General features: G+C 50.8%; 56 protein-coding genes (2 of these 56 cut by a window edge). 35 read left to right on the top strand and 21 right to left on the bottom strand.

The window, feature by feature from the left end; genetic code table 11:
• Positions 1 to 422, bottom strand: partial view of an NADP-dependent oxidoreductase gene (locus Q1A54_RS17740; RefSeq protein WP_299990788.1) — the 5' end (the start) only. The gene continues 529 nt to the left of window position 1, outside the view; only the first 422 of its 951 coding nucleotides appear in the window; it begins with the start codon at positions 420 to 422; its stop codon lies beyond the left edge, outside the window.
• A 259-nt stretch (positions 423 to 681) separates the two neighbouring features.
• Between Q1A54_RS17740 and Q1A54_RS17745 the strand changes: the two genes are divergently transcribed.
• Positions 682 to 2,889, top strand: coding sequence for an acylase (locus Q1A54_RS17745; protein WP_299990790.1), 2,208 nt, complete (start codon positions 682 to 684; stop codon positions 2,887 to 2,889).
• Positions 2,890 to 2,991: 102 nt separating this feature from the next.
• Here the strand turns inward: Q1A54_RS17745 and Q1A54_RS17750 are convergent, their stop codons facing one another.
• The 3 genes from Q1A54_RS17750 to Q1A54_RS17760 form a co-directional block, all read right to left on the bottom strand.
• Entirely contained in the window at positions 2,992 to 3,828 is an 837-nt protein-coding gene (locus tag Q1A54_RS17750; RefSeq protein WP_299990792.1) for an alpha/beta hydrolase, read from the bottom strand.
• 254 nt (positions 3,829 to 4,082) lie between these two features.
• On the bottom strand, positions 4,083 to 4,259 hold the full coding sequence (locus tag Q1A54_RS17755; protein WP_299990793.1) for a hypothetical protein: 177 nt from the start codon (positions 4,257 to 4,259) through the stop codon (positions 4,083 to 4,085).
• Positions 4,260 to 4,358: 99 nt separating this feature from the next.
• Positions 4,359 to 5,387, bottom strand: a complete 1,029-nt coding sequence (locus tag Q1A54_RS17760; RefSeq protein ID WP_299990795.1) for a proline iminopeptidase-family hydrolase — start codon at positions 5,385 to 5,387, stop codon at positions 4,359 to 4,361.
• A 195-nt stretch (positions 5,388 to 5,582) separates the two neighbouring features.
• Here Q1A54_RS17760 and Q1A54_RS17765 point away from each other — a divergent pair, with 195 nt between their 5' ends.
• A complete protein-coding gene (locus tag Q1A54_RS17765; protein ID WP_299990797.1) occupies positions 5,583 to 6,671 on the top strand; it encodes a DUF3616 domain-containing protein in 1,089 nt (362 codons plus the stop codon).
• A gap of 77 nt (positions 6,672 to 6,748) precedes the next feature.
• Here the strand turns inward: Q1A54_RS17765 and Q1A54_RS17770 are convergent, their stop codons facing one another.
• Positions 6,749 to 8,074 (bottom strand): DUF2254 domain-containing protein, encoded by a 1,326-nt coding sequence (locus Q1A54_RS17770; protein WP_299990799.1) that lies wholly within the window; start codon positions 8,072 to 8,074, stop codon positions 6,749 to 6,751.
• A gap of 333 nt (positions 8,075 to 8,407) precedes the next feature.
• Here Q1A54_RS17770 and Q1A54_RS17775 point away from each other — a divergent pair, with 333 nt between their 5' ends.
• The 3 genes from Q1A54_RS17775 (at position 8,408) to Q1A54_RS17785 (ending at position 9,751) form a co-directional block, all read left to right on the top strand.
• A complete protein-coding gene (locus tag Q1A54_RS17775) occupies positions 8,408 to 8,752 on the top strand; it encodes a DUF6152 family protein (RefSeq protein ID WP_299990801.1) in 345 nt (114 codons plus the stop codon).
• 2 nt (positions 8,753 to 8,754) lie between these two features.
• Positions 8,755 to 9,240: a DUF6644 family protein gene (locus tag Q1A54_RS17780; RefSeq protein WP_299990803.1), complete on the top strand. Its 486-nt coding sequence runs from the start codon at positions 8,755 to 8,757 to the stop codon at positions 9,238 to 9,240.
• A 139-nt stretch (positions 9,241 to 9,379) separates the two neighbouring features.
• On the top strand, positions 9,380 to 9,751 hold the full coding sequence (locus Q1A54_RS17785) for a hypothetical protein (RefSeq protein WP_299990805.1): 372 nt from the start codon (positions 9,380 to 9,382) through the stop codon (positions 9,749 to 9,751).
• A gap of 32 nt (positions 9,752 to 9,783) precedes the next feature.
• Here Q1A54_RS17785 and Q1A54_RS17790 read toward each other — a convergent pair whose 3' ends face one another.
• Both Q1A54_RS17790 and treF read right to left on the bottom strand, forming a co-directional pair.
• On the bottom strand, positions 9,784 to 10,569 hold the full coding sequence (locus Q1A54_RS17790) for a tRNA pseudouridine synthase A (RefSeq protein ID WP_299990807.1): 786 nt from the start codon (positions 10,567 to 10,569) through the stop codon (positions 9,784 to 9,786).
• Positions 10,570 to 10,652: 83 nt separating this feature from the next.
• Entirely contained in the window at positions 10,653 to 12,191 is a 1,539-nt protein-coding gene (gene treF, locus Q1A54_RS17795; protein ID WP_299990809.1) for an alpha,alpha-trehalase TreF, read from the bottom strand.
• Between the two features lie 276 nt (positions 12,192 to 12,467).
• Here treF and Q1A54_RS17800 point away from each other — a divergent pair, with 276 nt between their 5' ends.
• The 6 genes from Q1A54_RS17800 to Q1A54_RS17820 all read left to right on the top strand — a co-directional run bounded on the left by Q1A54_RS17800 (position 12,468) and on the right by Q1A54_RS17820 (position 17,290).
• Positions 12,468 to 13,604: a DNA cytosine methyltransferase gene (locus Q1A54_RS17800; protein WP_299990811.1), complete on the top strand. Its 1,137-nt coding sequence runs from the start codon at positions 12,468 to 12,470 to the stop codon at positions 13,602 to 13,604.
• 31 nt (positions 13,605 to 13,635) lie between these two features.
• Positions 13,636 to 13,854 carry a hypothetical protein gene (locus Q1A54_RS20375; RefSeq protein ID WP_366915837.1) on the top strand — a complete coding sequence of 73 codons (219 nt, stop codon included), beginning with the start codon at positions 13,636 to 13,638 and terminating at the stop codon, positions 13,852 to 13,854.
• 150 nt (positions 13,855 to 14,004) lie between these two features.
• The gene (locus Q1A54_RS17805) at positions 14,005 to 14,982 is read left to right on the top strand and encodes an HNH endonuclease signature motif containing protein (RefSeq protein ID WP_299990813.1); all 978 of its coding nucleotides are present in this window, start codon (positions 14,005 to 14,007) and stop codon (positions 14,980 to 14,982) included.
• A 30-nt stretch (positions 14,983 to 15,012) separates the two neighbouring features.
• A complete protein-coding gene (locus tag Q1A54_RS17810) occupies positions 15,013 to 15,183 on the top strand; it encodes a hypothetical protein (protein WP_299990815.1) in 171 nt (56 codons plus the stop codon).
• 120 nt (positions 15,184 to 15,303) lie between these two features.
• The gene (locus tag Q1A54_RS17815; RefSeq protein WP_299990817.1) at positions 15,304 to 16,110 is read left to right on the top strand and encodes an AraC family transcriptional regulator; all 807 of its coding nucleotides are present in this window, start codon (positions 15,304 to 15,306) and stop codon (positions 16,108 to 16,110) included.
• A gap of 61 nt (positions 16,111 to 16,171) precedes the next feature.
• A complete protein-coding gene (locus Q1A54_RS17820; RefSeq protein ID WP_299990819.1) occupies positions 16,172 to 17,290 on the top strand; it encodes a serine hydrolase in 1,119 nt (372 codons plus the stop codon).
• 291 nt (positions 17,291 to 17,581) lie between these two features.
• On the opposite strand, the gene Q1A54_RS17825 is transcribed toward Q1A54_RS17820, so the two are convergent.
• Positions 17,582 to 18,190: a c-type cytochrome gene (locus tag Q1A54_RS17825; RefSeq protein WP_299990821.1), complete on the bottom strand. Its 609-nt coding sequence runs from the start codon at positions 18,188 to 18,190 to the stop codon at positions 17,582 to 17,584.
• A 517-nt stretch (positions 18,191 to 18,707) separates the two neighbouring features.
• Here Q1A54_RS17825 and Q1A54_RS17830 point away from each other — a divergent pair.
• From Q1A54_RS17830 to hrpB, 4 genes are read left to right on the top strand one after another with little or no spacing between them, the layout of a single operon-like run.
• Complete coding sequence (locus Q1A54_RS17830; RefSeq protein ID WP_299990823.1) at positions 18,708 to 18,938, top strand: helix-turn-helix transcriptional regulator; 231 nt, start codon at positions 18,708 to 18,710, stop codon at positions 18,936 to 18,938.
• 3 nt (positions 18,939 to 18,941) lie between these two features.
• Positions 18,942 to 19,271 (top strand): HipA N-terminal domain-containing protein, encoded by a 330-nt coding sequence (locus Q1A54_RS17835; RefSeq protein WP_299990825.1) that lies wholly within the window; start codon positions 18,942 to 18,944, stop codon positions 19,269 to 19,271.
• Entirely contained in the window at positions 19,272 to 20,294 is a 1,023-nt protein-coding gene (locus Q1A54_RS17840) for a type II toxin-antitoxin system HipA family toxin (protein WP_299990827.1), read from the top strand. It abuts the gene before it with no gap.
• Positions 20,295 to 20,332: 38 nt separating this feature from the next.
• Positions 20,333 to 22,786 (top strand): ATP-dependent helicase HrpB, encoded by a 2,454-nt coding sequence (hrpB, locus tag Q1A54_RS17845; protein WP_299990829.1) that lies wholly within the window; start codon positions 20,333 to 20,335, stop codon positions 22,784 to 22,786.
• 231 nt (positions 22,787 to 23,017) lie between these two features.
• Here the strand turns inward: hrpB and Q1A54_RS17850 are convergent, their stop codons facing one another.
• The gene (locus Q1A54_RS17850) at positions 23,018 to 24,493 is read right to left on the bottom strand and encodes an alanine/glycine:cation symporter family protein (protein ID WP_299990831.1); all 1,476 of its coding nucleotides are present in this window, start codon (positions 24,491 to 24,493) and stop codon (positions 23,018 to 23,020) included.
• A gap of 305 nt (positions 24,494 to 24,798) precedes the next feature.
• Complete coding sequence (locus Q1A54_RS17855; protein WP_299990833.1) at positions 24,799 to 25,932, bottom strand: MFS transporter; 1,134 nt, start codon at positions 25,930 to 25,932, stop codon at positions 24,799 to 24,801.
• Positions 25,933 to 26,277: 345 nt separating this feature from the next.
• On the opposite strand from Q1A54_RS17855, the gene Q1A54_RS17860 reads away from it, so the two are divergent.
• Positions 26,278 to 26,568, top strand: coding sequence for an isoamylase early set domain-containing protein (locus Q1A54_RS17860; RefSeq protein WP_196120489.1), 291 nt, complete (start codon positions 26,278 to 26,280; stop codon positions 26,566 to 26,568).
• A gap of 32 nt (positions 26,569 to 26,600) precedes the next feature.
• Here Q1A54_RS17860 and Q1A54_RS17865 read toward each other — a convergent pair whose 3' ends face one another.
• Entirely contained in the window at positions 26,601 to 27,023 is a 423-nt protein-coding gene (locus tag Q1A54_RS17865; RefSeq protein ID WP_299990835.1) for a hypothetical protein, read from the bottom strand.
• Between the two features lie 159 nt (positions 27,024 to 27,182).
• Here Q1A54_RS17865 and Q1A54_RS17870 point away from each other — a divergent pair, with 159 nt between their 5' ends.
• The 12 genes from Q1A54_RS17870 to Q1A54_RS17925 all read left to right on the top strand — a co-directional run bounded on the left by Q1A54_RS17870 (position 27,183) and on the right by Q1A54_RS17925 (position 41,744).
• Positions 27,183 to 27,683 (top strand): (2Fe-2S)-binding protein, encoded by a 501-nt coding sequence (locus Q1A54_RS17870; RefSeq protein ID WP_299990837.1) that lies wholly within the window; start codon positions 27,183 to 27,185, stop codon positions 27,681 to 27,683.
• The gene (locus Q1A54_RS17875) at positions 27,680 to 28,675 is read left to right on the top strand and encodes a xanthine dehydrogenase family protein subunit M (protein WP_299990839.1); all 996 of its coding nucleotides are present in this window, start codon (positions 27,680 to 27,682) and stop codon (positions 28,673 to 28,675) included. The genes Q1A54_RS17870 and Q1A54_RS17875 overlap by 4 nt, the downstream gene beginning before the upstream one ends.
• Positions 28,672 to 30,891 carry a xanthine dehydrogenase family protein molybdopterin-binding subunit gene (locus Q1A54_RS17880; RefSeq protein WP_299990840.1) on the top strand — a complete coding sequence of 740 codons (2,220 nt, stop codon included), beginning with the start codon at positions 28,672 to 28,674 and terminating at the stop codon, positions 30,889 to 30,891. Before Q1A54_RS17875 ends, Q1A54_RS17880 begins: the two co-directional genes overlap by 4 nt.
• Positions 30,892 to 31,634: 743 nt before the next feature.
• Positions 31,635 to 32,813, top strand: coding sequence for an XdhC/CoxI family protein (locus Q1A54_RS17885; protein WP_299990842.1), 1,179 nt, complete (start codon positions 31,635 to 31,637; stop codon positions 32,811 to 32,813).
• Positions 32,801 to 33,406 (top strand): nucleotidyltransferase family protein, encoded by a 606-nt coding sequence (locus Q1A54_RS17890; RefSeq protein WP_299990844.1) that lies wholly within the window; start codon positions 32,801 to 32,803, stop codon positions 33,404 to 33,406. Before Q1A54_RS17885 ends, Q1A54_RS17890 begins: the two co-directional genes overlap by 13 nt.
• A 78-nt stretch (positions 33,407 to 33,484) precedes the next feature.
• Positions 33,485 to 33,946, top strand: a complete 462-nt coding sequence (locus Q1A54_RS17895; protein WP_196120496.1) for a (2Fe-2S)-binding protein — start codon at positions 33,485 to 33,487, stop codon at positions 33,944 to 33,946.
• Between the two features lie 3 nt (positions 33,947 to 33,949).
• Positions 33,950 to 36,103, top strand: coding sequence for a xanthine dehydrogenase family protein molybdopterin-binding subunit (locus Q1A54_RS17900; RefSeq protein ID WP_299990847.1), 2,154 nt, complete (start codon positions 33,950 to 33,952; stop codon positions 36,101 to 36,103).
• 386 nt (positions 36,104 to 36,489) lie between these two features.
• Positions 36,490 to 37,470: a GTP 3',8-cyclase MoaA gene (moaA, locus tag Q1A54_RS17905; RefSeq protein WP_299990849.1), complete on the top strand. Its 981-nt coding sequence runs from the start codon at positions 36,490 to 36,492 to the stop codon at positions 37,468 to 37,470.
• 17 nt (positions 37,471 to 37,487) lie between these two features.
• Positions 37,488 to 38,693: a molybdopterin molybdotransferase MoeA gene (locus tag Q1A54_RS17910; RefSeq protein ID WP_299990851.1), complete on the top strand. Its 1,206-nt coding sequence runs from the start codon at positions 37,488 to 37,490 to the stop codon at positions 38,691 to 38,693.
• Between the two features lie 363 nt (positions 38,694 to 39,056).
• The gene (gene moaC / locus Q1A54_RS17915) at positions 39,057 to 39,533 is read left to right on the top strand and encodes a cyclic pyranopterin monophosphate synthase MoaC (RefSeq protein WP_299990854.1); all 477 of its coding nucleotides are present in this window, start codon (positions 39,057 to 39,059) and stop codon (positions 39,531 to 39,533) included.
• Positions 39,514 to 40,683, top strand: coding sequence for an NTP transferase domain-containing protein (locus Q1A54_RS17920; RefSeq protein ID WP_299990856.1), 1,170 nt, complete (start codon positions 39,514 to 39,516; stop codon positions 40,681 to 40,683). Before moaC ends, Q1A54_RS17920 begins: the two co-directional genes overlap by 20 nt.
• Positions 40,683 to 41,744, top strand: a complete 1,062-nt coding sequence (locus Q1A54_RS17925; RefSeq protein WP_299990858.1) for a HesA/MoeB/ThiF family protein — start codon at positions 40,683 to 40,685, stop codon at positions 41,742 to 41,744. Before Q1A54_RS17920 ends, Q1A54_RS17925 begins: the two co-directional genes overlap by 1 nt.
• Here the strand turns inward: Q1A54_RS17925 and Q1A54_RS17930 are convergent, their stop codons facing one another.
• From Q1A54_RS17930 to Q1A54_RS17965, 8 genes are all read right to left on the bottom strand, one after another.
• Positions 41,745 to 42,161, bottom strand: coding sequence for a molybdenum cofactor biosynthesis protein MoaE (locus Q1A54_RS17930; protein ID WP_299990860.1), 417 nt, complete (start codon positions 42,159 to 42,161; stop codon positions 41,745 to 41,747). It lies immediately after the preceding gene.
• 11 nt (positions 42,162 to 42,172) lie between these two features.
• On the bottom strand, positions 42,173 to 42,415 hold the full coding sequence (locus Q1A54_RS17935; protein WP_299990862.1) for a MoaD/ThiS family protein: 243 nt from the start codon (positions 42,413 to 42,415) through the stop codon (positions 42,173 to 42,175).
• 122 nt (positions 42,416 to 42,537) lie between these two features.
• On the bottom strand, positions 42,538 to 43,293 hold the full coding sequence (locus Q1A54_RS17940) for a sulfite exporter TauE/SafE family protein (protein ID WP_299990864.1): 756 nt from the start codon (positions 43,291 to 43,293) through the stop codon (positions 42,538 to 42,540).
• A gap of 179 nt (positions 43,294 to 43,472) precedes the next feature.
• Entirely contained in the window at positions 43,473 to 43,904 is a 432-nt protein-coding gene (locus Q1A54_RS17945) for a c-type cytochrome (RefSeq protein ID WP_299990866.1), read from the bottom strand.
• Positions 43,905 to 43,972: 68 nt separating this feature from the next.
• Positions 43,973 to 45,790 (bottom strand): long-chain fatty acid--CoA ligase, encoded by a 1,818-nt coding sequence (locus tag Q1A54_RS17950; protein WP_299990868.1) that lies wholly within the window; start codon positions 45,788 to 45,790, stop codon positions 43,973 to 43,975.
• Between the two features lie 78 nt (positions 45,791 to 45,868).
• Complete coding sequence (locus Q1A54_RS17955; RefSeq protein WP_299990870.1) at positions 45,869 to 46,990, bottom strand: MBL fold metallo-hydrolase; 1,122 nt, start codon at positions 46,988 to 46,990, stop codon at positions 45,869 to 45,871.
• 128 nt (positions 46,991 to 47,118) lie between these two features.
• Positions 47,119 to 47,592, bottom strand: a complete 474-nt coding sequence (locus tag Q1A54_RS17960; RefSeq protein WP_076421573.1) for a small multi-drug export protein — start codon at positions 47,590 to 47,592, stop codon at positions 47,119 to 47,121.
• Positions 47,593 to 48,086: 494 nt separating this feature from the next.
• On the bottom strand, positions 48,087 to 49,199 hold the full coding sequence (locus Q1A54_RS17965) for an SDR family oxidoreductase (RefSeq protein WP_299990872.1): 1,113 nt from the start codon (positions 49,197 to 49,199) through the stop codon (positions 48,087 to 48,089).
• Positions 49,200 to 49,387: 188 nt separating this feature from the next.
• Between Q1A54_RS17965 and Q1A54_RS17970 the strand changes: the two genes are divergently transcribed.
• The 3 genes from Q1A54_RS17970 to Q1A54_RS17980 all read left to right on the top strand — a co-directional run bounded on the left by Q1A54_RS17970 (position 49,388) and on the right by Q1A54_RS17980 (position 52,313).
• A complete protein-coding gene (locus Q1A54_RS17970) occupies positions 49,388 to 49,615 on the top strand; it encodes a hypothetical protein (RefSeq protein ID WP_196120673.1) in 228 nt (75 codons plus the stop codon).
• A 75-nt stretch (positions 49,616 to 49,690) separates the two neighbouring features.
• Entirely contained in the window at positions 49,691 to 50,245 is a 555-nt protein-coding gene (locus tag Q1A54_RS17975; RefSeq protein WP_196120672.1) for a serine acetyltransferase, read from the top strand.
• Between the two features lie 121 nt (positions 50,246 to 50,366).
• The gene (locus Q1A54_RS17980) at positions 50,367 to 52,313 is read left to right on the top strand and encodes a PAS domain-containing sensor histidine kinase (protein ID WP_299990875.1); all 1,947 of its coding nucleotides are present in this window, start codon (positions 50,367 to 50,369) and stop codon (positions 52,311 to 52,313) included.
• On the opposite strand, the gene Q1A54_RS17985 is transcribed toward Q1A54_RS17980, so the two are convergent.
• Positions 52,282 to 52,467, bottom strand: a complete 186-nt coding sequence (locus tag Q1A54_RS17985) for a hypothetical protein (RefSeq protein ID WP_299990877.1) — start codon at positions 52,465 to 52,467, stop codon at positions 52,282 to 52,284. The two genes, Q1A54_RS17980 and Q1A54_RS17985, sit on opposite strands and share 32 nt — an antisense overlap.
• A 32-nt stretch (positions 52,468 to 52,499) precedes the next feature.
• Between Q1A54_RS17985 and Q1A54_RS17990 the strand changes: the two genes are divergently transcribed.
• On the top strand, positions 52,500 to 53,414 hold the full coding sequence (locus tag Q1A54_RS17990) for a pirin family protein (protein ID WP_299990879.1): 915 nt from the start codon (positions 52,500 to 52,502) through the stop codon (positions 53,412 to 53,414).
• A gap of 10 nt (positions 53,415 to 53,424) precedes the next feature.
• Here Q1A54_RS17990 and Q1A54_RS17995 read toward each other — a convergent pair whose 3' ends face one another.
• Positions 53,425 to 54,303, bottom strand: coding sequence for an AraC family transcriptional regulator (locus Q1A54_RS17995; protein ID WP_299990881.1), 879 nt, complete (start codon positions 54,301 to 54,303; stop codon positions 53,425 to 53,427).
• 257 nt (positions 54,304 to 54,560) lie between these two features.
• Between Q1A54_RS17995 and Q1A54_RS18000 the strand changes: the two genes are divergently transcribed.
• The 3 genes from Q1A54_RS18000 to Q1A54_RS18010 all read left to right on the top strand — a co-directional run.
• The gene (locus Q1A54_RS18000) at positions 54,561 to 54,854 is read left to right on the top strand and encodes a DUF983 domain-containing protein (protein ID WP_299990883.1); all 294 of its coding nucleotides are present in this window, start codon (positions 54,561 to 54,563) and stop codon (positions 54,852 to 54,854) included.
• A gap of 296 nt (positions 54,855 to 55,150) precedes the next feature.
• Entirely contained in the window at positions 55,151 to 55,741 is a 591-nt protein-coding gene (locus tag Q1A54_RS18005; protein WP_196120668.1) for a TetR/AcrR family transcriptional regulator, read from the top strand.
• 212 nt (positions 55,742 to 55,953) lie between these two features.
• On the top strand, positions 55,954 to 56,858 hold the 5' portion of the coding sequence (locus Q1A54_RS18010; RefSeq protein ID WP_299990885.1) for a pyridoxal phosphate-dependent aminotransferase family protein. It continues 337 nt past the right edge of the window; the window shows 905 of its 1,242 coding nt (coding positions 1-905); the start codon lies at positions 55,954 to 55,956; its stop codon lies off the right edge, out of view.

Genomic DNA, 56,858 nt, shown 5'->3' on the forward strand with positions numbered 1-56,858 from the left:
GACTGATAGGCCGTTAAGCCGACCAGTGGAATGCCGGCCGCTTCTTCAAATGACATGTTCTGCGGTTTCCTGGCCAGGAAGCTCTCCGGTATGACAGTGTACTCAGCAAAGGTGCCATGCTGCACCACGGCGCGGCGGGCGTAGGCGTATACCTCGTCGCCTACTTCAAAACGACGGGCGCTGAAACCTCTGTCCTCTACTATACCTGCCATATCCCAGCCCGGAATGATCGGGAATTCGTAAGGGAGGTAATCCTTCAGATAACCTTCCCGGACGGCCGCATCCACCGGGTTCACACCAGCCGCCTTTATACGCACCAGCACCTCGCCCTCTTTTACTTCCGGCACATCGACTGTCCTGATCTTTATTTTGTCAGCACCACCGAACTCATCGTATACCGCTGCCTTCATTTGTTTTGCCATAGCTTGTTTTTATAATTTCGTTTTGGTTTATGCTCTCACTTTTAAGCAAAAGCTCTTATTGGAGGATAAGCTTATACATACGGCGACTGTCGGGTAAGTTTCCACGGAAGTGCAGGCGCAGGCGCTGGAAAACAGAAGCAGTAGCCATCCCAGACTATCCGAATGTTGTCCTTACAGCACGAGGAGCACATCGTTTCTGCGTTTTTCAGAATTATGCTTAAATTGGTAGATCGAATCTCAGCTTATCTACCTTAAAACCATGAACTATCTCTTCAAGCCCCAGGCGTTCCTGCTGCTTTTATTCATCTTCGTTTCTTCCTGCGCCACCACCCCCAAAACGGATACCGCAAACGAGGTGGCGAAGTGGGAAGAGCAGGCTGCCCGCGTTACCATCATGCGCGATGATTTTGGCGTGCCGCACGTCTATGGCAAAACAGATGCCGATGCCGTGTTTGGGCTCTTGTACGCCCAGTGCGAGGACGACTTCAACCGCGTGGAGCGCAACTACATGTGGGCCATCGGTCGACTGGCGGAGGTAGAAGGAGAGGAGCAGCTTTACAGCGACCTGCGTGCCCGTTTGTACATGACCGAGGAAGAAGCCAAGGCCGAGTATGAAAAGAGCCCGGCGTGGCTGAAGGAGCTGTGCCAGGCCTTTGCAGACGGCATCAACTACTACCTGCATACCCACCCGGAAGTGAAGCCGAAACTGCTCACCCGCTTTGAGCCCTGGATGCCGATGTACTTCAGCGAAGGATCTATCGGCGGCGACATCGAGAGCGTGTCTACGAAAGGCATCAAAGCATTTTATGAAGAAGACAGATCACTTGGGCTGAACAGCGCCGGCCACGGCCTAGTGCAGCCTGCTCTGCTCGACGAACCAAAAGGCTCCAACGGCTTTGCCATTTCAGGCAAGCACACGGCTTCCGGTGATGCCATGCTGCTGATCAACCCGCATACTTCTTTTTTCTTTAGAGGTGAGGTGCATGCCGTGAGTGAAGAGGGTTTGAATGCCTATGGTGCCGTTACCTGGGGACAGTTCTTCATTTACCAGGGCTTCAACGAAAAGACCGGTTGGATGCACACTTCTGCTTATGCCGACGTGATCGACGAATTTGAGGAGACCATTGTGAAGCAGGAAGGCAAGCTCTTTTACCGGTATGGCGAGGAACTGCGCCCGGTAGAAACGCAGGAGGTAAGCCTAGCCTACAAAGACGGTGAGGAGCTGAAGCAGAAAACTTTCACGACCTACCGCACTCACCACGGACCGATCACACACATGAACGGCGACAAGTGGGTAGCCACCGCCCTGATGTGGAAGCCGGTGGATGCGCTGATCCAATCTTATACCCGCACGAAGAAAAGCAACCTGAAGGAGTTCAACGAGATGATGCAGATGCGCACCAACTCATCCAATGCAACGGTGTACGCCGATGCCGACGGCAACATCGCCTACTACCACGGCAACTTCTTCCCGAAGCGCGACACTTCCTTCGACTACTCCAAACCCGTTGACGGCAGCAACCCGAAAACTGACTGGAACGGTCTGCACACGCTCGACGAAACGATCCGCATCATGAATCCACCAAACGGCTGGATTCAGAACTGCAACTCCACACCTTACACGGCCGCTGCCGAGTACAGCCCCAAAAAAGAAGACTATCCGGTTTACATGGCGCCATCGGCTGAAAACTTCCGGGGCGTTCATGCTATTCGCCTGCTCAAGCAAGCAGAAAACCTGACGCTCGATAAACTGATCGAGCTGGCTTACGACCCATACCTGCCGGGCTTCGAAGTGCTGATACCCGGTCTTGTAAAAGCCTATGATGCCCAAAAACCGAACGACCCGAAATTAAAAGCAGCTATCGACGTGATGCGCAACTGGGACTATGCCGTGTCGAAAGAGTCGGTGGCGATGTCGCTGGCGCATTTCTATGCTACCAACCTGCTGCGCGACGGCTCTGCGCCAAAAGGCCATATCATGGAGCGCTTCGACTACTATGCCAACACAGCACCGGCAGCGGAGCGACTGGAGATCTTCCAAAAGACCATCGCTGAACTGGAGCAGGACTTCGGTCAGTGGAATACGCCTTGGGGTGAGATCAACCGCTTCCAGCGTCTGACCGGTGACATCAAGCAGCCGTTTAACGATGCGGCTCCGAGCATTCCGATCGGTATGGCATCCGGCAACTGGGGAGCGCTCGCTTCTTATGGAGCTAACCGCTACGATACCAAGCGCCTGTACGGCACCTCCGGCAATAGCTTTGTGGCCGTGGTAGAGTTTGGTGACAAGGTGAAAGCCAAGACCATCCTGGCCGGCGGTCAGAGTGGCGACCCAGCATCCCCACACTTCAATGACCAGGCCGCCCGCTATGCCAATGTAAACTTTAAAGACGTAGCCTACTACCGCGAAGATGTAGAGAAAAGAGCCAAAGCGACTTACAAGCCGGGGCAGAAGGTGAATAAGTAGCAGGTATAAACTGATAAAGTAGAAAGGTCCGGGGTGTAAAGTCCGGACCTTTTCTGTTTGGTAATTACTGATTGCTACTGGCTTTATCTTAATCAAGCCGTCCTACTGCCGCAGGAAGTCAATTATGGCACTGTTCAATTCCTCCTTATGCGTCAGGAACAGGCCGTGCGGGGCTCCTTTTATTTTAATATACTTGTTGTGTCGAATCTCTTTGGAAGATTGGTCGCTACTGGTTTCGATCGGCACGATCTGGTCAGCATCGCCATGCACGATCAACGTCGGTACGTTTACATTGCGCAGCTCAGGACGGAAATCAGTGTTAGCCCAGGCTTTGGCTGTTTCGATGGTAGCCCGGGGCGATGCGGCCGAGGCAATAGTCCAGTCATACTTCAGCACCTGTTCTGTGACCGTATCCTTGTAATCGCTGGCGTTGTAAAACTGCTTGCTGAACTCTCCCAGGAAGGTAACCCGCTTCGTTTTAAGCGCCTCCATGATCTCATCCAGCTTGTCTTCAGGCACGCCATCCGGGTTGTTCTCTGTTTTCTTCACGATAGGTATAATTGAGCTCACCAGCACCGCCTTGTCGATGCGGTCATTGCCGTACATGCTCAGGTAGCGCACCACTTCACCGCCACCCATCGAGAAGCCCACCAGCACACAATGTCGCAGGTCCAGCTGTTCGATCAAGGCACGTAGGTCTCGTGCCAGGGAAGTATAGCCGTAATTGTGGTAGGGCCGGTCGGAGTCGCCAAAACCGCGACGATCATACGCAATGCAGCGGAAGCCGGCATCTACAATGGCTTGTACCTGGTTCTCCCACATCTTGTGGCTCAACGGCCAGCCATGGATCAGGATCACGGGTTGGCCGTCGCCATAGTCCTGGTAGTTCAGGTATACATTCTCACCCCGCTGGATGTCTTCAGTTTCAATAAAAGGCATAGTTTTAAGTTTGTTTTAGTGGTTGTACATTCATTCAGGTTACTGCCCATGGGCGTTTTATTTTAACTGATTGCAGGGGTAAATGTTCGCTGAAAGGCACGTTTGAGTACGACAAATAAGAGGAATTGTGTCTAGGTAAGTGATACGAATCAAAATACCGCATAAGATACTTTGAAGTAAGCTTCCACACATGAAGCCTATAGGAATTAGTATTGAGCATTAAAAAAGCCCCTGTTTTAACAGGGGCTTTTTAATTAGTTAACTCGTACGGGGATCAGCTCACGCTCGAAGTATACCAGGTCCTTCTGCGAAGGATTACCATTGACGGTGCAGTAGTAGATGCGTTTGAGGTACTGTCTGATCGTTAATTTAAGATCCGGATTCACTTTTGCGAACACTTCAGATCCAATAGGGAATTTATTTTCTAACATATCCTAATGTACGCATTTAAACGGGATAACACCGGGTTATTATGGCCTATTTTACCAAAAGTGCCTTTGGACCAGATCAGGTAACTAATAAGCTTTGTGTTATCCCTGATTTTTACCATCCACCTCTTTCATAAAATCAACCAAGCCCTCAAAATATGTTTGCTGGTCGTCGTAAAAGGCCATGTGGCTGCCTTCGGGGCAATGCAGGTAGCGCCCATTCGGGTACTGTGTGGCCATCCACTCCATGTGTTTTGGGTCCATGGTGTCGTGCTGACCGCCGATGGTGAGCGTAGGCACCTTGATATTTGGAAGGTCCTGGGAGCGGTCCCAGTGGAGCAGTGAGGCATTGCCCCGGATGCCGAACTCGCTTGGGCCCTGCATCTGCACATAGATGGTCTGATTCATGTGGTCGAGCATGCGCAGGGCCGGGTCTGGCCATTCTTCCAAGGGCATGCGCAGCGCATGCTTGGTATAGAAGTGCGGCAGCAGCAGCTCCATGTAGCGCGGGTTCTCAAAGTCGTTGTCGGCTTCTATCTGCTTGATCTCGGCCAGCACCTCGGCGGGCATCTGCGGACCCAACACCTCGTCGGCATACTTGTTATACTCGGGCACGCTTGACACCATGTTCGAGATGATCAGGCCTTTGAGGTGCTGTTGATACTTGAGTGCATACTCCGTTGCCAGAATGCCGCCCCAGGAGTGGCCCAGCAGGTAGAAATTGCTTTTGTCGAGTTGCAGTGCCTGGCGCACCTGCTCCACTTCTTCTACAAAGCGGTCGATTTCCCAGAGGCTGGTGTCGTCGGGTTTGTCGCTGTAGTGGGAGCCCAACTGGTCGTAGTAGTAATACTCAATGCCCGCCTTGGGCAGAAAGCTGTGAAAGCACTCAAAGGCCTCGTGCGTGCCGCCCGGTCCGCCATGCAACAAAAGCAGCTTGATGGTCGGGTTGTTGCCCACCCGCTTCGTCCAGACATAGAACTCACCTTTCGGTGTAGTAATGGTAATCCGGCGGGCTCCGCCACTCAGTTCGTGCTCGGTCCCGGCGTAGTTGTGGTAATCGGCTACGGAAGGAGTGGAACTGCCGGCATTTTCGGAAGTGGCAGGAGAAAGCTGGCGCAGGAGTGATTTCATGGTTTATTGGTTTAAGGTGAGAGTAAGGAGTATGTACGGTGAATATACACAAAGTATAGCTTCCTGTCACTTGGTATATACTTTAAAATAAGTTAGCTAAAGTTACGTTTGGCTGACTACAGATATAGCAATAGCCGGCACCAACCAGCCTGCGTATGTTAACCTGAACACTAGACGCTATACCTAACAGACACTATGCGTGAGCAAATCAAACTGAGCTTTTCCCCGGACCTGAGCCTGAACGCCGAAGGCAAGCATGTGCGCGACGGCCTTTCCACGGCCATGTTCATTGGCGATAATTTGTGGCTGAGTTGTGATGAGCGCACCACCATCGAGCGCCTCACCCGTTTACCTGACGGCTCCTTCGGAAAGCACCACTCCTTTGACGTGCATGACTACCTGGACCTTCCGGCGCAGGATAAAAGCGAGATTGACATCGAAGGCATGGGCATGGCCGATCATTACCTTTGGCTGGTTGGCTCCCACAGCCTGAAGCGAAAGAAACCGAAGCGGCCTGACTCCATCAAGAAACAGATAAAACGACTGGCTAAAATTACGAGCGACCCGAACCGCTACCTGCTGGCACGCATCCCCATCCTTCAGGATCCGGCAACAGGAGAGTATACCCTTTACAAAGAAGTGGAAGACCCGGACCGGACCGGCAAAATACTGCGTGCTGGGCAATTAAGAGGCGACAAGACCAGCAATGTGCTGACTGAATTAATGGAGCAGGACGAGCACATCGCGCCTTTCATGAACATCCCCGGCAAAGATAACGGCTTCGATATAGAAGGACTGGCCATACACGGCAGCCGCATTTTTATAGGACTGCGCGGTCCGGTGCTGCGCGGTTGGGCCATGGTGCTGGAAGTGGAGCCAGAAGAAGATGAAACCGGCATTTTGCACCTGAAGCAACTGACAAAAGAGAAACCTTACCGGAAACACTTTCTGAACCTGCGGGGCAAAGGTATACGGGAGCTCCGCATTTTCGGGAATGACATGTACCTGCTTGCCGGACCCACGATGGACCTGGACGGCGTGATTGCCATCTACCGCTGGCGCGATGCCGTGAACGGGCACACAGAGCAGGTGGTACATAACAACGAACTAGAGCGACTTTGCGAGGTACCGCACGGCACAGGCGAGAACACCGGCAAAGACAAAGCGGAAGGGCTCGCCATACTGGATGACCAGCGTATGCTGGTCGTATTCGACAGCCCGACCGATGCACGTACGGTGGGGGAGCATGATGTACAGGCAGACGTTTTGCGGATTGTGGAGTAGGATTGAACTACATTGTCAGGTCTGCAGCACAATGCTGAACGAAATTAAAAAAGGATAGCGTAGAGAGTCGGCGAAACTCATTTTTCCCTTCTGGCAGCAGGTTCATCGGCCATGTATTTCTCTCTGGCATTTTGGATTAAGGCTTTGATGTAGGCTACGTCTTCCTGGCTTTTCATATCCTGAGCCGAAGCCTCCTCAATTGAGTTTAATTCCTTTTCCATAAGCGACCTGTGCTTGTTTTCTTCATCACGCTTGCTCACCTTGGCAATCAGGTCGATGAGCTTTGCCTGCACGGCTACATCCTGTGACGAATAGGCGCGGATACTGGCTGTGCAAAGGTAAAAGGTTGCCTCGAAAGGTACAGGCGCATAGATAATGGCAGCTGTTCCATCTTCATGCACCACCACTTTCTGGCCACGTAAGCCCTGAAGTCTGCAAAGCAGGTCCAGTAGGTAGTCGATGGCATGAATAGCTGTGCCCGGATCGTTGATAGCCGGGCTCAGGGCTTTTACCGCAATTTCGGTTAGCTGCTTAAAACTGTAGAAGAAGTTTTCCTTGATATTTTCCTGGTGCCGGAAGATCACGTTCTCTTCCAGTATTTGCTGTATCTCCTGGTTCATCGGTTTATTTATCTTCAGGAAAGGCTCATCCTTCAGCAAATAAGTGCCCTGGTGCACAAGGACCCTTAGCTTCAGCCCCATCTTCCTGGAAACTTTCATGAATTCTTTTGAAGTGACTGTGTCGAAATAACCGGAATCCCAGGCTTTCACCAGGTAGAATTTTTCGTCTTCTTTCCAGTCTTCATGATAGCTTCCACTCTTCAGTTCCCGGTCGAGCACGGCCCTGGTGGTGTGGTATGTGTTGCTGAGAATGTTTCCGATCTGAACCTGGTTGGATATCATGTGAATGAAATAGATGAACGAGATCAGGCAGGCAAAGCCCAGGTACATGCTGATGGCAACCGAAAGCACAGGTACTTTGGGCCCCTCCGGCATAGTGTTTACATTGCTCAGTACGACGATTATAAAACCTGCCGTACCTATAATAGTGCCCAGAACAATCTGACTGCCTCTTTTGTTGAGCAGGTCCGGCAAGAGCCTGGGAGAGAAGCTCGATGTAACCTGTGTTAGAACGATCATCACCATGGCAAAGGTGAAGGTAACGAGTGTGAGCAGGCCCGTCAGCAAAGACGAGAGCAGGTCTCGGGCAGTATTCTCATCGTCTATCTTCAGGAAGGGCACCTTGTCTATCAGGGAGCCTCCAACTGAAATCCTGTCCAGATAAGTAGTGCTCATGGCCAGCGCATAGAGACCCAGCGAGATCACGATAGGGTAGAAGGCAATACTTGTGGTGACTTGTATATAAGTTTGCTTTACAGCATATTTTAGTTTAGCAAAGTCCATAGGGTGAGTTGCACAATTGAAGCCAGCATTTTTTCATACGAGAGCGTTCGATTTTAGCTTAAAACGGAATACCTAGTTACGATTGGCTCTAGCTGAAGTTCGGCCTTGACAGGACTGGCATGATCTCAGACAAAAATTCTGGCAGGAGCGCCAACTTCAGAAAATTACTCGGACAGCAGCTGTAAAATGATGATGCAGCACGCACGGCGTTGGCACACCCCGCCAGCAGAGTAGTGCCCAGGTCGCTATACCTTGATATACACAGCGCTATACCTACACCTTTTTCTGTTTCCTTCGTTTTTACATAAGTATGTCACCTTCAGTTTTATACCTATGCTATTACCTGCCAAATTACTCCTGCTTCTATTATTCCCGCTGACTGTGGCGCTACACCACGGTTGGGCAAACTACGACCAGACCAAAACGCTGGACTACACCGGCCTGGTGGAAGAGATCACCTATGAAAACCCGCATGGCATGTTAAAGCTACAGCACGAAAACAAGACCTGGACGGTAGTGCTGGCCCCACCCAGCCGCATGAATTCCCGTGGCCTGGCAAAGGACATGATCAAGCCCGGTGATAAGGTGCGGGTAGTGGGGTATCCGCATAAAGAAGTGAAGGATGAAATGCGGGCAGAGCGGGTCTATGTGGGAGACAAAAAGATAGAACTCCGCTAGCGGTGACCGCCCAACTAGCGGGGCTGCTGCAGGGGTTGGAAGACTCCGCTTTGGCGAGCGCCATCCGGCAGTCCACTTGGCTATACCCCTTTCTGGAGATTGTGCACATCCTGGGCATTGTGCTGCTGGTCGGTGCCGCATTTCTGTTCGATCTGCGCTTGCTGGGACTTTCCAAAAAGCTGCCTGTCCCGGAGTTGGCCAGCCATCTGTTGCCCTGGTCCCGGAGGGGCCTATACCTGATCGTTCCTTCCGGCGTCCTGTTGTTCAGTACCAATGCCATGGCGCTGGCCGCTGACACTGTTTTTCATATCAAACTGATCGGCCTGGTGGTAGGTGGAATAAACGCCGGACTTTTTCATCGATACCTCCTTTCTTCTGCACCCGAATGGCCGCATGGCCACACGCCACGTGCTGCTAAAGCCGTGGCAATATGCTCGGTGGTGGTGTGGATGGTTGTGATAGCCTGCGGGCGGTTGCTGGCTTATTAATTTTGCTTTTGTTTCTTTTGTAGCTGGTTAGCTCCCCGCTGGCTCGTGCCGATAACTCGGGCCAGGAATGAAGCTAATCAGAGCAACTGTACCGTTGCGGCACGGTAACCGTAAAGCTAGTAAAGCATATAGCAGCATTATGAATCTGACAGTAGGTTGTAAAGTAGCGTGGACGGAATCGGTATACACGCCTTATACAGAAGGGGAGACATCCGACTTTATCGGGGAGCGCACGATAACCGGTAGGATAACGGCAGAAGGGTATACGAAGAAAACGAATTACCATTTCTTCACGATCCATGTGTATGGAGCTGAAGGGGTAAATGCACAGGAGATAGAGGTGAACAGTAAGATCGTCCGGCGGGGTGTCGTGCTATACCCAAAGTGTAAGCTACTGGCCACCCCGGACAACTACGACGAACTGGTTAAGGAAAAAGCAGAGCGGAAGGAAAACAGCAGTCCGGTCTGTTATGCCGACTCAAAAGAACTACGGGAAGGCTTCGAAGAATAAATGGAACAATGGTTTGTTTACCAGCCAGCAAGTTATACCTGCTGAAAGGCAGGAGAGAAAGTAGGACGAGGCGGAATGCCCAGGAAAGGGTAAGTTACTTTGGAGAGGTATAGTCCCTGCGGATAGGCCGGTGTCAGGTGCTTGGGTGCTGTCTCAAGAGCCAGGTAACTTTCAAACTCGGGCAAGCTGAGTGCACCAGTTCCGATCTTCAGGAGTTGGCCCACGATAATGCGGATCATGCGGCTCAGAAACCGGTTGGCCGTTATCTGAAAACGCAGCCTGTCACCCTGCTGGTCTATCAGCCAGCGGGCTTCTGTTACATAGCAGATGGTGCTGTCATGATCTGCCGGCGTAATACAGAAGTTCCTGTAATCAGTGTAAAGCGGGAGCAGGGCAGTGGCCGCCTGCATCGCTTCCAGGTTCAGGTTCCGAACCGGATACAGGGCGCTTACATCGTGCAGAAACGGATCTTTATAAGTATGGATGAAATAGTCATAGCTTCTTTGGCTGGCATCGAAGCGGGCGTGGGGCAGGCCCTCCACCGGAATGATGTCGAACACGGCGATATCGGGGGGTAGCACTTTGTTCAGCCGGAAAAGCATGTCAAAGTCCCAGGGCTGCGCGATATCCAGGTGAAAAAAGAACTGGCTCGCATGTACCCCCGCATCCGTCCTGCCACAACCCACGATCGCGACGGGCTGCTTCAGTATCTTCTTTAGACATTCCTCTATCACCTGCTGCACCCCAACGCCATAAGGGTGTCGCTGCCAGCCGTTGTAGTGCGTGCCGCTATAGCCGATATGAAAGAAGTAGCGCAAGGGGTTGCTCAGGTATAGGTGACGGAGGTTTTATCTGCAAGGTAGAAATAAAAAAAACAGTTATTCTGGTAGCTTAGTCCGAATCAAGGTTGATTCTTCATCCAGGTATAGATGCCGTTCGTCCAGCCAAAGCCATCCTGATTGGGGTATTCTCCTCCTCCAGCTTCTGAGCCAGGGTCTACCACGTTGTATTTTTCCATCATCTTGCCGGTTTCTTTAAAAACCTGATCGTTCAGGGCAATCCATCTCTTTTTTATTTCTTCGGCGGTATCATCAAAGCCATAATGGCGAAGCCCCACATAGCTGAGGTATTGCAGCGGAGCCCAGCCATTCGGGTAATCCCATTGCTGGCCACTGTAGTGGAGAGAAGACACCAGGCCGCCCTTTTTCAAGAAACTGCTGACGATGTGTTCGTGTACCTGCTGTGCCTGTTCCTGGCTGGCGATTTTGAAAAACAGCGGAAATATACCTGCCAGCGACATGATGCTGGTGGACTTGTTTGACACGGTATCATAATCCATATAAAAGCCCCTGTCCTCATTCCAGAGATAGCGGAGCATGGCCTTTTTACGCTTCTCTGCCTTTTGGAGGAAATAAGCGGAAGGCTCAGAAAAAGAGCTGTGCGCATAGGCATCCGATAAGGTTACTTCCAGATCGTAGAGCAGGCAGTTCAGGTCGACAGGCACGATGTCGGTTGTGTGGATGCTTTCCATGTTGGTTTCTTCTCTGAACCAACGGCAGGTAAAGTCCCAGCCAGACTCGCAAGCGGCTCTGATATGCCGGTAGAGTGTGCCAGGCTCCACGCCATCCGTTGCTGCATGACGCGCCATTTCCACATCTTCCACATAAGACTCAGGGCGAGGTGCAGTAAGGTCATCCCAGTAGCGGTTCAGGATACTACCGTCTGGCATCAGGACGGCTCTGCGAATACAATCTTCTTTCTCTGAAAGGCGGTAGTACCCGTCCATCCAATAGTTATATTCTTTCTGCATGTGCGGGAGGTACTGCGTCAGCACATCGGGCCCGTCAATTTCAGCCAGCAGCCGGACCATCATGGCAAAGAATGGCGGCTGCGAACGTGTCATGTAATAACTTCGGTTCGCGTTCGGAATATGCCCGTAGGCATCAATCAAATAGGCAAAATTGTCTACCATGTCCCGGATCAGGTCATGCTCCCCGGCACATTGCAAGCCCAGCATGGTAAAGTAGCTGTCCCAGTAATATAAGCCCCTGAATCTTCCGCCCGGCACGATATAGGATTTGGGGACAGGCAGCATGGAGCAGTTGGTTTGCGATCTGCGTGTCAGCAGGGGCCAAAGCTGTGCGATATGCTCCGTCACAGGTAGTTGCTGGTCACTCTCGTAGTCGGTTTGTATAGGGGTGGGAATTTCAAAATATGCACAGACGAAATCCTTGAGATCGAAGTCCTTCTCGTGCTTTTCAATTTCATACAGACTGAGAATTTCTTCCGGGGCACGCTTGGGAAAACAGTCTGCAAACGTGATGGAATCAGGAAATACATGATTCATCTGCACGTCATGAAACAGTGGCCCGAATAACTGATCAGGTGGTAAAATGGCGGGTACTACACTGTAAATCTGCGGGGGCTCTATCGGTTTCATTTATTCTTGCTTTACCTTCTGCAGGAATAACTGGTTTTTAGGTTGAAGTGTTTTGATGGGGGAGGGGTTTTGGGGGGTAGAGTGCCTTCGGTAGTGCGGGCTTGTAGCTCGTACTGTTACTCTAGCTGAAGGTATTATTGGGTGGAAAAGAAAGGAGTTAATCTGTAAACTCGGATTAGCGTTAGTATAGCCTTATAAAATCTACTGCAATATCAAGAACTCTTTTTGATAATAAATTGCGTATTTTGCTAAAAATATATAATTAGAGATATTACAATGGCTTTTCGTGTAATTGATTTGTTTTCAGGTGCTGGTGGGTTTACACTTGGCTTTAACATGTTTAAAGATAGCTTTGGAAATTCTGCTTTCAAATCTATTTGGGCAAATGACTTTAATAAAGAGTCTGTTGAAACTTATAACTTAAACTTTGGAAGTCACTGTGTTTTAGGAGATATAGTAGACATCATAAATAATCCAGAGTTTACAATTCCTCAAGCAGATATAGTCATAGGCGGGCCACCCTGCCAAGGATTCAGTTTATTAAATAAAAACAGAAAATTAGATCCAAGAAAACAGCTTTGGCATCCATTTATGGAAGTAGTTGATAAATCCAATGCAAGTGTTTTTGTAATGGAAAATGTAAAGGAGCTGTTAAAATCTGTAGAGTTTAATGAAATTAAGGTTGAAGCAGAGCGACTTGGATTTCAAGTAAAAGCCGCAAAGCTATTAGCTGCAGATTATGGTGTTCCTCAGATGAGGTATCGCGCCTTTATATTTGGTTCAAAAATTGGAGATCCTGCTTTGTTCTTCCCTCCTAAAAGAACTCATAGGGATCCGAATGATAAAAAGCCTATTGACGTTTATGAGTATGTTTCCAATCCTAGGCCTTGGAATACTGTTAGATATGCCATAGAGGATTTACCAGAGCCGGTTGGTACAGAAATTAGAGACGAAGACGGACCATTAAATATCCATTTCGGTAGAAACCCTACTCAATTAAGCCTAGAAAGATATAGAGCTATACCTGATGAAGGAATGAATCGCTTTGATTTACAAAGGCTGGCTCCTGAATTAACACCACAATGTTGGATCAAAAAGGAGTCAGGAGGAACTGACTTGTTTGGGAGGCTATGGTGGGACCGCCCTTCAGTAACTATTAGGACGGAATTTTTTAAACCTGAAAAAGGAAGATACTTACACCCTGTCCAGCATAGACCAATTACACATCGTGAAGCTGCAAGAATTCAGTCATTTCCAGATGATTTTATTTTTGCTGGAAGTAAAACAGAAATAGCAAGGCAGATTGGTAATGCCGTTCCCCCTATTTTAGCACATCATATAGCTAAGTCGGTCTATAATCATTTGAAGAAACAGACATCTTTGGTATTAGATTGTCAGATGAATTATGGCTGATAATCTTACACCCGAATAAAGGAGGAATGTTATGTCGCAGGTTAAAGGTAAAAATACCAAGCCTGAAATGAAGATAAGAAGCATGCTTCACAGCTTAGGGTATAGATTTAGAATTCATAACAATAAATTACCAGGTAAACTAGACATTACACTAGTTCGCCATAAAAAGATAATTTTTGTTCATGGATGCTTTAAGCATGGCCATAACTGTGCAAATGGAAAAAGGCCAGTGACAAGAGTAGAGTTTTAAATGCCAAACTTGATAAAAACATTCTAAGAGATAAACTAAATCAAGAGAAACTAAAAAAGATGGATTGGAAAGTTCTGGAAATTTGGCAATGCGAATTGAAACAGAAGAGTTTACTGTTACAGAAAATAATGAATTTTATGTCCTCTCAAAATGGCTAGAAGATCTAATCAAGAAAATCCTGAGATATTAAGGATTGAATTACTGGATCTAATCATTAATTATGAGAAGCACCTTAAATCTGACGCGCTTAGAGATAAAGTTATAGGTTTGATACCTGCTTTTCAAAAATTAAGAGATATAGGTAGTTCTTTGATTCCCAAAAATATAGCTTCATCAGGTCGTGATAGAATCTTACAATATTTACTACAATATCCAGGAGTAATTGTGAAAGGTGAGGAATTGATGGTGGTGTCAGGTATTAATGATTATCCTAGAAGAGTTAGAGAATTAAGGCGGCAATTTGGTTGGTCAATTATTAGTGGAGAAACAGCTAAGGAGATGTACCGAGAAGGAGAATTACCACTAGAAGGTATTGATGTTCTCCAAATGAGTACTGATGATTACATCCTAATTAATACTCATCAAGATAAAGAGTCAGCCTATAGGTGGAATGTTGCTAATACTATAAGAAAACAAAAAGTAGGGGTAAAACATAAGATTTTAGAGTATTTAAAAGAAAATGTTGGCAAAGTAGTTAATGGTGAAGAGTTAAGATATGTTTCTAATGAAGCGACGGAATGGGGTAGACGTGTTAGAGAGCTTAGAACAGAGGAAGGATGGCCAATTAAAACTAAAAATACTGGTAGGCCAGATCTTAAAGTTGGAGAATATATTTTAGAAGAGGACAAACAAGATGAAGAACATGATCGCCATATAACTGATATTGTAAGGGTAAAAGTTCTTGAAAGAGATCACTACAGCTGTAGAAAATGTAGTTGGTCTTATGATAACAAAATACCGAATGATCCAAGACATTTACTAGAATTACATCATATTAAACATCATAAATTTGGTGGTGACAATGATGAATCAAATCTTGTAACTCTATGTAATGTGCATCATGACTATATTCATTCTAAAGGGAAAATGTGGAATGAAGAAGAGTTTTTTAACTGGCTCGATGGCTAAGAAATAATAGATTTCTATTTAACCATCACCTTGCCTTTTAACCCATTCTCCATTGACCTCCCCGATCGGAAAATCATACCTGCCGTCATAGAGTATCTTTTGGCGCAGAACACACTGATCGTATACGCTACTCCGGGAACCGGCAAAAGCACCTTGCTGTCACTGGCTTTGCTGGACGAGGCATGGCTCGGGTGGTCCTAGCACTTAAATCCCACGATTAGCAGTGGCAAATTTTTATAACTTTATACCTAAAGCCGCTGATTGCAGGTATAACCTATAGCAGCAGCTGCGGTCATAAGCGAAGGGCAAACCACCCCAGGTATGGAAGAGTTAAAAGCAGGCAGTTTTTTCGGACAAACGAACAGGACCTTTCACCTGGATGGCATCCTGCTGACCGACACCGAGTACACGGTGGATAAAGTGGACTGGCATTACCACGAGAACGCCTATTTTACTTTTATTCTGGCCGGGCAAATTCTGGAGGGTAACCATAAGGAGAAATACCACTGCAGCCCCGGATCACTGCTATTTCACAATTGGCAGGAGCCACATTACAACATCAAACCGGAGGGCTATACCCGGGGCTTTCACTTGGAAATTCAACAGGACTGGTTTGCGGAACTACTGCCCGAGACGGAGGTAGCGGAGGGAAGTTTGCAGATCGACAATCCGGTGGTGAAGCTCTTGTTTTACCAGATTTTCAAAGAAACCAAAAGCAGTACCCTGCTATACCCGGCCATCGAGTCTCTTTTACTGCAGGCATTCACGACCCTGCTTCCGCAGGAAAGTAAAGTCTACAAAAACCCGCCTTGGGTAGCCCGGCTAAAAGAGCTGCTGCACGATAATTACCAGGACACGTTGCCGCTAAAAGCGCTGGCTGCCGAAGTGAACATCCACCCGGTGCATTTGTCCAGGGATTTTCCGAAGTACTTCAACTGCAGCCTCGGCGACTATATCCGGAAAGTCAGAACAGAAAAGTCTTTTTCCTTTTTCTATGACAAAGAGCGCTCCCTGACCGAAATCGCGCTGCAGTGCGGCTTTTCAGATCAAAGCCATTTCACCCGCAGTTTCAAGGCACTGAACGGGCTCACACCGTCTGCTTTCCGGAAGATCATGCTGGAACGTTAATTTCATTCTATTTTCAGCGTGCTGTCTGCTGTAATTTTGCAGCTTCCAAAACGAAAAATCTATGAAAAGACGTCTTCTACTTTTCCTGCTGCTCGCTGCTATACCTGCTGCTGTTTTCGCACAAAGCCCGGCCAATTTAAACGACGGTATATCGGTGGCCGCGCCAAAAGCAGTGCGGGTAAACGCCGAAAAGCTAGCCGCCCTCGACAGCGCCATCAGCAGCGATAAATTCAAGAACATCACCAGTGTGCTGATCGCCAGAAACGGGCAGCTGGTCTACGAGCAATATTACCAGGGTTTTGCCGACAGCTCGCTGCACGACACCCGCTCTGCCACCAAAAGCATCACCGGACTTTTGATCGGGCTGGCGATCGACAACAAAATGATCCCTTCTGAAAAGACCACGGTCACGCGCTACTTCAAAGACAAGAAGCCTTTCCAGAACCCCGACCCCCGGAAAGACAAGATCACCATTGAGGACTTGCTGACAATGAGTTCGCTGCTGGAATGTGATGACGACAACCAATACTCGCGAGGCAATGAGGAGCGGATGTACCTGATCGAAGACTACTACCGCTTTTACCTGGACTTGCCTGTGAGAGGCTATGCCGGCTTTGCCAAAAAGCCCGAAGATTCGCCTTATGGTCGAAGCTTCAGTTACTGCACGGCAGGCACCGTACTATTGGGTGGGGTATTGGAACGAAGCACCAACATGAAGGTTGATGCCTTTGCCAGACAGTACCTCTTCGAGCCCCTGGGAATTACGCGGGCAAACTGGCAGATAACCCCCATGGGCACCCCCATGACCGGCGGCGGACTGGGCTTAAGAAGCCGTGACTTGTTGAAGCTGGCCATATTACTGCAGCAGGGTGGCCAATGGAACGGCAAGCAGGTTATTTCCAGCAGTTGGGTCAAAAAGTCAACCGCCACGCAGGCGCACGTGCGGGAGTTTAACGGGCAGAACTACGACTACGGCTACTTGCTTTGGAAGCAGCAGTTTGGGCAGGACAAAAAGTACGCCGCCTACTACATGTCCGGCAACGGCGGTAGCAAAATCGCCGTGATCCCCGAGCTTGACCTGGCCATTGTCATCACCAGCACGCTTTACGGAAGCTTCCAGGGCCACTTGCAGACAGAGAAGATCCTCTCGGATTATATAGTGGCGGCTGTGGGGGAGTAGGGGGTAGTGACGCCATGTAAGCCATAGAACCAAGAAGTGCGCCATACCTATTTTTTACAAATCTGGTCCAATAATACCTGTTTTTCACAGGCTATAGCCTTTGTTGTTTACTTCCTGGATCGTGACGGAGGTATTGTCCTTCTTATTCGCATGGAGCACCTTTTTGCTTTCTTTCTGGGCAGGCAGTTTGTTGTGCATCAGCCAGTAGGCATACGTAGCCGGAGCGGAGGTATAAGCAACTGCTCTAGCAGGAGAGGGATTGCTGTGGTGTGTTTTGCTAAATTAAGAGCGCTACTTTCTTTCTGCAGCCGTTACTGGAGGCTGCGGGGGTGGCACAACATTCTTAATAGGCTTTGTAGATTTCAGGTAGGCGAAAACGGCCCTTAATTCCTCGTCCGTCATATTTTTGTACATGTCCCAAGGCATTGGTGGCAACAGCATGCGCGAAGATTCCAGCCCCTTGTGCTTGCCTTGCCTGATCGCTGTGAAAAAATGCTTTTCGGTCCAGTTGCCTATACCGGTCTCATCTGAAGTTAAGTTGGCAGCGTAAGAAATTCCCCAGGGTCCCACCCAGGCGGTCAGCGTCTGTGTTACCACCAGGCCTTTCTTTTCCACCTCTTCACGGTTTACATCAGGAGGCGGCAAAGAAGCCGGATGACCGGACAATGCTCTGGAGAAGTCCATTTCTATACCTTTGTCTGTCATCTTTTTAGGCGTATGGCAATCGTGGCAGGCGGCAATCGTGACCAGGTGCTCCCCCAGTTTAAGCTGTTCTTTATCTTCTTGCAGCATGGTGTCAAAGCTAGCCTGCTTTGTATCAGGGTGCCCTTTCGAAAACGGTGAAAGAAACAAGATGAACGAGAAGATAACCAGGGAGGTAATAACCAGTATAGTTTTCATAGCTGTAAGGTTTTGTGTTGAAATTCGTATGTAAACTGCCTTACCTAATTTACCTATTATCCGGAAGAAGTAGAATCAATAGAGGTATTACCTAGTGAACTGATTAGTGTTTGATGTTAAGGGAAAGATTTCAATGATGAATCATTATTTCCAGGCAGAAAGCATAACTGAAAGCTTAGGGTAGCATATATTTACAAAACTTGCCTTTCAACCCCTTCTCCATAGACCTTCCCGTTCGGGAAATCATACCTGCCGTCAGAGAACACCTTTCGGCGCTATATTTATACCCAAGGTACACCTTCTTTTCACGCTACTCTAACTTTGCGTGCTAATGTCAAAACCACATAATGTAACTTAACTCGTAGCATGGTATACCTGCAGGCATATTAAAACGAGTATTATGCCACATTATAGTGTGATTTTAAGCGTATTCGGCGTATTTATCATCCTATTTTATGCGTAAATCACATTGTAATGTGATAATTGATTAAAAATGCCTATTTTTGTAATGTTATACATGTCAAATCACATTATAATGTTGGCTCAGGAACTTGGAAATCAGATTAAACGCCGCCGTGACATGCTGCATATCACGCAGCCTGATTTGGCAGAATTGGCTGATATCAATGTTAATACCCTATATCGGATTGAAACAGGAAAAGCCAATCCGACCCTTAAGGTCTTACATAAGTTGGCAGAAGTGCTTGGTATGGAGATAAAGCTGGAAGTAAAGAAACCTAACCTTTAAGCGATGCGGCAAGCGGAAGTTTATAGAAACGGTACTTTAGCAGGAGTACTCTCCCAATACCCAGACAAGCATTATGAATTCAGGTATACAGATGAGTGGTTTCAAAACAGTGCACTGCCTGCCATCAGCCTGACCCTACCCAAAACGCAGCAGGTATACCAGTCCAGTTATTTGTTTCCTTTCTTCTTCAACATGCTTTCGGAAGGCGTAAACCGTCAGCTGCAGACCCGTCAGCTCAGGATAGATGAAAAGGACTATTTCGGTCTGCTCCTAGCCACTGCCGGCGCCGATACCATCGGGGCTGTAACCGTTAAACCGTTAGCTTCATTTTAAATGGCTATACCTGAAATTTCAGTATGTCCAGGTACTTTGGCAGCAGGCTTCCATGCCTACAGTCGTACCTGCCTGGTGCGTGTTTTTGGTGGTAAGAAAGTAAGTCATGTGCTACCCTATAAAACCCCGCAGAAAAGCGAAGAAGATGCGGAAAAGTTTATGGAGAACCGAAAGCGTATCTCTATTTCGGGCGTGCAGGAGAAGCTATCGCTGGTACTGGACAAAAACAAGCTACGGCTGACACAACCAGGCGAGCAGGGTACTTACATACTAAAACCCATTCCCCGTGACCTTCGAAAGGTACAACAGGTGCCTGCCAATGAGCATCTAACCATGCAAATCGCACGGCAGGTATACGGTATACAGATCGCTGAAAATGCACTGATATTTTTCCAAACCGGAGAGCCCGCCTACATCACCAAACGCTTCGATGTGAAGCCGGACGGAAGTAAATATGCTATAGAAGATTTCGCCTCCCTAGCCGGTAGAACATCCGAGACAGCTGGCCCTGATTTTAAGTACGAATATACTTATGAAGCCTTGGCTGCATTGGTCAAACGCTACGTAGCAGCTTATGCTGTGGAGTTGGAAAAGCTTTTCTCGCTGATAATGTTCAATTACCTGTTCTCTAATGGAGATGCACACCTAAAGAATTTCAGCCTCATCGAAACACCGAATGGCGACTTTGTGCTGAGTCCTGCCTATGACCTGATTGCTACCCGAATTCACGTGGATGATTCATACTTTGCTCTAAAGGGGGGGCTTTTTGAAGACGAGTACGAAACCAGTAGCTTCAGAGCAAACGGCTACTACGCCTACGACGATTTTTTCGAGTTCGGACTGCGTATCGGTATCAAAGAGTCCAGAATCATCAAGCTCTTAAATTTATATCGGGAAGAGAAGGAAGCCGTACACAACTTAGTAGCACGAAGCTTTCTTGATAGCGAAACAAAAACCCTATACCTGAAGCAGTATCAGACCAACCTCAAGGCACTTAACTATTCATACAGACAGTTGATTTGAGGGGCTCCCACATCAACTCATAACTCATAACTTTAAACTTGATTTTCGATCCATTTACCATAGACCTCCCCGTTCGGGAAATCATACCTGCCGTTAGAGAACACCTTTCTGCGCAGAATACCCTGATCGTAAACGCCCCTCCCGGAGCCGGTAAAAGCACCTTGCTGCCGCTGGCGATACTCGGTGAGCCTTGGCTAAAAGATCAGAAGATCATCATGCTGGAGCCGCGGCGCCTGGCGGCCAAAACCATTGCCGAGCGACTGGCGCAACTGCTGGGCGAGGAGGTAGGCCAGACCGTCGGTTACCGCATCCGGTTTGAGAATCGCATTTCGGACAAGACCCGCATCGAGGTCGTGACCGAAGGCATCCTCACCCGCATGATCCACAGCGACCGCTCGCTCACAGGTATAGGCATCGTGATTTTCGACGAGTTTCACGAGCGCAGCATCCACGCCGATGTGGCCATGGCCCTGAGTAGGGAGGCACAGCATACCTTGCGCCCCGACCTTCGCATTCTGGTGATGTCGGCCACGCTGGATATGCCGCAGCTGACGAGTCTGCTCAAGGCGCCGGCCGTGCAAAGCATGGGGCGGCAGTACCCGATCAACACGATCTATACCGGCGATGCCGACGACCGCATGCTGCCCGAAATGACAGCCCGTGTAGTACAGCAGGCAGCCAAAGAGCAGGAGGGAGATATCCTCGTGTTCCTGCCCGGCGAAAACGACATCCGCAAAGTGGAAATACTTTTGCGCAAACAACTGCGTGGAGTGCAGATTCATCCACTATTTGGCATGCTGCCCTTCGGCAAGCAATACGCCGCTATCATGCCCGACCGTGAAGCCAGGCGCAAAGTGGTGCTGGCCACCAGCATCGCCGAGACCAGCTTAACCATAGAAGGCGTGTCGGTGGTGGTGGATACGGGCTTCGGCAAAACGTCCCGCTTCGACCCGAAATCCGGTTTGTCCCGCCTCGAAACAGCGCGCATTTCCAAAGACGCCGCCGACCAGCGTGCCGGTCGCGCCGGTCGTTTGGGCCCGGGCACGGCTTACCGCATGTGGAGTAAAACCACGCAGGAGCGCATGTCCCCGCACCGCACGCCCGAGATCATGGAAGCCGACCTGGCCAACCTGGTGCTCGACATGGCCCAGTGGGGCATCATGGACATCCGCAGCCTGACCTGGCTCAACCCGCCGCCCCGTGCCGCCCTGCAATACGCCACCGAGATGCTGCACCAGCTGCAGGCGCTGGAGAACGGGCGCATCACGGAGCACGGCAAGAAAATGCACGCGCTGCCTTGTCACCCGCGTATCGCCCACATGCTGCTCAAAGCCGAGGAAACCGACCAGGTAGCACTGGCCAGCGATATTGCCGCTATCCTGGAAGAGCGTGATCCGCTGGACCGAAACGCCGGCATCGACATTAACTTAAGAATAGAAGCCCTCCGCAGGTATAGGCGGGAGCAGGGGCAAGGCAAGCGATTTGCCAAGATCGAGAAGATCGCCCGTTCGTACCGCCAGCTGTTCAGCATAGAGCCCGAGAACAGTAATTTCGACGACTACGAAACCGGCGTGCTGCTCACGCATTGCTACCCGGAGCGCATCGCCTACGCCCGTCCCGGCAACAACGCCCAGTTTCAGCTGGCCAGCGGGCAATATGCCTCCGCCGGTCACCGCGACGACCTGGCGCACGAGCCCTGGCTGGCCATTGCCCACCTGCATGCCGGTACGGGCGACAATCCGGGTCGCATCTTCCTGGCCTCGCCGCTCAATCCGCGTGACCTGGCCCCGCTCGTGAAGCAAAAGGAGGTATACCACTGGGACGTGAACGACGGCGAGCTCACTGCCTCCATGGACACCCGCATCGGCAGCATCGTGCTGCAAAGCAAACCGCTGCCAGCACCCGACGAAAAGCACCGCGTACCAGCCATGTCCGAAGCCATCAAACAGGAGGGAGAGCACTTGCTGGACTTCAACTTCGAAGTCAGGCAATGGCAAAACCGTGTGCTGAGTTTAAGAAAGTGGCGCCCCTCCGAGTTCTGGCCCGACGTGAGCACCAGCACCTTGCTGATGACCAACTGGGACTGGCTGAAGTCCTACCTCTTCGACATTGAACACCCCGACGAACTAATGGAACTGGAGCTCTTACCGATTCTGGAAGCCAAATACCTGAACGATGAACAGCGTGCCCGACTGGAGGTGCTGGCCCCCTCCAGCATCCCCTTGCCGGATGGTTCAGATATTGACCTGTATTATCACGCCGATGGCAGTCAGCCGAAGCTTGAGATCCGGCTGCAGGATGTGCTGGATTGGGAAGAAAGCCCGACTGTAGACGAAGGTGAGATGACGGTAGAGTTGGCCCTGCTCAGCCCAGAGCTAAAGCAGATCACGACTGTGTCGGATCTGGCGAGTTTCTGGAAAGGAAACTACCGCGTGATCAAAAGGCAGTTGGAGGTAGTGTTTCCGGAGGTTAATTGGGAGAGAGAATCGTAGGGACAGGTCGCGACCTGTCCGCACGCATTGTGATCGGTCGCTGTGATTTGCATGGCATCTCCGGTTTACCATCATATAGCTTCATATAAAAATTACCTGTGCACGATTCGGACAGGTCGCGACCTGTCCCTACAAACCACATGTACACCCTGCAAACTTGATATACCCCATAACAAAAGAGACGCCCCCATAGCGTCTCTTTTTCGTTTTCTATACCTCTTATCTCTATCTCTACACCGCTTTCAATTCTCTTTGATCTAGTGCTTCCGGTTCGTCAGCGCCGATCGCTTTGTTCCAGTCACTGGCATTCTTTATACCTAGTTTCTCCGGATCAAAGCTTGGGTCGAGGCCGGCTTTGCGCTGGGCCAGGTAATCTTGCAAGGTGCGTAAGGCAGGTTTGCGCAGCAGGAAGATGGCGATCACGTTGAGCCACGCCATGATGCCCACGCCGATATCACCCAGCATCCAGGCGGATTCTGCTGTCTTCACTGAGCCATAGAAGGTAGCGGCAAGTATAAACAGGCGAAGTGCCCAGAGCATCCACTGTTGGTTTTTGGTGTTGAGGTAGCTCAGGTTGGTTTCGGCAATGTAGTAGTAGGCCATGATGGTGGTGAAGGCAAAGAAAAACAGCGAAATGGCGATAAAGCCGCTACCCAGCGCAGGGAAGTGGGAGCTCACAGCCAACTGCGTATACTCTGGTCCGAATGGCACACCCGGCAGGTTTTCTACCAGAAAGCCTCCTTCCGGATTCACCACATTATATTGTCCCGTAAACAGGATCATGAAGGCCGTAGCCGTACAAACAAAAAGCGTATCCACGTAAACAGAGAAGGCCTGCACCAGGCCCTGCTTGGCAGGATGGCTAACCTCCGCAGCTGCAGCCGCATGTGGCGCGGTACCCTGGCCTGCTTCATTGGAGTAGATGCCACGCTTCACACCCCACGAAATGGCCATGCCAAACACACCGGCAAAAGCAGGCTCCAGGTCAAATGCAGAACTGATGATAAGGCTAAATACGGCAGGAACCTCCGAAATATTCATCAGAATGATCACAACCGACATCAGGATATAAGCGCCCGCCATAAACGGGACCACCACCTGCGCCACGTTGCCGATGCGCTTCACGCCTCCTATGATAATAAGGGCCAGCAGCAAGGTAACGGCTCCACCGGTATAGGCAACCGGTATCTGGAAGGCATTGCTGATACCGGAGGCAATGCTATTGCTCTGCACGCCCGGCAGGAACAGGGCCATGCTGATAATGGTCGCGACTGCAAATAGCACCGCATACCATTTCACGCCAAGTCCTTTTTCGATGTAGAATGCCGGACCACCTCTGTACTGGCCATTTTTTACCTGCTTATAGATCTGGCCCAATGTAGCTTCTATAAAGGCAGAAGAACTACCCAGGAAGGCGATCACCCACATCCAGAATACAGCGCCCGGCCCACCCATGGCAATGGCCGTGGCTACACCGGCAATATTACCCGTGCCCACACGGCCGGCAATGGCCACGGTAAAGGCCTGAAAAGAACTGATGCCTTTGTTAGAGGACTGCCCCCGGAAGAGCAGGCGCAGCATTTCGCGGAGGTAGCGAATCTGCAGGAATTTGGTGGCAATGGAGAAGTATACACCTGCCCCAAGGCAAAGTATGATAAGTGCATTGCTCCAGACGATGTCGTTTACCGAGCTGATGAAATTTTCCATGGAGAGAAGGTGGGCTTTAATCTTGTCAAGTATAGTTTGAAACCCTGTTTTTATATAACGAAAGGTTTCTGCACTTTAAATTAGACAGAAATTTTCAGAAGTGAAGAGTTTACCCAGGCTTATTCTTTCCGGCGCAAGTAGGTTTTAAGTAGAATTGGCTGAATGTAAGGGCGAAAGCAGCTCCCCGTGCTGATCGATTTACCAAATAAAAAAGAGCCTAAGCCAAAGCCCAGACTCCCTTCTGACAATCATTGTGTAATAAAGCGTTGTAGAAAACAGCTATACCTAGGGCCTCAAACCCAGACTTACCTTTCCAAGCGGAAGAACTTTCTGGAGATCGGGATCAGCATAGCGCCGGCCAGGGCGAAGGTCACAAAAGCGAACTTGAGGTTGAAGGCGTGGGCCAGGTAACCGATGAGCGGCGGGCCCATGAGCATACCCACAATGCCGAACGTCACGATCATGGAGATGGCGATGCCTGTAGAATACTTTTTGGAAGCGCCCGCCAGTGTGTAGGTCATCGGTATAACCGAAGCGGTGCCGAAACCTACCAGTGAGAAGCCGATCATGGCTGGCCAGAAACTCGGGAACAGAATGGCCAGTGCTATACCTGAGAAAATAAGGCTGGCACTGAGCACATAGGTTTTCTCCATCCCGATCTTCTCGATGATCCGATCTGAAACAAACCGCGAAAGCGCCATAAACGACATAAAGATGAGGTAGCCTGCGGTGAAAACCTCTTCGCCCACCACCTGCTGGAAGTAAATACCGCTCCAGTCGAACATGCCGCCTTCGCACACGGCTGCAAAAAACACGAGCAGCCCCAGGTATAGAATGTAGGGGTCGGGTCTGCCAAGCGTGAGCTTATTACCCGTTGTGGAGCGGTCGTTGCGCAGCAGGTAGGGGAAGGCTCCCAGTACAATGAGCGTCGTAGTTATAGAAACGGCTACCAGGTGCGGCACGATTGATATGCCGAACGACACCAGCAGTGTGGTAAAGCCTACGCCAAAAATGCCACCTGTGCTCCAGAGACCATGGAAAGCCCCGTTTATTTTGCGGTCGTAGAGTTTCTGCAGCGTAATGGCCTGGGTGTTGATGGCAATGTTAAACACGCGCATACTCAGCGAGAACAGGAATAAGGCCACCACCAGGGCAAATGGTGTGGCGGCAATTCCAATCAGTGAGAGCGATGCAGCATTCAAGACCATGGCCACTATCAGAGGAAAACGGCTGTCGAACCTGGTAACAAGCCAGCTCGACAAAGGCAAGCCGATCAGTGAGCTCACTGGCATGGTGAGCAGGATGCTGCCCAGTTCAGCCTCGTTCAGGTGCAGCTTGGAAACGATAGTGGGGATGCGGGAAGCCCAGCTTGAAAAGTTAAAGCCGGAAAGAAAGAAAAAAAGACTAAGCGAAAGCCGGTTCGTGGTGATAGAATGCATTGCGGTAAAATAAAGACGCAAGTTGCTAAAAAGTAAAGCCTTTAGATACGTTTATTATTTCTTTTCAATGGAGGGTACTTGCAAGTTCAGTCGTTTTTCTGTTGAACAGATCAGTATGCAATCCTTAGAGCCCCATTAGCCTGGTTCATCTTTATGCTAAAATGATCGGGGCTTTGGAAGGAGGATCTATACCTGAACTGGGACTTTGGGATAGCCTGGTGAAACTCAAAACATTAACAAATCTTGCCAGGAAAGAGTACATGTTATTGTTGGCAGGAAAATGCAACACCTTCCGGCACTGATTCACTTTAGCAACCATACGTCACAGAAAAAAACAAAAGAAGGATGATTCAGAAAACATACCTGAAAACAAAAGACCAGTGTAAAGTTAAATTCACGATCAGCATCGAAAATGCGGATAGAGTGGAGATCCTTGGCCTGAATAACGACTGGAACACACCGATCAAAATGAGCAAGAAAAAAGGCGGTGTATTTGAGTGTGTGCAGACACTACCGCGCCATACCCAGCACGAATTCAAATACCTGGTAAACGGCACCGACTGGCGCAACGATCCGGATGCTGATGGGGAGGCGCCCAACGAGTATGGCGGCACCAACACCTTACTAGTGCTCTAGTCGCCGTTCTCTGCGACAGTAGCTGCCTTCATTTAATTGCTTATACCTGAGATGTAGGAGGCTATTTCCTGCTCTTTTTCCTGCATGTGCTCGTAAGCAAACTTCTGCAGCACATCGCAGGAAACTTTGTCGACAACCCCGATAATCCGCGCTTCGCTGATCACCTCCTGGTTCCAGTCAGAGGCGATGACCATGATGGCCTGCCCGTTGTATGGACTGAGGTCCAGCAGGTCGGCAGTCAAGTTAGGAGATGGCCATTTGCCTGCTGCCAGGCTATACACGCCTGGTTCCCAGCGGGGTGGGTCATTTTTAAGATCCGGCACTGGCTTAAAATAGCCTTCATCCACAGGCCCTATAAAAAGAACGTTCGCTTTGCTGAGCGTAGGCGGTACGAGCATCTTGGGGTCGGGCAGTACAGTGCCGGCTTCTTCCAGCGTATCTTCAGGTTCATCCATGCCTATACATACTACCACAAATAGCAGATAGTTGCCCTGCGCCATTTAGGGCCAACATAAGGAGGAAAGGAGCGTAAAGCTAAGCTGTTCATTTCGCTCACCTGACTGGCAAAATTTCTTATGAAAGACAGTCGGTTGGTCATTTAATCTCCTTCTGCTATGGAAAAAGAAAATCCCCCATTACCACCGCTGCAACCAGTCACGCTCCGCATCAACGGCAAAGAACGGCGCCTGGAGCTGGCTCCCTGGACTTCCCTGCTCGACGCTTTGCGGGAGCACCTGCACCTGACCGGCACCAAAAAAGGTTGCGACCACGGCCAGTGCGGTGCCTGCACCGTGCTTGTCGATGGCAAGCGTATCAACTCCTGCCTGACCCTGGCCATGATGCAGGAAGACAAAGAGATCACAACGGTCGAAGGACTGGCCAAAGACGGCGAACTGCATCCGGTACAGCAGGCCTTCATCGACAACGATGCGTTCCAGTGCGGTTACTGCACGCCGGGGCAGATCTGTTCGGTGATCGGGCTGGTGAACGAAGGAAAAGCCAAAACGATGGATGATATACGCGACCTGATGAGCGGAAATGTGTGCCGTTGCGGTGCCTATGTGAACATCGTAAAAGTGGTGCAGGAAGCACTGGAAAGGAGTGAGGCCAGATGAGACCATTTACCTATACCCGGGCCACGGATGTGAGCAGCGCCGTGCAGGAAATCACCAGACATGAAAAGGCCAAATTTGTAGCAGGCGGCACCAATCTGCTCGACCTGATGAAGATCGATGTGATGGCCCCGCAGCACCTGGTGGACATCACCCGCATTGCCCTTAACACCATTGAAGAAACAGCAGACGGCGGTTTGCGGCTGGGTGCGCTGGTCACGAATAACGGTACCGCCTACCACGAGCAGGTAGAGAAGCGCTATCCGTTGCTCTCACACGCAATACTGGCAGGCGCGACCGGGCAGCTGCGCAACATGGCCACCGACGGCGGCAACCTCCTGCAGCGCACCCGCTGCTATTACTTCTACGACACCCAAACGCCTTGCAACAAGCGGGAACCCGGCTCTGGCTGTTCCGCCATAAAAGGTTATAACCGCGACCTGGCCATATTGGGTACAAGCGAGCACTGCATTGCTACCCATCCGTCGGATATGTGTGTGGCCCTGGCTGCGCTGGAGGCAAGCATCAACGTAACCGGACCAAAGGGTGAGCGAACCATCCCTATTGCCGACTTCCACCGCCTTCCCGGCGATACTCCCCACATTGACACCAACCTGCAGGAGGACGAGATCATCACCTCCATCGACCTGCCGGCTAAAGGCTTTGCGGAGCACTATACCTACCTCAAACTCCGCGACCGCGCCTCCTATGCCTTTGCCATCGTATCAGTAGCCGCTGCCCTGGACATGGACGGCGACACGATCAAAGAAGCCCGCATTGCCCTGGGTGGCGTGGCGCATAAGCCCTGGCGAAAACCAGAGGCCGAAGCTATGCTACAGGGTCAACAGGCGACACGTGAGAACTTCCGCAAAGTGGCAGAGGCTTACCTGGAAGGAGCGAAGGGTTACGGCGATAATGATTTTAAAATAGAGCTGGCGAAGCGGGCCATTGTGCGGGCGCTGGAGCAGGCTTTTAACAAGGAGGGTGCAGCATGAAAACAGATCAGATAGGAAAAGAAAGAAACCGGGTAGACGGCAAAGCTAAGGTAACCGGCAAAGCAAAGTATGCGGCAGAGTTTTCGGCAGAGAACCTGGCTTATGGTGTAGTAGTGAGCAGCGGCATTGCCAAAGGCAAGATCAAAAGCATTGATGCCAGCAAAGCCCTGGCGCTGGATGGCGTACTGCAGGTATTCACGCACGAAAACCGCCCCGGCTACATGTGGCTTGACAAAAACTACAAAGACGATGATGCACCTCCGGGTTCCCCTTTCCGTCCGCTTTACGACAACGAGATTCTATTCAGCATGCAACCCATTGCCCTGGTGGTGGCCGAGACCTTTGAACTGGCAAGGTATGCGGCCATACTGGTAGAAGTGGCCTACGAAACAGCCGAACACGACACCGACTTTGATGCTAACCTCGAGCAGGCATATGAACCGAAAGAGTACAAAGCTTCAGAACCACCCAAGCCCCGGGGCGATGTAGACAAAGCACTGGCTGAGGCAAGTGCCCGCATCGAACAAACCTATACCCATCCGGCCGAGCACCATAACCCGATGGAGATGCATGCGAGTACGGCCGTGTGGGAAGGGGACGGGAAACTCACAGTATATGACAAGATACAGGGCGTACAGAACAGCCAGCAGTACATTGCCAGCGCCTTTGGTATGTCGCAGGATGAGGTGCGGGTGATCTCTCCTTTTGTGGGAGGAGCTTTTGGTTCGGGTTTGCGTCCGCAGTACCAGCTTTTCCTGGCTGTGTTGGCAGCCCGTGAACTGCAGCGCTCGGTGCGGGTGGTCATGACGCGTCAGCAGATGTTCTCGTTTGGCCACCGCCCCAAAACGCTGCAGCGCTTTAAACTGGGTGCCGATGCCGATGGGAAACTACAAGCGCTACAGCAGGAGGTATACGGCGAAACCTCCCGTTTCGAAGACTATAGCGAAGACGTCGTGCTCTGGCCAGGTGTGCTCTACCCATGCGATAACACCAAGCTGACGCACAAACTGGTAGGCTTGGACGTTTATACCCCGCTCGACATGCGGGCACCGGGTGGTACCACCGGTATCTTCGCGCTGGAGTGCGCCATTGATGAACTGGCTTACAAAGCAGGTATAGATCCGCTGGAGTTCCGAAAGAAAAACTACTCCGAGAAAGACCAGAACGAAGACAAGCCTTTTTCGAGCAAAGAACTGCGGGAATGCTATCGGCAGGGAGCCGAGAAATTCGGTTGGTCGAAACGCAAGATGGAGCCACGCTCTATGAAAGACGGTCACCAACTGATCGGCTGGGGAATGGCGCAGGGTGCCTGGGAAGCCAATCAAGCCGAGGCCAGTGCCAAGGCCGTCCTGAGCAAAGAAGGTAAGCTCACCGTGAGCAGCGCCACCGCAGACATTGGTACCGGTACCTACACCGTCATGACCCAGATCGCAGCTGAGACACTGGGTTTACTATTGGAGGATGTAACGTTCAAGCTGGGAGATTCTAATCTGCCGAAAGCGCCTTTGGAAGGTGGCTCAAAGACTGTTGCTACAGTAGGTTCCGCCGTGAAAAAGGCCTGCGAACAGGTACAGGAAAAACTGCTGAAGCTGGCCCAACAGCAGCCCGATTCGCCACTGGCAGAAGCAAAGTTAGGAGATGTGGACTTCTCAGAGGGGCGGATCAGCTTGAAGCGAGATGCCTCTAAAAGTGTGCAGTTGCAGGATCTGTTGCAGCAAAGCGATAACGGCAGCCTGGAAGGAGAGGTCTCCACCAAGCCATCCGATGAATCGAAGGAATACGCCCGCTACGCGCACTCTGCCGTATTCGCCGAAGTGAAAGTAGACGAAGACCTGGGCACTGTGAAGGTCACGCGGCTGGTAACCGCTGTAGCCGGTGGCCGCATCGTCAACCCCAAAACCGCCCGCAGCCAGATATTAGGCGGCATGGTCTGGGGCATGGGCGTCGCCCTGCACGAGCACACCGTCATGGACAACCACCTCGGCCGCTTCATCAACCACGACCTCGACAAATACCATGTACCGGTTAATGCCGACGTGCAGGAAATGGAGGTGATCTTTGTAGAGGAGAAGGATGAAGTGGTGAATCCACTGGGCGTGAAGGGGCTTGGTGAGATCGGGGTAGTCGGTGTAGCACCGGCTATCGCCAATGCGATCTTTCATGCTACTGGGAAAAGGGTAAGGGAGTTACCGATTACGATGGATAAGTTGTTGTGATTTTTTTTTTGCCTGACCGTCGGGCCTTTGTTTATGGCGCGAGCGTCCTCGCTCGTGTCTACTATGGTGGGGCCTCTGGCCCCTGTGCCCCAAGTATAAGTATAGCTGCGGCAGTTGCAGGTATAGCTAATGATACTGTTTCATAGCTTGCCTTGGCCAGGCGGGCCTTACTTTTTTCCTTGATGAAAAAAGTAAGCAAAAAAATCAAGACGCTCCAAACTCGCTGAACGCTCGAACAGTGGAGCGTCGAAGGGTGCACTTGGCACCAGTATTTGCTGCGTAGGTTGCTGAGAGTTACTCTGCAATGCGTGCCAGTGGTCTGTGTAGTTTGATACAGGGCTTATACTTTAAAATAGTAGCGGCCGAAGATTCCCCTCTTGGAAGGCGGGGCTGTTAAGTTCTGTTAGTAAGTATCCCCTTGAGGGGATTATAGGGGTGTAAACTCGGTGCTAAATTGCCATTAGCGTACATGTTTACGATTTATCCGCAGCTCCAACACCCCTCTGAGAGCTTCGCTCGCAAGTTTCGACTCGCGTCTCTCTTGTCCTCAAGGGGAGAAATTGCTAGAACTTAACAGCCTTACCCTGCAAAGGGTAAGGCCGGACGACAATCATGCACCAAAATCCTGTAAATCCATAAATCCTGAAAATCCTGATTCAGACAAGAAGCCCCATTAAACCAAAACCCTCCAAAAAAGTCTCAAATTTCGTAACTTGTAAGCTTCAAGAGCACTTTATTAACACATGAAAGAACTGCAGGATATCGTAGGGGCGTATGAAGCTGCGCGGCAGGAGGGGAAGCAGGTGGCATTGGCGACGGTGGTGCAGGTGCAGGGTTCTTCTTACAGGCGTCCGGGTGCGCGTATGTTGGTGACAGAAGATGGCCAACTGACCGGTGCGATCAGCGGGGGCTGCCTCGAAGGCGATGCGCTACGCAAAGCCCGACTCGTGATGCACGAGCAGCAATCCATGCTGGTGACTTATGATACCACCGATGAAGACGATGCGCAACTGGGCGTAGGCCTGGGGTGCAACGGTATTATCCAGATCCTGATCGAGCCGATTAATCCGGAAGATCCGGCAAATTCAATCGCTTTCTTTCAAGCTTTTCTGAGCAGTCGACAGGCGGCGGTGATCGTGACGCTTTTCTCGTTGGAGAATCGCACGAGTTTGCAGCCAGGTACCTGTTTGTTTATACCTGAGAAAGGAGCTGTGGCCGGAACATGCACGGATGCCATGCTACAGGAAGCCCTGCTGAGCGATGCACAACATGTGCTGGTGCAGCGGCAGTCAATCACTAAGACTTATATGACCGATGAAAGTTCATTGACAGGCTTTGTGGAACTGCTGCAACCGGCTGTATCACTGGTGGTAGTAGGGGCCGGTAATGATGCTGTCCCTTTGGTAAACATGGCGGCGATATTGGGCTGGCAGGTGACGGTTGTGGACGGTCGTGCGAACTATGCCAAGGCTAGTCGTTTTCCGGCTGCGCAGCAGGTACTTGTGGCAAAGCCGGAGCAGGTACTGACGCAGATTATACCTGACGAACAAACGGTTTTCGTGCTGATGACGCACAACTATAACTATGATCTTGCCATGCTGCGCCAGCTAATGCCCCTGGCTATACCTTATATCGGTTCACTGGGTCCCCAAAAGAAACTGGAGCGTATGCTGGCAGAACTGCAGGACGAGGGGATGGAGATAAGCGAGGAGATGCGGCAGCGGGTATACGGTCCGACGGGGCTGGAGATCGGAGCCGAAACTTCCGAGGAGATCGCCTTATCGATTCTGGCTGAGGTCAAGGCGGCGCTGGCGAATAAGACCGGTGGATTCCTGCGTGATAAACCGGGTGCTATTCATGATCGTGGCCTGGAAAATCTGGAACTGGGTAAACAGACAAGCGTATCCGGATGTTTTCTGTAAGCGGACTGGTCATACTGGCCGCTGGTGCTTCCACACGGTTAGGACAGCCAAAGCAGCTGCTGCACTACCAGGGCAAGAGCCTTTTGCAACGTGCTGCGCAGGTGGCTGCGGAAGCTGGTTTTTCGCCTGTGGTCGTGGTATTGGGAGCGCATGCAGAAAAACTTATCCCTGAACTTACCGACTTGCCTGTTACAACTGTGCAGAACCCGGACTGGCAGGAGGGAATGGCATCTTCTATTCGTGTAGGGCTACAGGAACTATTGAAATTAAAACCTACGCTGGACGACGTTACCTTTATGGTGTGCGACCAGCCTTTTGTGGATGCTGCTGTGCTGAAGCGATTGCTGCAGGCGAAGCAGGATGACCGGAGCGGCATTATCGCCAGCGCCTACCAGGGAACAATGGGTACACCAGTACTTTTTGACAAGTTTTACTTTCCAGAGCTACTGGCACTGGAGGGGCAGGAGGGAGCCAAGAAGATCATACTGAAACATCCGTCAGCGGTCAGTTCCCTGCGCTTTGAGGCTGGTGCTATCGACATTGACACAGCAGCAGACTACGCGGCACTGTTACAGACAGATTTGCCTGAATAACTTGATTTAAAGCGGGGGTGCTTATTTCCCGCACCATATAATTTCCTAACTTAGAGTTCAAAATTTCAGATTATAAAGATGGCGACATACAAACTGCAAATCAATGGCCGAAGCTATGAGGTCGATGTAGAGCCGGACACCCCGCTGCTGTGGGTGCTGCGCGACAACCTGGGACTGGTAGGCACCAAGTATGGCTGTGGCATCGCGCAGTGCGGCGCCTGTACCGTGCATGTTAACGGAAACGCGATGCGCTCCTGCGTGTACCCGGTTTCTGCCGCTGCTACTGCCAAAATCACCACGATTGAAGGCTTGTCAGAGGCGGGCGACCATCCGGTGCAGCTGGCCTGGGACGAGGTGGATGTGGCCCAGTGCGGCTACTGCCAGGCTGGTCAGATCATGACGGCTACCGCCCTGCTCAACAAGAACCAAAAGCCAAGTGCTGAGGAGATCGACAATGCCATGAACGGCAACATCTGCCGTTGCGGTACCTACCACCGTATTCGGGAAGCAGTTGCATTAGCCGCCACTAAACTCAAATAAGCCATGTCAGAAATAACACAGGAAAGCAGACGCAATTTCATGAAGCTGTTCGCCGTGGCAGGTGGCGGTCTTGTATTGGGTTTCAACTCGACCAGCTCTATTGCTTCAGGTCTGGGCCTGATCGATGGATCGAACCTGCCGGCAGCTGCCATCGATTTCAACAGCTATCTTTCCATTTCCCCGGATAACATCATCACCATCCTGTCGCCGAACCCGGAACTGGGACAGAACATCAAGACCTCTTTCCCGATGATCGTGGCAGAGGAACTGGATGCCGACTGGACCAAGGTGAAAGTGGTGCAGGCGCCCCTCGATACAAACAAATTTGAGCGCCAGGTAACAGGTGGCAGTGGTGCTGTGCCGCACTCCTGGGAACGCCTGCGCAAGGCAGGTGCTACGGCCCGCCACATGCTGATGGAAGCAGCAGCCAAACGCTGGAACGTAGCGGCTAACTCGCTCAGCACAGAAAACGGCATGGTGGTGCACGCTGCCAGTGGCCGTAAACTGAGTTATGGCGAACTGGCAACCGAAGCCTCTAAAGTGCCGGTGCCGACGGATGTGAAGCTGAAGGATAACAAAGATTTCAAGTTGATTGGTACGGCCGTTCGCAATGTCGACAACCACGAGATGATTACCGGCAAGCCGCTTTACGGGCTGGATGTGTACAAGGAAGGGATGCTCTTCGCCATGATCCAACGTCCGGAGGCTTTTGGTATGAAACTGAAATCGGTGGATGCCGCTAAAGCCAAAGCGATGCCAGGTATAGTGGATGTAGTAACATTTGGTAACAACGTAGCTGTGGTAGGTAAATCGACCTGGCAAGTGATGAAGGCCCGCAAAGAACTGAAAATTGCATATGAACCGGATGGTACCCTGGAAAGCTCTGCCGACCACGACCGTTTGTTCAAAGAATTGCTGAACAGCAAAGAAGCCAATGTTCGTCGCCAGGACGGTGATGTAGACACTGCCTTTAAAAATGCGGCAAAAGTGATCAAGAGCGAGTACCAGTGTCCGTTCCTGTCACACAGCCCGATGGAGCCGATGAACTTCTTTGCGCACGTGCGTCCGGATGGCGTTGAACTGGCTGGTCCAACCCAGACTCCGCAGCGTGCCCGTGATATGGTAGCGAAGCTTTTAGATATTGCCCCCGAGAAGATCACGCTGGAGCTGACCCGCCTGGGAGGTGGTTTTGGTCGTCGACTCAGCGCCGACTATGTACTGGAAGCTGCTGAACTCTCGAGCATCATTAAAGCACCAGTAAAGGTGATCTGGTCGCGTGAAGATGATATGTCAGGCGGGACTTACCGTCCGGCTGTGCGCTATCGTTTTGAAGCGGCGCTCGATGCCAAAGGTAATATGATTGGCTACAAACTGCGTGGTGTCGGCATCAACTCCGGCAACCCAACGCGAGAAGATAACTTCCCATCCGGCGCGGTTGACAATCTGTTAATCGACTCCGTAGAGCATAAATCAGCGATCACGACGGGACCGTGGCGTGCCCCGATCACGAACTTCCTGGCTTTTGCTGAGCAGGCTTTCCTGGATGAAGTGGCGCAGGCCGCAAAGAAGGACCCTGTACAGTTCCGTCTTGAGCTATTGGACAAAGCTAAAAAAGCACCGGTAGGAGAGATTAAATACGACATCGACCGCATGCGTGGCGTGATCGAGCTGGCCGCTGAGAAATCGAACTGGGGCAAGAAGAAAGGCGTGCACCAGGGCTTCAGCGTTTACTTCTCGCACCGCTCTTATGTGGCGCAGGTGGCCGAAGTGAAGCTGGTGAAATCGGTACCGGTAGTCGAGAAGGTATACGCTGCCGCTGACTGTGGCATTGTAGTGAACCTGAGCGGTGCTTACCAGCAGGTACGCGGTGGTATTGTCGACGGTCTGGGCCACGCCATGTACAGCAAACTCTCGTTCAAAGACGGTGCAGTAGAGCAGAAGAACTTCAACAACTACCGCCTGATCAGGCTAAAAGAAATACCGGAGATCGACGTGCATTTCGTCAATAACGGCATTGACCCGACCGGTTTGGGTGAGCCAGCGCTTCCGCCGACAGGTGGAGCTGTGGCCAACGCCATCTTCAAGGCTACCGGCAAACGACTGCGCAACCAGCCGTTTATGGAGCAGGTGGAGTTTAAGAATGGGAAGGTAATTTAGGTATCATACCCTCGCCCGCGTCCCGCGAGTGTGAGCTATCCAGTGGCGTCCCGCCACTTGTACCGATAGGTACAAACTAAAGCGGCCAGAGTCCGCCCGATAGCTCACACTCGCGGGACGCGAGCGAGGGATAATTCCCTTCCAAGAGCAGGAGCGTTTTATACTAAGAAATAAAACCCACTGTCATTTTGTTAAGAAACTTGTTTGAAAGGAGGTTAAGCAGTGGCTACTAGCGGGGGTAGGAGCCCTCTTTACCAAGATCCTTACAAGATGACAAAAGTATAATGAAACAGCCCTGTTCTTGAGAGGGGCAGGGAGTGAATTTAACCTCCTGCAGAAGCATCCAAATCAAAACATCCGCAGCAGATAACGAGTAGAGAGAAAGCATGTTGGTAGACAGACACGGAAGGAAGATCAACTATTTGAGACTGGCGGTGACCGACAGGTGCAATCTGCGTTGCTTTTATTGCATGCCGGAGCAGGGACTGGACTGGCTCTCCCGAAGTGAAGTGATGACGTACGAGGAGATGCTCCACATCAGTCAGGTGATGCTCCACATGGGGATTGAAAAGATCCGGATCACAGGAGGGGAGCCTTTTGTGCGTAAAGATTTCATGCCTTTCCTGACGAAGCTCTCTCAATTGCAGGGACTCCAGCAGCTGACGCTTACCACCAACGGCGTGCTAACGGCCCCCTTTGTGCCGGAGTTGAAAAAGATAGGTATACACAGCGTCAACCTCAGCCTCGATACACTCAATCCAAATCGTTTCTTAACCATTACCCGACGCGATGTGTTGCCAGCTGTGCTCGAAACACTCGATGCTTTACTCCTGCATGGGATTGAAGTGAAGATCAATGCCGTGGTGATGGAAGGAAAAAATACCGAAGATATCCTGCCGCTGGTAGAGCTCACCAAAAGCCATCCGGTAAGTGTGCGTTTCATTGAAGAGATGCCTTTCAATGGTGGCGAAAGTCACTACACCACGCTCGCTTGGGACCACTTTCGCATCCTGGAGAAGATCAAAGAGCAGAACCCAGGCATTTCTAAAACGATCGATCCGCCGCACTCTACCTCCTACAATTACCAGATACCGGGGCACAAGGGCAGCGTGGGGATTATTGCTGCTTATACCCGTTCTTTCTGCGGTACCTGTAACCGCATCCGGCTCACGCCACAGGGCGAGCTCAAGACCTGTCTCTATGGCGACAGTGTGCTGAACGTAAAGGACTTAATGCGCAGCGGTATGCCGGAGCAACAATTACAGCAGGCACTTAACCAGGTCATCGGTTTAAAAGAAAAAGATGGTTGGGAGGCTGAGAAAAACAGCCAGTCGCTGCATACTTCCATGGCCAGTATTGGAGGCTGATCTAAACTACAAGAAACATGATATCAGTTCAAGAAGCGGAAGCCATCATACAGGCCCAGGTCAAAGGCTTTGACACTGAGCAACTGCCTTTCAAAAAGGCGCTGGGCAGGGTGCTGGCCGAAGACTTGCGCACCGACCGCGACTTGCCGCCCTTCAACCGGGTCGCCATGGACGGCATTGCCATCCGCTACGAAGACTTTGCGGCAGGTACCCGCACCTTCCGCATTAAAGGCACGCAGGCGGCGGGAGATAGTCCGATCGAGATTAGTGCTTCTGATGAGTGCGTGGAGATCATGACCGGAGCGGCATTACCTCCTTCAGTGGATACTGTCATCCGCTACGAAGACCTGGAACTAGAGGACGGGCAAGCAAAGGTCAAAATTGACGCACTGCAAAGAGGGCAGAGTATTCATACTCAAGGTAAGGACCGGAAGCAAGGCGATGTGGTGGCACCAGCTAATCAGGTCATCACCGCAGCCCTGGTAGGTATGGCTGCAGCAGTAGGCGCTACCCAACTCGTTGTCAAAAAACTTCCTCGAACAGTCGTGATCTCTACGGGTGATGAACTGGTTGATGTGATGGAAACTCCTTCACCTTTCCAAATCCGGCGATCGAACAGTTACATGGTGAAAGCGGCTTTGGAGAAATACGGCCTTGTGGCTGATCTGTTGCATATAGCGGATGATCAAAGTCAATTAAGGACACAGCTGCAGGATTGCCTGGAGCGCTATGATGTGTTGATCTTGAGCGGGGGCATCTCGATGGGTAAATTCGATTATGTGCCACAGGTGCTGGAAGAACTAGCCGTAGAGAAGTTGTTTCATAAAGTGCAGCAGCGGCCCGGCAAGCCTTTCTGGTTTGGAACGCATGCCAGTGGTGCGGTTGTGTTTGCCCTGCCCGGTAACCCAGGCTCGACTTTTATGTGCCTGCACCGCTATTTTATACCTTGGCTACAGGCTTGTTTAGGTATAGCCAAAACAGGCATGTATGCTGCCCTTAACACTGATTTTAGCTTCCAGCCACGGCTGCAATACTTTCTGCAAGTAACGTTGCGGATTAGTGAGCAGGGCCTATTGGTGGCTACGCCTCTGGAAGGCAACGGCTCTGGTGACTTTTCAAATCTGATTGAAGCGGATGCTTTTTTGGAGTTACCGGCGGAGCGGAGTGATTTTAAGAAAGGGGAGGTATACCGGGTGTGGTCGTTTAAGGGATTAGGGGTATAGGTAAAGCAGTTGCAGGTATAGCAACTTGAGTTGTTTCATTGCTTCGCCTATGCGGCGGGCACTGTTTGCCCTGGCCGGGCGGGCCTTACTTTTTGTCTTGACACAAAAAGTAAGCAAAAAAGTCAAGACTCCCCAAACTCGCTGAACGCTCAAACAGTGGGTAGTCGTTTAGTGCACCTGGCACTGCTGCTTGTTTCATTGTGAGCGTGAGAGTTAGTCTTGCTATACCTGCCAGTGTTAAACTACTGGCGCTAAAACGTTTACAATTGACAAATGGCAACGTCAAAGATTCCCCTCTGGGGGTAGGGGCCCTCTACAAAGGGAGGGACGGGTAAAAATTGCTTACATTATTAAAAACTAAACATGACTGATTTTTCACACTTGAACGATAAAGGCCAGGCGACCATGGTGGACGTGGGGGGTAAGCAGGCGACGCAACGTACGGCTACAGCACGCAGCATTGTGTCGCTGCCGCCGGAAGTGCTGGAGAAGTTTGAGGCCGATGATATACAGACGAAGAAAGGCTCCGTTTTCCAAACAGCGATCATTGCCGGTATCATGGCGGCTAAGAAAACTGGGGAGCTGATTCCGCTCTGTCACCCGATCGGGATGGATAACTGCAACATCACCATCCAGCTTAACGAACAGCAGGAGGTGGTGATTGACTGCGCGGCCAGCATTACGGCCAAAACAGGTATAGAGATGGAGGCGCTGGTAGGTGCCTCAGTGGCGGCGCTCACCGTGTACGACATGTGCAAAGCCCTGAGCCACGACATTGTGATCCGGGAAACAAAGCTGATCGAAAAGACAGGAGGAAAGGGTGACTTTAAAAGAGCATAGCAAACACAGCAAGATCACCCGTCCGGCATACGGCAATTTCGGACGCAACGAATGGGCCATCGTAGGTGCCGCTTGCGGTGCCATTAAAGCGTTGGCGGATGCACTGATCAAAGAACTGTCGTCCAGGTATACGTGTGCCTATGTAGACGCCCAGCATGCAAAGGCCGACGAAGAAGCGTTGCTTCCGGGGCGATTAGGTTCCGGTGCTATAGTAGAATATACCGACCAGATCCAGTATCACCAGTTCGACATGAAGCGTGAGTTGAATGCGTTTCAGTTCCGGCATCTGTTCAATGATAGCGACTTGGTCTTGGTGAACGGCAATCATGAACAGGCCAAAGCACAGGTGGTGATCATCGATGCTTCCAAAAAAGCGTCACTTCAGAAAAGACTGCCACAGCTGACGAATGTCGTGCTGTTTTTACTGGCCGATGGGATGGAGGAGGTATACGATTTTTTGCAGGAAGCTATACCTGACTGGCAGGCTATACCTGTACTGAAGCTAAGCGAAACCGACAAGGTCATCGCTTTCTTTCAGGAACAAATGCAAAAGGCAAGACCAAAGCTGAAGGGCCTGGTGCTGGCCGGCGGACAAAGCCTGCGCATGGGCCAGGACAAAGGCGCCATGCGATGGCACGGAAAGGAACAGCGCTACCACATGGCCGACCTGCTTGACGAAATGTGCCAGGAGGTATTCATTTCCTGCCGACCAGAGCAGCAGGTGGAACTGGATACTAACTATAACACCCTGCCTGATACCTTTACCGGACTCGGACCATATGGTGCTATTCTATCTGCTTTTCGCGAAGATCCGGATGCGGCCTGGCTGGTCGTAGCATGCGACTTGCCATTACTCGAGGCAGCTACTTTACAGCACCTCGTAGAGAACAGGAACACCTCAGTTAATGCCACTACCTACGCCAGTCCGCAGGACGGCTTTCCGGAGCCGCTGATCGCGATTTGGGAGCCGAAGAGTTATCCGGTCCTGCTTTCTTTCCTGGCGCAGGGCTATACCTGTCCGCGCAAGGTGCTACTTAATAGCGAAATTCATTTGATAGAAGCTGCGAATGCGAATACCCTTCGCAATGTGAACACGCCGGAGGAACTGGAGCAGGTACAGCTGCTTCTTCAACAAAAAACCACTTACTAATGCAAGCGTCCGATTTGTTGCGCTACAGTTGTCAGATCGCCTTGCCGGGTTTCGGCGAGGCAAGCCAGGAGCGTCTGCAGCAGGCGCGTGTGCTGGTGGTGGGTGCTGGCGGACTGGGTTGTCCGGCTGCACAGTATCTGGCGGCTGCAGGTATAGGGACGCTAGGTATAGCCGACTTCGATACGGTTTCGCCCGGCAACCTGCACCGCCAAATCCTTTTTACACCCGCTGAAGTAGGGCAGAACAAAGCCCGTATCGCCTGTGAAAAACTGCAGCAGCAGAATCCAGGTATTCAGCTGATACCTCACGAACTGAAAGTGACCTCGGCCAACGTGCTGGAGCTCCTACAGGACTATGACGTGGTGCTCGACGGGACAGATAATTTCGATACGAAATATCTGCTTAACGACGCCTGTGTACTGGCCGGAAAGCCACTGGTGTATGGAGCCATTTACCAATTTGAGGGGCAGGTGGCGGTCTGGAATGTGCCTGTTGAAACAGGTAAAAGAAGCCCGAACTACCGTGATGTTTTTCCAGAGGTAGATGCCTCACAGGTACCTAATTGTGCCGAGGGCGGCGTGATTCCTACACTGGCTGGTATGATTGGCTGTATGCAGGCAAACGAGGTACTCAAGTTAATCACTGGGGCGGGTGAACCGTTGGTGGGCAAACTCCTTTGGCTGGATGCTTTGACGATGCAGAGCCGCATTATTAAAGTCGGGAAAGTGTCAACAGTGATGATCGATAAACTAACGGAAACAGAAGAGGTGCCGCTTATCTCGGTGCCGGAGTTGAAACAAGGTATAGCCCAAGGGCTCTATGAACTGGTGGATGTGCGGCGTGAAGAGGAACGATCCGCTTTTCACATTGGTGGCAAGCATGTGCCGCTCGATCAGCTAGCGGAGCAGATGGATCAGTTGTCTGAAGATAAGCCGTTGGTGTTATACTGTGCTTCGGGCAAGCGGAGTGGTGAGGCGGTAAAGCGCATCAAAAAGGCGCTACCTGAGTTAGAGGTATACTCCCTTGAGGGCGGCATGAAAGCCTGGAAAGAACAGCAGTAATCAGGGGTGTGCAGCCACCCAAACCTCCCCATCTTCAAAAATCTCTTTTTTCCAGATGGGTACCGTTTGCTTGAGCGTGTCGATGATGTAACGGCAGGCATAAAAAGCGGCATCGCGATGAGCAGCGGCCACGGCTATGATCACCGGGACTTCGCCTACCTGCAGCACGCCCGTGCGGTGGTGCAGCAGTATCTTTTCGATGGGCCATTTAGCCTGCGCTTCTTCTGCAATTTTCTGCATTTCCTTAACGGCCATTTTGCCATAAGCCTCGAACTCCAGTCGCAGCACAGCTTTGCCTTTGGTGGCGTTGCGCACCGTGCCGATGAACACGTCAATGCCCCCGCAAGTCGGCGACATCACCCAGTCGATGCAGGCGGCGATTTCGAGTGGCTCTTCTGTTAGTTGTATATCGATCATGTGTGTTGTGCTTAACCGCCGCTTACCGGTGGAATAATGGCCACTTCATCTTCGGGTGTTAACACCTGACCGGCCGCAGCATATTCGTCATTCACCGCGATCATAAAAGAAGCCAGTTGTTTTAACCGGGGATACTGCGTTTCCAGGGCTGTTCGCAGCGCCTCCACCGTCGCTTCTTCGGTAAGGCCTACCTCCGTGGACGAAGCCCTGAAGATGTCTTTTGCGATACCGAATGCCAGGACATTTACTTTCATATTAATTTTCTAAACTAAGAATTTGAGATTAGGCACAACACTACTTGTGAAAATCTTAGCGAAGCATCTCAGCCTCACGTGATGCTAATGTTTTGCCATGTCGCAGCGTGTAACCTATTCAATTAAACCAGCTGCTTGTAGAGCACTTCTATACCTGCCACAAATATCAGCACGGCCGTCATGCGGCGGATAACCAGCGGGTTGAACCTGGCAATGGCAATGCGGGAGCCTAATTGTCCGCCGGCGAGCACGGCTATACCTAGCAGGAGTATACGGTTCCAGTCGATGGAGGCTGGCAAGTGCGTTAGCTGGCCTGCTATACCTGAAATTGAATTTACCAAAATAAACAAACTCGCCGTGGCAGCAATGCGCCTGGCATTGTCCCAGCGAATCAGGTTGAGCAGCGGTGCAAGGAATATACCACCTCCTATACCTACCATACCGGACAGCAAACCAAGACTGCCGCCCAACAGACCGTCACGGGTATAGTTAGCTTGTGTAGGATGGGCGTCGACCTGCTCAGGTATAGAGCGGTTTTGTCTCCAAAGCAGTACGGCCGCCGTCAGCAGACTACATCCCAACAAAACAAAAAAGGTTTCCTGTTCCAGTCGCAGACTTGCCCCCAGGAAAGCCATCGGCACGCTCACCAGCACCAGCGGAATGATCTTCTTCCAGTTGACTTGTCCGTGCCGGATGAACAGCAGCGTGCCGCCCGTCACCACCACCACATTGCAGAGCAGGGCGATCAGGCGAATTTCCTGAAAGGGCAGGCTATACATCGCCAACACAGCCAGGTAACTCGATCCTCCGCCAAAACCCACGGAGGCATACACAAAGGCAATCACGAAAAAGAAGAACAGTAACTCCCAGTGCTGCATGCGTTTGATTTTGCGGTTATATAAGCAGACCCCCTCGCTCGCGTCCCGCGAGTGCGAACTATTTGGCGGACTCCGGCCGCTACTCTTTGTGCTAAATGGCACAAGTGGCGGGACGCCACTGGATAGCTCACACTCGCGGGACGCGAGCGAGGGATTAAGCCCTTTAAGCGAAAAAATCTCTACTTCTTCCGTTCCGCTTTTACCTGGGCAGGTGTTACAGGCTTGGCCTTGTTGCCCCAGCTGTTTTGGATGTAGTTGAGCACATCGGCCACCTCCTGATCAGATAAGGAGTCGTAGCCAGGCATGGCCATATTGTAGGTGTCGCCATTGACAGTAATTTCACCGCTCAGCCCGTGTAATACCGTGCGGATCGCCCGTTTCTGATCTTTCATCAGGTAATCAGATTTGGCTAGCGGCGGGAAAGTGGATGGTATACCTTCGCCCTTTGCCATATGACAGCTCGCACAATTGGCAGCGTATACCTGCTGGCCTCTTGCCAGACTTTCTTTCAGGGTATCGTTCGATTTGTTGGTAGCAGGTACATTGCCGGGTGAATCTATAGACAATATACCGGTAGTCAGCAATAGAGCTGAGAGTATGCTTTTGATCATATTTTTCTGGTTAGAGCGACTAATATAAGCATTATTCGTTTGTGGTGCATGAACTGTCGCAGGCTGTGCTAGGCATACAGTGAGCTCACAAGATCCTGATACCTTTCCAAAATAACCCGTCGTTTGAGTTTGAGGGTTGGGGTGAGCTCCCCATTTTCGATGGACCACTCACCCGGTATCAGTGCGAACTTTTTGATCTGCTCTACCGGGTTGAACTCCAGGTTATACTGGTTCACAGCCTGTTTGATCAGCGTCCATACCTCTTTGTCTTCCAGCACCGCCAGGTTGCCTGGGTAAGACTTGCCCTGTGTTTCGTACCATTCCCGCAGCTTGTTGAAGGCTGGCACGATCAGGGCTCCCACAAACTTCTGCATTTCCCCGACTACCATGATCTGCTCGATCCAGCCGCTTTCTACCATTTTGTTCTCGATCGGCTGCGGGGCTACGTACTTGCCGCCGCTTGTCTTGAATAGCTCTTTCTTTCGGTCGGTTATTTTCAGGAATTTTCCATCGATCAAGGTGCCAATGTCGCCGGTATGGAGCCAGCCCTCGTTATCGATCACCTCCGCGGTCAGGTCAGGACGTTTGTAATAGCCCATCATCACGTTCGGTCCTTTACAGAGGATTTCTCCGTCAGGTGCGATCTTCACTTCCACATTTTTGAGCAGCGGACCTACCGTACCGAACATGCGATTTTCCTCGGAATAGCGATTGCCGCTGATGATCGGGGAGGCTTCGGTGAGACCATAGCCTTCCTGTATGACAATGCCGGCGGCTGTGAAGATGCGGAGCAATCGTACCTGGCAGGCGGCCGCACCTGTGATAATCGACTTCACCTCGCCGCCCAATGCCTGACGCCATTTGCTGAACACCAACCGGTCGGCAATGGCCAGCTGCAGGCGGTAGGTCAGTGGCATCGGCTTGTTGATCTCAAAACGTTCTGCCAGGTCCAGTGCCCAGAAAAAGATCTTCTTTTTGTTGCCTGTGAGTTCAGATCCCTTGGCCACAATGCCTTCGTATACCTTCTCCAGCAAACGCGGCACCGTTGTGAAAATGGTGGGCTTCACTTCCCGCAGGTTGCCGGCAATGGTTTCCATCCCTTCGGCATAGTAAATGGATACGCCGCAGTAGAAGTAGCAGTAGGTAGCCATGCGTTCGAAAGCATGATTGAGGGGCAGAAAACTGATGGCCTTTTTGCGGAATACGCCTACTTCCTCAATGATCAGGGCACTGTCGAACACATTACTCAGGATACTGAAGTGGGAGAGCATCACCCCTTTGGGAGTGCCCGTAGTGCCAGAGGTATACAGGATGGTGGCCAGCTCGTGCTCCTCTACGGCATCGCGCAGCACCTCTAGCTGCTGCAGTGTATGGGCAGCAGGCTCGGTTAGCAGCTCTTTCCAGGAGGGAGCATCTTCTACTGGTTTGAAGGTATAGATCGCCTGCAGCTCAGGCAGGGCATCCTGCATACCTACTATCTTGCGATATAGCACTTCATTGCCGACAAAGATCATTTTCACAGCAGCATCACGCAGGATAAACTCCAACTCACTGTTGCTGATAGTCGGGTAGATGGGGACCGAAATAGCACCGATTTGCTGAATGCCCATGTCCACGAGCATCCATTCCGGGCAGTTCGGGCTGATAATGGCCACCTTATCACGGCCTTCCGGGGTGCCGTCGTTTTTACTGATGCCGGCACTGAGTAGGGATGCACTGATGCGATTAACAAGGTCCTTTACTTCCTGAGTGCTGTAGGTGCGCCACTGGCCGTCTTCTTTTGAGGCCAGCATATCGTCGATTGGAAACTGCTGCAACTGCCAGTCAATACAGTCAAAGAGGCGTGCAGGTCTGGCCTGCTGTGTGGTGTTCGTATTGTTTTTCAAAACGTGGTGCTTGTGTAGATGCCTATTAGCAATACTGCGAACAGGCTTTCTGTGTTGCTAATTTGAGTCGGCTAGGTCCTATTCCCACCACTTGCTGCGTGGTGCCTGGCGACCTAGTATGATCGATTGCCCGATGCGCGGCGTCGTCATCATTATACCTTGTGCCTTGGCTGCTTTGGTCACTCGTTCGATCGGATCGGTCCAGGAATGCAGGGCCAGAGCAAAAGCGCCCCAGTGGATGGGCATCATCAGTTTCCCTTTCAGGTCGAGGTGTGCCTGCACGGTTTGCTCCGGCATCATGTGGATGCTGGACCAGAGCTCGTTGTACTGTCCGCACTCCAGCAGCGTAATGTCAAAGGGGCCGTATTTCTCACCGATTTCTTTAAACCCATCGAAGTAACCCGTATCACCACTGAAGAAGATACGGTCTTCTTTCCCAACGATGACCCAAGACGCCCAGAGGGTTTTCATGCGATCCGAGAAACCACGCCCGGAGAAATGGCGAGCTGGCGTGGCGACAAACTTTATACCTGCCATCTCGGCCTCGTCCCACCAGTCCAGTTCTGTGATCTTTTCGGCGGGCACCCCCCAACGCTCCAAGTGCGCGCCCACGCCAAGGGCTACATAAAAGTGCCCGGTTTTATCGGCTAGTTCTTTGATAGAACCATAATCCAGGTGGTCGTAGTGGTCGTGTGAGATCAGGATCGCATCGATATAAGGAAGGTCTTCGATCGGAATAGGTAACTCCTCATTGAAGCGCTTTGGCCCCATGAAGCTGATGGGAGAGGCCCGTTCGCCCAGCATCGGGTCGACGAGCAGGCGCTTGCCGTCCAGTTCGATCAGGAAAGCGGAGTGTCCGAACCAGGTAATGACGGTGGCTGTGTCCTGCACCTTTTCAAGTCGCTCGGGTGCTATTTTATCAACAGGCAGGTACCAGTCCGGCTCCTGGTTTTCAACCTCGTCGAAGAAGCGTGAGCGGATCATCTTCACATAGCCCTTGAAGCCAATGTCCATGTTGGTCTCGACTGGGTTATGGAAGACACCATCGTGGTAGTGAGGAGAGGCCTGCATGGCTTGCAATCGCTTGCCTTTGGCCTCTGCGCCAAACTGAGGAGACAGTTGCATGAAGCTACAACCGGCCACACCGATAAGCAGCAAAAGAAAAAGGAAGGTATAGCTGATGATCCGTTTTAGCGTCATGGGGCAAAATTACGAATTCTTCTGATGCAGGAGCGGGATTGCATAGCAAAAAGCCCTGCTTGCGTTTAGCCATTCAGGCTTTGCAAGCAGGGCTTTCATATGTATCCGGTAAAATCCGGTATGCCGTCTTAGTTAAAGGAAAGCTGCGTCACTCCCAAGTGACCCAGGTGGGTTGCCAGAGCCATGAAGATAGACGAGATCACTACACCCAGGCTGATGGCCATGAATGCTTTCTTGCGCTCGATCTTAAAGATGTTGGCTGCAATGGTACCCATATAGGCTCCGGTGCCAGGAAGCGGAATCATCACAAACACCATCAGTCCCCAGAAACCATGCTTTTTCACATTGTCGCCAGCGATCTTTTTAGCCCGCTTTGACAGAAAGATTACACCTTTTTTGTAGGCTTTGAATGGCCAGAACTTCTGACTAAATGTATCGATCAGCCACATGAACAACGGAAACACCAGGGTGTTGGCCACCGTGCCGATCAGAAAAGCCAGTATAAAGTGAACGTTGTTCAGAATGGCGTAAGGTATGCCTGCCCGCGCTTCACCGAAAGGGGAGATACTCAGAAGAAAGGTATAAAGAAGCGTTTCAAACATATTGTTCTAAAAAATAAGCTAAGCTACTATTTTAAAGTCTGCAAATATAACGTCAAAATCGGTGGTTATACATCAGAACATGCTACTGTCATTGAAAATATTTTATCCACCTCTATATCAGACGTTTCAGTTGAGTGACTAGTGCACCTGTAACAGCATCACTATCAATTTAATTCAACGTATTTTAGTAGTTTTTTGATATAGTGATTTACTAATTATAAATATAATATCAGATGTGTTTCTTGTTTGATCAAGTTAAATTAACCTATATAGGCTCTTAAGCAATATTTTAAACAAAATATTGCTGGGTAGATGAGGGGCTGTGTTAAGCCTTAATGCTTGTTTTTATTGTATTATATTTATTTTAGTCATTTGGCTATCCCAACTGCTCTCTATGTAAAAACAAAAACAGGTGCAAAAGTTCTGGGCTTTGCACCTGTTTTCGAAGCTTTTATACATTGCCTGCACTGTTGGCGCAGGCTGGAAACAGCAGTTTATAGCGGTCGCTGCGGAGGAAGTGGATTAACATTCACTTCTTCTACAATCTCCACAACCTCTACCATCTCTGGTTTGGTATTCTCCTGCTTGTAATTACGATTACCGTTGTCTGTGCGCTTTTTGCCCATCAGAGCCAGAGCGGCGGCACCTGCTGCGGCCACTACAGCACCTGCCACTACCGGGTTAGTGAGTGCACGGGTGTAGAGGCTGGTTGGCATGGTGTCCTTGATGCGGCCATGTATGCGACCGCCTTCACCTGGTCTGTGCAAGGCACCATCGCGGTGCTGTGGCGATTCGTCAAGTAGCTGCATATCCGTCATGAGGAGTTCACTGGAAGTATCCATCAGGCCCGGTGCGATCTTATTTGTAAGGCTCATAAGCTTACCGCCTCCGCCTACCATCAGGTCGCGTTTCTGGTGGGTGGCAGCATAGAGGATAGCGTTGGCCACTTCTTCCGGCTCGTATACCGGTGGCGGCAGGGTCAGTTTATGGTCTGTGTAGTTCTTGGCATGGTCGGGGTAGGGGGTGTTGATGCCCGAAGGCTTGATCAGCGTAACCGATACAGGGGCTTCATCCTCTTCCAGTTCTATGCGCAGGGAATCTGTAAAGCCTTTCACAGCATGCTTTGTGGCACTGTACATGCCCTGCATCGGAATACCCATGTCGGACAGCACGCTGCCAATGTTGATGATCGCCCCACCCCGGTTGCGCAGGTGCATAGCGGCCATCTGTGAGCCATACACTACTCCCCAGAAGTTGGTTTCGAAAAGACGGCGGTTGTCTTCTTCACTCACCTCCAGCAGGCGACCGTAAACGGAAACACCCGCATTGTTCACCCAGGTATCAAAGCCGCCAAAATGTGACATGGCCATATCGGCGATACGCTGCACATCCTGCTGCCGGGCCACGTCTGCCCCGATGGCGATGGCTTCGCCACCTTTGTCATTTATTTCCTGTGCTATATCATACAGCGCCTGCTCGTTGCGGGCCGCCAGCACCAGGCGCGCTCCTTTTTCGGCTGCGGCAAAGGCTGTGCAAAGCCCGATACCGCTCGATGCCCCTGTAATCACGATTACCTGGTCCTTCAATGGTTTTAGTTTGATCTTCATAGTTCATCAGTTGTTTTGTCGGAAAATAGATTATACCTTAATAAGGTACGCACATCTGGACTTGCAGTTAGGGAATAGCTGCCTTAGTCCTCAGGCTTTCACTAAGTTTTATACCTGTTCTGGTTTTAGTTTTCAGGGGAAAAAACGGCAGCGTCGGGTTTTGGATGACATGGCAGGTTTGAAATTAAATGGCTAGTATTGTGGTTATACAGCAGGACGATACCCCTGAGATAAATAAAATGACCGAAGAAGAGTTCGACGCCACGTTCACCTATACCTTAGACATGCTGCTGGCTGCCATGGCAGAGGAATCCGAGATTGATCCTGAAAAATTTTTCAGCATGGCCTGTGTACTTGAAAATCTGCGTTTTTTCAGCCCTGTGTTGTATGGGGCTATCCGGAAAAAGCCGGAGTAGGGGACGGGCTTGGTTTGAATGTTGCAACGCCAGGCCGCAACATAGCGTATGCGGAATATAAATTAACACTCGCCTATGTTTTTGTCTTATGTGTTCCAGGACTGGAACGTCAACAAAGGAAATCTTAAAGGGCGCCTCGTGATGGTGCTATTCCGCCTGGCCCGACCTGCTTCTATCAACACCCTTTTCCGCATTATCTGGTTGCCATACCTGGCCTTCTACAAGTTCTTTGTCGAATGGGTATTGGGTATAGAACTGCCTCACTGGACCACCGTGGGCAAGAATTTTTTCCTGGGCCATGGACAGGCCCTGGTAGTGAACGGCTGCTCCGTGATCGGTGAAAACTGCTTTTTCCGCCACTCCACTACATTGGGTAACATACGTCGCGAGGACGGCAGCTATACCGGTTCTCCTATTATCGGTAATAACGTGGAACTAGGTGCCAACGTGTGCATCATCGGGGAGGTGCGCGTAGGGAACAACGTGCGCATTGGTGCAGGTTCTGTCGTAGTAAAAGACATACCTGATAACTGCGTAGCAGTGGGTAATCCGGCCCGTGTCATCAGGCGTCTTGACCAGCCTGCCATGCCCGATGAGGTAAACAGTAACCTGCAGCCGCAGGAGGTATAGCCTGGTTTTTCGTCAGACCTAGTTAATTTTTTTTTCATATATTGCCTGAATACCAGCAATTTTAACCTAAAAAGGCTGAAGACTCCCATACCTACTCACCTTACCTAAGCAGCTTTTTTTAATGGACATAAACTTAAAACCAGTTACTGCTGCCGCAGCAGGTATAGATACCGGCGGTGAGGAGCAGTACCGGATTCTGATCGACAGCATAACAGACTATGCTATTTTTCTGCTCAACCCGGAAGGCTACATCAGCACCTGGAATACCGGGGCGAAGCAGATAAAAGGCTATGATGCTGAAGAAATCATCGGGAAGCATTTTTCGATCTTTTACACGAAAAAGGACATTGGCGAAAACCACCCGGCAGAAGAACTTAGCAAAGCCATCGCGGAGGGCAAGTACACAGAGGAAGGCTGGCGCGTGAAAAAGGACGGTTCCGTCTTCTGGGCGAATGTGGTCATCACACCTGTGTATGACAAAGACCAGCAGCTGATTGCCTTCTCTAAGGTCACCCGCGACCTGTCGGAGCGCAAAAAGGCTGAAGATGATCTGTACCGCGCCTTTGAGGAATTGAAGGAGAGCGAAGAACGCTTTCGTTTGCTCATAGAAGGGGTGACAGACTATGCCATCTTTATGCTGGACCCGGGGGGCAATGTGGCTACCTGGAATCATGGTGCCCGCCGCATGAATGGCTATGAAGCGCACGAGATCATCGGAAAGTACTTTTCCAGGTTCTACAGCCAGGAGCAGGTAGAGGAAGGGTTTCCGGATTATGAACTCAGACAGGCAAAAGAGCACGGCAGATTTGAGGACACCGGCTGGCGCTACAGGAAAGACGGTTCCGTCTTCTGGGCAAACACGGTGATCACTGCCATTTTCAATGAAAAGAAAGATCTGATCGGCTTTTCGAAAATAACCCGCGACCTGACTGAAAAGCTTCAGATGGAGCAACAGCTTTTCCGAGTGAATGAAGAGCTGCGGGAGAGTGAAGAAAAAAGCCGCCTGCTGATCGATGGTGTAAAGGACTATGCCATTCTGATGCTGAACCCGGAAGGGATCGTGATGAGCTGGAACGAAGGGGCCGAACGTATCAAGGGCTACAAATCAGGAGAGATCATCGGCCGTCATTTTTCTACTTTCTACGATCGGGAATCTATCTCAAAAGGATTTCCGCAGTATGAACTCAGGAAGGCGCAGGAGGTGGGTCGCTTTGAAGACGAGGGCTGGCGCATTCGTAAAGACGGCACTGCTTTTTGGGCGAATGTGGTGATAACGCCTATTTACAACGGCAAAAAGCGGCTGCTGGGTTACTCCAAAGTAACCCGGGACCTGACCGAACGCCGCCGCAACGAGGAACTGATGCACAAGAATAGTGAGCTGATCAAGATCAACAACGAGCTTGATAATTTTGTGTACGCGGCCTCCCACGACCTGAAAGCGCCGATCACCAACCTCGAAGGCCTGCTGCAGGCGCTGGAGGAAGACCTGGGGGAGGACTTACAAAAACATGAGGTGCTGTTAAAACACATGAATGGTGCACTCGGCACGCTCAAAAATGTGATCGCAGACCTGTCTGACGTGACAAAATTGAAGCATGAGCACGAGGCACCGGAAGACGTGCAGATTCGGGACATGCTGGAAGACATCAAGATCAGCCTGCAGCCTTACATCGAACACACTGGGGCAGTTGTACAGTGCAAGGCCATGGCCTTTGAGACCCTGCGCTACTCCCGCAAAAACCTTCGGAGCATTCTATTCAACCTGGTCTCCAATGCCATCAAGTATTCGAGTCCTGATCGAAATGCGATCGTCAAAATCAGTACAACCATAACCGAAAGTGGAGTGTACGAACTCTCGGTACAGGATAATGGCCTGGGCCTGGCCCCGAGTCAGATCGGAAAGATTTTCTCTTTGTTTAAGCGAGCACATGACCATGTGGAGGGTACAGGTATAGGGCTATACCTGGTGAAGCGCATTCTTGACAACTCCGGTGACAGTATTTCAGTGGAAAGTGAGGAGGGAATGGGGTCCAGATTCATAGTGCGCTTCCATCAGGCAAAGAAATGATGGCCATACCTGAAATATTATATACCTTCCAAATGAAGGCAGAATAGAAGTAAAAAGGGAAGTGGGCGTAGGCACAACTTTCAGCGTATACCTTAGTAGTGAGGTATAACGCTGCGGCCTGGGCAGGGCCATCGTGCAGAGGTAAGCGTTTCATACCAGGTATAGGATTACATTAAATATACACGAATGCTGGATCTTGTCATTGAAGCACGCAAAGCCTCGCTCGCTCCCGGAATGGACGTGCGGCGTATTCTGCCATTTCGGCTGCGCCGCATGGTCGGCCCCTTTATCTTCATGGACCATGCCGGACCTGTAGACCTGCAGCCCCCCCTTAGCCACGACATGGATGTGCTGCCACATCCGCACATAGGCCTTTCCACTGTCAGCTATTTGTTTGGCGGGCAGGTGACCCACCGCGACAGCCTGGGTGTGGAGCAGATCATCCGGCCGGGAGAGGTAAACTGGATGACAGCAGGTAGCGGCATTGCACACTCCGAACGCTTCGAAGACCCCGCTACCCTGGCAGGGGGCGAGCTCGAAATGATTCAGACCTGGGTAGCGCTGCCTGAAAAGGATGAAGAGTCCGCCCCTTCGTTTGAGAACTACAAACCCGAACAACTCCCCATTTTTACAGAAACCGGCGTATGGATGCGCCTGATCGCCGGCGACGCTTACGGGCTGCGCAATGGCGTGAAAACCCATTCGCCTCTGTTTTACCTGCATGTCGTGCTGGAAAAAGGCGCACGCTTTGGTTTGCCAAAAGAGCACTCGGAACGGGGTGTTTATGTGGCCAAAGGCAGTATAGAAGTCTCCCACAAAACCTATTCCGTAGGGCAGATGCTGGTCTTTAACAAAGGGGCAGACCCTATGATCGTGGCCAAAGAGCCTACTACTTTGATGCTGCTTGGCGGAGAGCCAGTGGGTGAACGCTATATCTGGTGGAATTTTGTGTCCTCGCGCAAGGAGCGGATAGAGCAGGCGAAAGCAGACTGGAAAGAAGGACGCATCCTGCTGCCGCCCACTGACAACCTGGAGTACGTTCCGCTTCCTGCCGACCGTTCCAAACCTGCCGGTGGCCCCTCGCCGCAGGCACTCTCTTAAGGTATAGCCCTTACTTATTCGAAGCCCTGAATTGCTCGGGGGTGCAGCCTATGTGCTTTTTGAAAAAGCGGAAGAAATAGGTATTGTCAAAATAACCGAGCTCCGCCGCGATTTGAGAACTCGTGAGGTCAGCATGCACCAGGAGCCGCTGCGCCTCCAGCAATGTTCTGTCCTGTATCAGCTCTTTGGTAGTTTTGTTCAGGGCATTGCGGCAGACGTCGTTCAGGTGCTTGGGCGTCACATGCAGGTGTTCTGCATAAAAAGACACAGGCTGTTGCTCCTTGTAATGCAGGTCGATGAGTCGCTCCAACTGCTGCAGCAGGGCAAGGTCTTTGGCAAAAGCCCCTTTCACAGCCTCACCTGGTCTGAAAATACGGGTCAACTCTATCAGTAGTATGTCCAGGTACCTGCTAAGGGCTACATCTCGCATCAACCCGTTATGCCTGTATTCCTGCTGCAGCAGTTGCAGAATGGGCATCAGGGTATTTTCATGCGCCTGGCTGATTCGGAGCACCGGGTTGTAGAGCAAGGCATTGAAAAACGGAAACTCGAACGGCATTCTGTGCGGGTACTCCTTTGCATAAAACTCCTGCGAAAAGAAGATAATCAGGCCATCGGCATCACTCGAGAGCTCCCAACTGTGCACCTGTCCGGGTGTCAGGAAGAACACGTTGCCGGGCTGCACGTCATAGGTCTTAAAGTCAATGGTATGAGTGCCCTGGCCCTGCGTGATAAACAGGATGATGTAAAAGTCGTGTTTGTGAGGTTTTCGGATGAACAGGTGCTCTTGCAGGTGGGCGGAAAAAGAACTGATGTAGAAGTACCGGTCTTTGCGGGACTGGGCCTCAAAATCCTGTATCTGGTAAATGGGAAGATGTTCTTTTGCCATGGCAGTTTTTGTTCTATGCCCTCAGATAAAGCTTTTGATTGAGTGCTGAGTGCTCAGCATAAAAGTACAGCATTTCGTCGTTTTTGTGCCGATTCAATAGCATACTAAAGAGCTAAATTTGCTTAGTCATTAGGATACAGAACGTCATGAGCGAGAAAAAGTCATTTTTATACAGTGTCGCTACCGCAAAATGCCCGCGCTGCCGGGAGGGGAACATGTTTCCGGAAGGAACCCTGTATAGCCCCAGGTTTGCAGACATGCACACGAACTGCCCATGCTGCGGTCAGGTTTTTGAGCCGGAGCCGGGCTATTACTATGGGGCCATGTATGTGAGTTTCGCATTCAATGTGGCTATTTTTCTGGTGTTTCTTTTTGTGATGTACCAGGCAGGAGTGGAGGTAACTATCCCCATGATGATGGCCCTGGTCGGCATAACCGTGGTGGGTTTGCTGCCGATTATCTTCCGACTGTCCCGATCGCTTTGGATCCATATCTTTATCAGGTATGAGGGGCCCAGCACCCAGATCCCTAAAAAGTTACACACACACTGATCCGGGAGCATGGAGCACCATCGCAGAATCGGGTATGAAAATACGCCAGAACACTTGTTTGGCTGAAACGAGACTATACGCTGCACTGGCCCTGATGGTGGGCTTTGTAGCCTGCATATAGTAGGTTTAGTTTGATCAGACCGCTCCAGATATACCTGGAGCGGTCATTTGCTTTCAGGGGGTAGGTATAGAGAAGTCGTTTAGTGACAGACCTAAAAAAAATGGTCTGGGAAAATTAGATTAATGTTTAACTTTCTTTTACCTTTGGACCGAAAAACGATTTTGGTCTAACGTGTATGAACGAGAAGGATGAGCTTGTAAGAAAGGAGATTCTGGACGAAGCCCAAAAACTGTTCAGGCACTTTGGCTGGGCCAAGACCACTATGGAGGACATAGCCAAAGCTGCCGGGAAAGGAAAGAGTACACTTTATTATTACTATAAAAGCAAGGACGATATCTTTGATGCGGTCCTCACACGCGAAATGGACGAGGTTTTCCGGACGCTGCAGGAGGAGGTAAACAAAGCCCAGACAGCTGAAGATAAACTGAGGACCCTGTGTCTTACCCGGTTCAACATCCTCAAAAAGAAAGCGAACCTTTACACTGTAATAAAAGGGGACATAGAAGCAAACATTCCGCGTCTTAGGGATCTGCACCGGCGATACGAACTGAGAGAAATAAGTTTGGTTCGGAATATCCTCCGGTTTGGCCTCGAGCGGAAAGAGTTTGCCCAGTATGCGGCACATGATATAGATGCGATCGCATTTGCCATGGTTTGCGCCTTTCGGGGACTTGAAGTAGGCTTGCTGGTCGAAAATAACTTTGCCGCGCTGGAAGGCAGGATGGATATCATCAATAATATTTTAATGCGCGGATTGAAAACCTAAATTTTCAGTCTGATCAAAGCAATTTCCAAAAATAATCCATAAAATTTAAGGAATTATTGACAATAAATAGTAGTATTAGTAGGTATAAGTAGTTCTATAATTTATGAACCAAGAGAACTGTGTAAATTGCAACACGCAGTTTTAAGCCGGCTGAAAACGTGCTGGTGTTCATGCCAGTTAAATAAATACAGATAACAATTAACGTGTTGTAGATGGGCAATATACTTCGTGAGAAAATCCTCGCCCGTGAGAAGAGTGCTGCGCACCATGCAGCTGAAAGGGCGATGGCGCAGGGAGCCTATCCTTATTTCAGATCAATAGAGTCTGCTCAGGATACGGAAGTGATCATAAATGGCCAGAAGGTGCTGATGTTTGGGTCGAATGCTTATTTGGGTCTTACAAACCATCCGAAGGTAAAGGAAGCGGCGATAAAGGCAATAGAGCAGTACGGCAGTGGCTGTGCAGGTTCCCGTTTTCTGAACGGTACGCTGGACATTCACCAGGAGCTGGAGCGCAGACTGGCCGAGTATGTGGGCAAGGACGCCGCACTGGTGTTCAGCACCGGCTTCCAGGTCAACCTGGGCGTGATCTCCAGCCTCACCGGCCGCAACGACTACATCATTCTCGATGAGTACAACCATGCCTCCATCATTGACGGAAGCAGGCTTTCCTTTTCCAAGGTGATCAAATACAGGCACAACGACATGCTGGACCTGGAGAGCAAGTTAAGCCGGCTGCCTGCAGATGCGATCAAGCTGATCGTGGTGGATGGCGTGTTCAGCATGGAAGGTGACATTGTGAAACTACCGGAACTGGTAGCCCTGGCTGAGCGCTACGGCGGCAGCATTATGGTAGATGATGCCCACGGACTGGGTGTAATTGGTGAGCAGGGGGCCGGCACGGCCTCACACTTCGGACTTACCGACCAGGTGGATCTGATCATGGGTACCTTCAGCAAGTCACTTGCCTCGCTGGGTGGTTTCATTGCAAGCGACTACGATACCATTCAGTATCTGAAGCACCATGCACGCTCACTCATTTTCAGTGCGAGCATGTCGCCAGCCTCCGTGGCCAGTACCCTCGCCGCCCTGGACATCATTCAGTCGGAGCCGGAGCG

This window comes from uncultured Pontibacter sp. (assembly GCF_947502515.1).
In the GTDB taxonomy this organism is placed as follows: domain Bacteria; phylum Bacteroidota; class Bacteroidia; order Cytophagales; family Hymenobacteraceae; genus Pontibacter.

Excerpts from the sequence above, each read along its gene's own strand:
- Q1A54_RS17745 (WP_299990790.1), top strand. The coding sequence starts at position 682 with ATGAACTATCTCTTCAAGCCCCAGGCGTTCCTGCTGCTTTTATTCATC.
- Q1A54_RS17750 (WP_299990792.1), bottom strand. The coding sequence starts at position 3,828 with ATGCCTTTTATTGAAACTGAAGACATCCAGCGGGGTGAGAATGTATAC.
- Q1A54_RS17755 (WP_299990793.1), bottom strand. The coding sequence starts at position 4,259 with ATGTTAGAAAATAAATTCCCTATTGGATCTGAAGTGTTCGCAAAAGTG.
- Q1A54_RS17760 (WP_299990795.1), bottom strand. The coding sequence starts at position 5,387 with ATGAAATCACTCCTGCGCCAGCTTTCTCCTGCCACTTCCGAAAATGCC.
- Q1A54_RS17765 (WP_299990797.1), top strand. The coding sequence starts at position 5,583 with ATGCGTGAGCAAATCAAACTGAGCTTTTCCCCGGACCTGAGCCTGAAC.
- Q1A54_RS17770 (WP_299990799.1), bottom strand. The coding sequence starts at position 8,074 with ATGGACTTTGCTAAACTAAAATATGCTGTAAAGCAAACTTATATACAA.
- Q1A54_RS17775 (WP_299990801.1), top strand. The coding sequence starts at position 8,408 with ATGCTATTACCTGCCAAATTACTCCTGCTTCTATTATTCCCGCTGACT.
- Q1A54_RS17785 (WP_299990805.1), top strand. The coding sequence starts at position 9,380 with ATGAATCTGACAGTAGGTTGTAAAGTAGCGTGGACGGAATCGGTATAC.
- treF (WP_299990809.1), bottom strand. The coding sequence starts at position 12,191 with ATGAAACCGATAGAGCCCCCGCAGATTTACAGTGTAGTACCCGCCATT.
- Q1A54_RS17800 (WP_299990811.1), top strand. The coding sequence starts at position 12,468 with ATGGCTTTTCGTGTAATTGATTTGTTTTCAGGTGCTGGTGGGTTTACA.
- Q1A54_RS20375 (WP_366915837.1), top strand. The coding sequence starts at position 13,636 with ATGTCGCAGGTTAAAGGTAAAAATACCAAGCCTGAAATGAAGATAAGA.
- Q1A54_RS17805 (WP_299990813.1), top strand. The coding sequence starts at position 14,005 with ATGGCTAGAAGATCTAATCAAGAAAATCCTGAGATATTAAGGATTGAA.
- Q1A54_RS17815 (WP_299990817.1), top strand. The coding sequence starts at position 15,304 with ATGGAAGAGTTAAAAGCAGGCAGTTTTTTCGGACAAACGAACAGGACC.
- Q1A54_RS17820 (WP_299990819.1), top strand. The coding sequence starts at position 16,172 with ATGAAAAGACGTCTTCTACTTTTCCTGCTGCTCGCTGCTATACCTGCT.
- Q1A54_RS17825 (WP_299990821.1), bottom strand. The coding sequence starts at position 18,190 with ATGAAAACTATACTGGTTATTACCTCCCTGGTTATCTTCTCGTTCATC.
- Q1A54_RS17830 (WP_299990823.1), top strand. The coding sequence starts at position 18,708 with ATGTCAAATCACATTATAATGTTGGCTCAGGAACTTGGAAATCAGATT.
- Q1A54_RS17835 (WP_299990825.1), top strand. The coding sequence starts at position 18,942 with ATGCGGCAAGCGGAAGTTTATAGAAACGGTACTTTAGCAGGAGTACTC.
- Q1A54_RS17840 (WP_299990827.1), top strand. The coding sequence starts at position 19,272 with ATGGCTATACCTGAAATTTCAGTATGTCCAGGTACTTTGGCAGCAGGC.
- Q1A54_RS17850 (WP_299990831.1), bottom strand. The coding sequence starts at position 24,493 with ATGGAAAATTTCATCAGCTCGGTAAACGACATCGTCTGGAGCAATGCA.
- Q1A54_RS17855 (WP_299990833.1), bottom strand. The coding sequence starts at position 25,932 with ATGCATTCTATCACCACGAACCGGCTTTCGCTTAGTCTTTTTTTCTTT.
- Q1A54_RS17860 (WP_196120489.1), top strand. The coding sequence starts at position 26,278 with ATGATTCAGAAAACATACCTGAAAACAAAAGACCAGTGTAAAGTTAAA.
- Q1A54_RS17865 (WP_299990835.1), bottom strand. The coding sequence starts at position 27,023 with ATGGATGAACCTGAAGATACGCTGGAAGAAGCCGGCACTGTACTGCCC.
- Q1A54_RS17870 (WP_299990837.1), top strand. The coding sequence starts at position 27,183 with ATGGAAAAAGAAAATCCCCCATTACCACCGCTGCAACCAGTCACGCTC.
- Q1A54_RS17875 (WP_299990839.1), top strand. The coding sequence starts at position 27,680 with ATGAGACCATTTACCTATACCCGGGCCACGGATGTGAGCAGCGCCGTG.
- Q1A54_RS17880 (WP_299990840.1), top strand. The coding sequence starts at position 28,672 with ATGAAAACAGATCAGATAGGAAAAGAAAGAAACCGGGTAGACGGCAAA.
- Q1A54_RS17885 (WP_299990842.1), top strand. The coding sequence starts at position 31,635 with ATGAAAGAACTGCAGGATATCGTAGGGGCGTATGAAGCTGCGCGGCAG.
- Q1A54_RS17890 (WP_299990844.1), top strand. The coding sequence starts at position 32,801 with ATGTTTTCTGTAAGCGGACTGGTCATACTGGCCGCTGGTGCTTCCACA.
- Q1A54_RS17895 (WP_196120496.1), top strand. The coding sequence starts at position 33,485 with ATGGCGACATACAAACTGCAAATCAATGGCCGAAGCTATGAGGTCGAT.
- Q1A54_RS17900 (WP_299990847.1), top strand. The coding sequence starts at position 33,950 with ATGTCAGAAATAACACAGGAAAGCAGACGCAATTTCATGAAGCTGTTC.
- moaA (WP_299990849.1), top strand. The coding sequence starts at position 36,490 with ATGTTGGTAGACAGACACGGAAGGAAGATCAACTATTTGAGACTGGCG.
- Q1A54_RS17910 (WP_299990851.1), top strand. The coding sequence starts at position 37,488 with ATGATATCAGTTCAAGAAGCGGAAGCCATCATACAGGCCCAGGTCAAA.
- moaC (WP_299990854.1), top strand. The coding sequence starts at position 39,057 with ATGACTGATTTTTCACACTTGAACGATAAAGGCCAGGCGACCATGGTG.
- Q1A54_RS17925 (WP_299990858.1), top strand. The coding sequence starts at position 40,683 with ATGCAAGCGTCCGATTTGTTGCGCTACAGTTGTCAGATCGCCTTGCCG.
- Q1A54_RS17930 (WP_299990860.1), bottom strand. The coding sequence starts at position 42,161 with ATGATCGATATACAACTAACAGAAGAGCCACTCGAAATCGCCGCCTGC.
- Q1A54_RS17935 (WP_299990862.1), bottom strand. The coding sequence starts at position 42,415 with ATGAAAGTAAATGTCCTGGCATTCGGTATCGCAAAAGACATCTTCAGG.
- Q1A54_RS17940 (WP_299990864.1), bottom strand. The coding sequence starts at position 43,293 with ATGCAGCACTGGGAGTTACTGTTCTTCTTTTTCGTGATTGCCTTTGTG.
- Q1A54_RS17945 (WP_299990866.1), bottom strand. The coding sequence starts at position 43,904 with ATGATCAAAAGCATACTCTCAGCTCTATTGCTGACTACCGGTATATTG.
- Q1A54_RS17955 (WP_299990870.1), bottom strand. The coding sequence starts at position 46,990 with ATGACGCTAAAACGGATCATCAGCTATACCTTCCTTTTTCTTTTGCTG.
- Q1A54_RS17960 (WP_076421573.1), bottom strand. The coding sequence starts at position 47,592 with ATGTTTGAAACGCTTCTTTATACCTTTCTTCTGAGTATCTCCCCTTTC.
- Q1A54_RS17965 (WP_299990872.1), bottom strand. The coding sequence starts at position 49,199 with ATGAAGATCAAACTAAAACCATTGAAGGACCAGGTAATCGTGATTACA.
- Q1A54_RS17970 (WP_196120673.1), top strand. The coding sequence starts at position 49,388 with ATGGCTAGTATTGTGGTTATACAGCAGGACGATACCCCTGAGATAAAT.
- Q1A54_RS17975 (WP_196120672.1), top strand. The coding sequence starts at position 49,691 with ATGTTTTTGTCTTATGTGTTCCAGGACTGGAACGTCAACAAAGGAAAT.
- Q1A54_RS17980 (WP_299990875.1), top strand. The coding sequence starts at position 50,367 with ATGGACATAAACTTAAAACCAGTTACTGCTGCCGCAGCAGGTATAGAT.
- Q1A54_RS17985 (WP_299990877.1), bottom strand. The coding sequence starts at position 52,467 with ATGAAACGCTTACCTCTGCACGATGGCCCTGCCCAGGCCGCAGCGTTA.
- Q1A54_RS17990 (WP_299990879.1), top strand. The coding sequence starts at position 52,500 with ATGCTGGATCTTGTCATTGAAGCACGCAAAGCCTCGCTCGCTCCCGGA.
- Q1A54_RS17995 (WP_299990881.1), bottom strand. The coding sequence starts at position 54,303 with ATGGCAAAAGAACATCTTCCCATTTACCAGATACAGGATTTTGAGGCC.
- Q1A54_RS18000 (WP_299990883.1), top strand. The coding sequence starts at position 54,561 with ATGCACACGAACTGCCCATGCTGCGGTCAGGTTTTTGAGCCGGAGCCG.
- Q1A54_RS18005 (WP_196120668.1), top strand. The coding sequence starts at position 55,151 with ATGAACGAGAAGGATGAGCTTGTAAGAAAGGAGATTCTGGACGAAGCC.